At 73.2% G+C, this 57,250-nt stretch carries 53 protein-coding genes and 5 tRNA genes (1 of these 58 cut by a window edge); 16 read left to right on the top strand and 42 right to left on the bottom strand.

Annotation, left to right across the window (positions count from 1 at the left end):
- Positions 1-214: 214 nt before the first annotated feature.
- From GCU60_RS01080 to GCU60_RS01180, 21 genes are all read right to left on the bottom strand, one after another.
- Positions 215-2,668 (bottom strand): RelA/SpoT family protein, encoded by a 2,454-nt coding sequence (locus GCU60_RS01080; RefSeq protein ID WP_163201797.1) that lies wholly within the window; start codon positions 2,666-2,668, stop codon positions 215-217.
- Between the two features lie 91 nt (positions 2,669-2,759).
- Entirely contained in the window at positions 2,760-3,347 is a 588-nt protein-coding gene (locus GCU60_RS01085; protein WP_163201798.1) for an adenine phosphoribosyltransferase, read from the bottom strand.
- A complete protein-coding gene (secF, locus tag GCU60_RS01090; protein WP_163201799.1) occupies positions 3,344-4,714 on the bottom strand; it encodes a protein translocase subunit SecF in 1,371 nt (456 codons plus the stop codon). The genes GCU60_RS01085 and secF overlap by 4 nt, the downstream gene beginning before the upstream one ends.
- Entirely contained in the window at positions 4,711-6,378 is a 1,668-nt protein-coding gene (gene secD, locus GCU60_RS01095) for a protein translocase subunit SecD (protein WP_163201800.1), read from the bottom strand. The genes secF and secD overlap by 4 nt, the downstream gene beginning before the upstream one ends.
- A 13-nt stretch (positions 6,379-6,391) precedes the next feature.
- Positions 6,392-6,706: a preprotein translocase subunit YajC gene (gene yajC, locus GCU60_RS01100; RefSeq protein WP_345770308.1), complete on the bottom strand. Its 315-nt coding sequence runs from the start codon at positions 6,704-6,706 to the stop codon at positions 6,392-6,394.
- A gap of 147 nt (positions 6,707-6,853) precedes the next feature.
- A complete protein-coding gene (gene ruvB / locus GCU60_RS01105; protein ID WP_163201801.1) occupies positions 6,854-7,978 on the bottom strand; it encodes a Holliday junction branch migration DNA helicase RuvB in 1,125 nt (374 codons plus the stop codon).
- Positions 7,975-8,607 carry a Holliday junction branch migration protein RuvA gene (ruvA, locus tag GCU60_RS01110; RefSeq protein WP_163201802.1) on the bottom strand — a complete coding sequence of 211 codons (633 nt, stop codon included), beginning with the start codon at positions 8,605-8,607 and terminating at the stop codon, positions 7,975-7,977. Before ruvA ends, ruvB begins: the two co-directional genes overlap by 4 nt.
- Complete coding sequence (ruvC, locus tag GCU60_RS01115; protein WP_163201803.1) at positions 8,604-9,173, bottom strand: crossover junction endodeoxyribonuclease RuvC; 570 nt, start codon at positions 9,171-9,173, stop codon at positions 8,604-8,606. Before ruvC ends, ruvA begins: the two co-directional genes overlap by 4 nt.
- A 96-nt stretch (positions 9,174-9,269) precedes the next feature.
- Positions 9,270-10,271 carry a L,D-transpeptidase family protein gene (locus GCU60_RS01120; RefSeq protein WP_163201804.1) on the bottom strand — a complete coding sequence of 334 codons (1,002 nt, stop codon included), beginning with the start codon at positions 10,269-10,271 and terminating at the stop codon, positions 9,270-9,272.
- A 177-nt stretch (positions 10,272-10,448) separates the two neighbouring features.
- Complete coding sequence (locus GCU60_RS01125; RefSeq protein WP_163201805.1) at positions 10,449-11,207, bottom strand: YebC/PmpR family DNA-binding transcriptional regulator; 759 nt, start codon at positions 11,205-11,207, stop codon at positions 10,449-10,451.
- Positions 11,204-11,893: a pyridoxal 5'-phosphate synthase glutaminase subunit PdxT gene (pdxT, locus tag GCU60_RS01130; RefSeq protein WP_163201806.1), complete on the bottom strand. Its 690-nt coding sequence runs from the start codon at positions 11,891-11,893 to the stop codon at positions 11,204-11,206. The genes GCU60_RS01125 and pdxT overlap by 4 nt, the downstream gene beginning before the upstream one ends.
- On the bottom strand, positions 11,890-12,798 hold the full coding sequence (gene pdxS / locus GCU60_RS01135; RefSeq protein WP_163201807.1) for a pyridoxal 5'-phosphate synthase lyase subunit PdxS: 909 nt from the start codon (positions 12,796-12,798) through the stop codon (positions 11,890-11,892). The genes pdxT and pdxS overlap by 4 nt, the downstream gene beginning before the upstream one ends.
- 51 nt (positions 12,799-12,849) lie before the next feature.
- Complete coding sequence (locus GCU60_RS01140; RefSeq protein WP_163201808.1) at positions 12,850-13,398, bottom strand: hypothetical protein; 549 nt, start codon at positions 13,396-13,398, stop codon at positions 12,850-12,852.
- Positions 13,399-13,409: 11 nt separating this feature from the next.
- Positions 13,410-14,621 carry a glycosyltransferase family 4 protein gene (locus tag GCU60_RS01145; protein ID WP_163201809.1) on the bottom strand — a complete coding sequence of 404 codons (1,212 nt, stop codon included), beginning with the start codon at positions 14,619-14,621 and terminating at the stop codon, positions 13,410-13,412.
- Positions 14,621-15,559: a phosphatidylinositol mannoside acyltransferase gene (locus GCU60_RS01150; RefSeq protein ID WP_163201810.1), complete on the bottom strand. Its 939-nt coding sequence runs from the start codon at positions 15,557-15,559 to the stop codon at positions 14,621-14,623. The genes GCU60_RS01145 and GCU60_RS01150 overlap by 1 nt, the downstream gene beginning before the upstream one ends.
- Positions 15,556-16,173, bottom strand: a complete 618-nt coding sequence (gene pgsA / locus GCU60_RS01155; protein ID WP_163201811.1) for a phosphatidylinositol phosphate synthase — start codon at positions 16,171-16,173, stop codon at positions 15,556-15,558. The genes GCU60_RS01150 and pgsA overlap by 4 nt, the downstream gene beginning before the upstream one ends.
- Positions 16,174-16,737 carry an HIT family protein gene (locus GCU60_RS01160; protein WP_163201812.1) on the bottom strand — a complete coding sequence of 188 codons (564 nt, stop codon included), beginning with the start codon at positions 16,735-16,737 and terminating at the stop codon, positions 16,174-16,176.
- Positions 16,734-18,770, bottom strand: coding sequence for a threonine--tRNA ligase (gene thrS, locus GCU60_RS01165; RefSeq protein WP_163201813.1), 2,037 nt, complete (start codon positions 18,768-18,770; stop codon positions 16,734-16,736). The genes GCU60_RS01160 and thrS overlap by 4 nt, the downstream gene beginning before the upstream one ends.
- Positions 18,771-18,845: 75 nt before the next feature.
- Positions 18,846-19,976, bottom strand: a complete 1,131-nt coding sequence (locus GCU60_RS01170; protein ID WP_345770309.1) for a CapA family protein — start codon at positions 19,974-19,976, stop codon at positions 18,846-18,848.
- A gap of 9 nt (positions 19,977-19,985) precedes the next feature.
- Entirely contained in the window at positions 19,986-20,543 is a 558-nt protein-coding gene (locus GCU60_RS01175; RefSeq protein ID WP_163201814.1) for an MOSC N-terminal beta barrel domain-containing protein, read from the bottom strand.
- 10 nt (positions 20,544-20,553) lie between these two features.
- The gene (locus GCU60_RS01180; RefSeq protein ID WP_345770310.1) at positions 20,554-20,952 is read right to left on the bottom strand and encodes an HNH endonuclease; all 399 of its coding nucleotides are present in this window, start codon (positions 20,950-20,952) and stop codon (positions 20,554-20,556) included.
- Positions 20,953-21,081: 129 nt separating this feature from the next.
- Between GCU60_RS01180 and GCU60_RS01185 the strand changes: the two genes are divergently transcribed.
- Positions 21,082-21,642, top strand: a complete 561-nt coding sequence (locus tag GCU60_RS01185; RefSeq protein WP_163201816.1) for a dihydrofolate reductase family protein — start codon at positions 21,082-21,084, stop codon at positions 21,640-21,642.
- A 72-nt stretch (positions 21,643-21,714) separates the two neighbouring features.
- Here the strand turns inward: GCU60_RS01185 and GCU60_RS01190 are convergent.
- From GCU60_RS01190 to GCU60_RS01205, 4 genes are all read right to left on the bottom strand, one after another.
- A tRNA-Val gene (locus GCU60_RS01190) sits at positions 21,715-21,786 on the bottom strand.
- 26 nt (positions 21,787-21,812) lie between these two features.
- Positions 21,813-22,190, bottom strand: a complete 378-nt coding sequence (locus tag GCU60_RS01195) for a TIGR02611 family protein (RefSeq protein WP_163201817.1) — start codon at positions 22,188-22,190, stop codon at positions 21,813-21,815.
- Positions 22,191-22,303: 113 nt separating this feature from the next.
- Positions 22,304-23,110 carry an anti-sigma factor gene (locus GCU60_RS01200; protein ID WP_163201818.1) on the bottom strand — a complete coding sequence of 269 codons (807 nt, stop codon included), beginning with the start codon at positions 23,108-23,110 and terminating at the stop codon, positions 22,304-22,306.
- A complete protein-coding gene (locus tag GCU60_RS01205) occupies positions 23,107-23,757 on the bottom strand; it encodes a sigma-70 family RNA polymerase sigma factor (protein WP_204261200.1) in 651 nt (216 codons plus the stop codon). Before GCU60_RS01205 ends, GCU60_RS01200 begins: the two co-directional genes overlap by 4 nt.
- Before the next feature lie 146 nt (positions 23,758-23,903).
- On the opposite strand from GCU60_RS01205, the gene GCU60_RS01210 reads away from it, so the two are divergent.
- From GCU60_RS01210 to GCU60_RS01225, 4 genes are all read left to right on the top strand, one after another.
- Positions 23,904-24,365: an SsgA family sporulation/cell division regulator gene (locus tag GCU60_RS01210; RefSeq protein WP_163201820.1), complete on the top strand. Its 462-nt coding sequence runs from the start codon at positions 23,904-23,906 to the stop codon at positions 24,363-24,365.
- 95 nt (positions 24,366-24,460) lie between these two features.
- Positions 24,461-24,532 (top strand) — tRNA-Gly (locus GCU60_RS01215).
- Between the two features lie 43 nt (positions 24,533-24,575).
- Positions 24,576-24,646, top strand: a tRNA-Cys gene (locus tag GCU60_RS01220).
- Between the two features lie 54 nt (positions 24,647-24,700).
- A tRNA-Val gene (locus GCU60_RS01225) sits at positions 24,701-24,775 on the top strand.
- Positions 24,776-24,852: 77 nt separating this feature from the next.
- Here GCU60_RS01225 and coaE read toward each other — a convergent pair.
- The gene (coaE, locus tag GCU60_RS01230; protein ID WP_163201821.1) at positions 24,853-25,452 is read right to left on the bottom strand and encodes a dephospho-CoA kinase; all 600 of its coding nucleotides are present in this window, start codon (positions 25,450-25,452) and stop codon (positions 24,853-24,855) included.
- 144 nt (positions 25,453-25,596) lie between these two features.
- Here coaE and GCU60_RS01235 point away from each other — a divergent pair, with 144 nt between their 5' ends.
- Positions 25,597-25,869 (top strand): hypothetical protein, encoded by a 273-nt coding sequence (locus tag GCU60_RS01235; protein ID WP_163201822.1) that lies wholly within the window; start codon positions 25,597-25,599, stop codon positions 25,867-25,869.
- 279 nt (positions 25,870-26,148) lie between these two features.
- Here the strand turns inward: GCU60_RS01235 and rpsA are convergent, their stop codons facing one another.
- Positions 26,149-27,618 (bottom strand): 30S ribosomal protein S1, encoded by a 1,470-nt coding sequence (gene rpsA, locus GCU60_RS01240; RefSeq protein ID WP_163201823.1) that lies wholly within the window; start codon positions 27,616-27,618, stop codon positions 26,149-26,151.
- Between the two features lie 218 nt (positions 27,619-27,836).
- Here rpsA and GCU60_RS01245 point away from each other — a divergent pair, with 218 nt between their 5' ends.
- Positions 27,837-28,685: a class I SAM-dependent methyltransferase gene (locus GCU60_RS01245; protein WP_163201824.1), complete on the top strand. Its 849-nt coding sequence runs from the start codon at positions 27,837-27,839 to the stop codon at positions 28,683-28,685.
- A 28-nt stretch (positions 28,686-28,713) separates the two neighbouring features.
- On the opposite strand, the gene GCU60_RS01250 is transcribed toward GCU60_RS01245, so the two are convergent.
- Positions 28,714-29,259: a GNAT family N-acetyltransferase gene (locus tag GCU60_RS01250; protein ID WP_163201825.1), complete on the bottom strand. Its 546-nt coding sequence runs from the start codon at positions 29,257-29,259 to the stop codon at positions 28,714-28,716.
- Positions 29,243-32,002, bottom strand: coding sequence for a DNA polymerase I (gene polA, locus GCU60_RS01255; RefSeq protein WP_163201826.1), 2,760 nt, complete (start codon positions 32,000-32,002; stop codon positions 29,243-29,245). The genes GCU60_RS01250 and polA overlap by 17 nt, the downstream gene beginning before the upstream one ends.
- A gap of 67 nt (positions 32,003-32,069) precedes the next feature.
- On the opposite strand from polA, the gene GCU60_RS20850 reads away from it, so the two are divergent.
- The 5 genes from GCU60_RS20850 (at position 32,070) to GCU60_RS01280 (ending at position 36,837) form a co-directional block, all read left to right on the top strand.
- Positions 32,070-32,486, top strand: coding sequence for a hotdog fold thioesterase (locus tag GCU60_RS20850; protein WP_163201827.1), 417 nt, complete (start codon positions 32,070-32,072; stop codon positions 32,484-32,486).
- Between the two features lie 235 nt (positions 32,487-32,721).
- Positions 32,722-33,981 carry a branched-chain amino acid ABC transporter permease gene (locus tag GCU60_RS01265; RefSeq protein WP_345770311.1) on the top strand — a complete coding sequence of 420 codons (1,260 nt, stop codon included), beginning with the start codon at positions 32,722-32,724 and terminating at the stop codon, positions 33,979-33,981.
- A gap of 3 nt (positions 33,982-33,984) precedes the next feature.
- On the top strand, positions 33,985-34,983 hold the full coding sequence (locus tag GCU60_RS01270) for a branched-chain amino acid ABC transporter permease (protein WP_163201828.1): 999 nt from the start codon (positions 33,985-33,987) through the stop codon (positions 34,981-34,983).
- Positions 34,973-35,959 (top strand): ABC transporter ATP-binding protein, encoded by a 987-nt coding sequence (locus tag GCU60_RS01275; RefSeq protein WP_163201829.1) that lies wholly within the window; start codon positions 34,973-34,975, stop codon positions 35,957-35,959. The genes GCU60_RS01270 and GCU60_RS01275 overlap by 11 nt, the downstream gene beginning before the upstream one ends.
- Positions 35,956-36,837: an ABC transporter ATP-binding protein gene (locus tag GCU60_RS01280; protein ID WP_204261201.1), complete on the top strand. Its 882-nt coding sequence runs from the start codon at positions 35,956-35,958 to the stop codon at positions 36,835-36,837. The genes GCU60_RS01275 and GCU60_RS01280 overlap by 4 nt, the downstream gene beginning before the upstream one ends.
- A 171-nt stretch (positions 36,838-37,008) precedes the next feature.
- On the opposite strand, the gene GCU60_RS01285 is transcribed toward GCU60_RS01280, so the two are convergent.
- A complete protein-coding gene (locus GCU60_RS01285) occupies positions 37,009-38,343 on the bottom strand; it encodes an ABC transporter substrate-binding protein (RefSeq protein ID WP_163201830.1) in 1,335 nt (444 codons plus the stop codon).
- Positions 38,344-38,577: 234 nt separating this feature from the next.
- Entirely contained in the window at positions 38,578-39,177 is a 600-nt protein-coding gene (locus GCU60_RS01290) for a response regulator (protein WP_163201831.1), read from the bottom strand.
- Positions 39,178-39,257: 80 nt separating this feature from the next.
- Here GCU60_RS01290 and GCU60_RS01295 point away from each other — a divergent pair.
- From GCU60_RS01295 to GCU60_RS01305, 3 genes are all read left to right on the top strand, one after another.
- Positions 39,258-39,331 (top strand) — tRNA-Leu (locus GCU60_RS01295).
- A 269-nt stretch (positions 39,332-39,600) separates the two neighbouring features.
- Positions 39,601-39,816, top strand: coding sequence for a hypothetical protein (locus GCU60_RS01300; protein ID WP_204261202.1), 216 nt, complete (start codon positions 39,601-39,603; stop codon positions 39,814-39,816).
- Positions 39,813-41,345, top strand: a complete 1,533-nt coding sequence (locus tag GCU60_RS01305; protein WP_345770312.1) for a pyridoxal-dependent decarboxylase — start codon at positions 39,813-39,815, stop codon at positions 41,343-41,345. Before GCU60_RS01300 ends, GCU60_RS01305 begins: the two co-directional genes overlap by 4 nt.
- Here the strand turns inward: GCU60_RS01305 and GCU60_RS01310 are convergent.
- The 8 genes from GCU60_RS01310 to GCU60_RS01345 all read right to left on the bottom strand — a co-directional run bounded on the left by GCU60_RS01310 (position 41,323) and on the right by GCU60_RS01345 (position 54,942).
- Positions 41,323-42,201 carry an acyl-CoA thioesterase domain-containing protein gene (locus GCU60_RS01310; RefSeq protein ID WP_163201832.1) on the bottom strand — a complete coding sequence of 293 codons (879 nt, stop codon included), beginning with the start codon at positions 42,199-42,201 and terminating at the stop codon, positions 41,323-41,325. The two genes, GCU60_RS01305 and GCU60_RS01310, sit on opposite strands and share 23 nt — an antisense overlap.
- On the bottom strand, positions 42,198-43,613 hold the full coding sequence (gene pyk, locus GCU60_RS01315; RefSeq protein WP_163201833.1) for a pyruvate kinase: 1,416 nt from the start codon (positions 43,611-43,613) through the stop codon (positions 42,198-42,200). Before pyk ends, GCU60_RS01310 begins: the two co-directional genes overlap by 4 nt.
- Before the next feature lie 83 nt (positions 43,614-43,696).
- A complete protein-coding gene (locus GCU60_RS01320) occupies positions 43,697-45,187 on the bottom strand; it encodes a glutamate synthase small subunit (protein ID WP_163201834.1) in 1,491 nt (496 codons plus the stop codon).
- Positions 45,188-45,240: 53 nt separating this feature from the next.
- Positions 45,241-49,890 (bottom strand): glutamate synthase large subunit, encoded by a 4,650-nt coding sequence (gene gltB, locus GCU60_RS01325; RefSeq protein ID WP_163201835.1) that lies wholly within the window; start codon positions 49,888-49,890, stop codon positions 45,241-45,243.
- A gap of 349 nt (positions 49,891-50,239) precedes the next feature.
- The gene (gene lgt, locus GCU60_RS01330) at positions 50,240-51,190 is read right to left on the bottom strand and encodes a prolipoprotein diacylglyceryl transferase (RefSeq protein ID WP_163201836.1); all 951 of its coding nucleotides are present in this window, start codon (positions 51,188-51,190) and stop codon (positions 50,240-50,242) included.
- A complete protein-coding gene (gene trpA / locus GCU60_RS01335) occupies positions 51,187-51,987 on the bottom strand; it encodes a tryptophan synthase subunit alpha (protein ID WP_163201837.1) in 801 nt (266 codons plus the stop codon). Before trpA ends, lgt begins: the two co-directional genes overlap by 4 nt.
- On the bottom strand, positions 51,984-53,351 hold the full coding sequence (gene trpB, locus GCU60_RS01340) for a tryptophan synthase subunit beta (protein WP_163201838.1): 1,368 nt from the start codon (positions 53,349-53,351) through the stop codon (positions 51,984-51,986). Before trpB ends, trpA begins: the two co-directional genes overlap by 4 nt.
- Before the next feature lie 67 nt (positions 53,352-53,418).
- Positions 53,419-54,942 (bottom strand): HNH endonuclease signature motif containing protein, encoded by a 1,524-nt coding sequence (locus GCU60_RS01345; protein WP_163201839.1) that lies wholly within the window; start codon positions 54,940-54,942, stop codon positions 53,419-53,421.
- Positions 54,943-55,012: 70 nt separating this feature from the next.
- Between GCU60_RS01345 and GCU60_RS01350 the strand changes: the two genes are divergently transcribed.
- Entirely contained in the window at positions 55,013-55,543 is a 531-nt protein-coding gene (locus tag GCU60_RS01350; protein ID WP_163201840.1) for a phosphoribosyltransferase, read from the top strand.
- A 25-nt stretch (positions 55,544-55,568) separates the two neighbouring features.
- On the opposite strand, the gene trpC is transcribed toward GCU60_RS01350, so the two are convergent.
- The 3 genes from trpC to GCU60_RS01365 form a co-directional block, all read right to left on the bottom strand.
- Positions 55,569-56,378, bottom strand: coding sequence for an indole-3-glycerol phosphate synthase TrpC (gene trpC / locus GCU60_RS01355; RefSeq protein ID WP_345770313.1), 810 nt, complete (start codon positions 56,376-56,378; stop codon positions 55,569-55,571).
- A gap of 157 nt (positions 56,379-56,535) precedes the next feature.
- Entirely contained in the window at positions 56,536-57,159 is a 624-nt protein-coding gene (locus tag GCU60_RS01360; RefSeq protein ID WP_163201841.1) for a Trp biosynthesis-associated membrane protein, read from the bottom strand.
- A protein-coding gene (locus tag GCU60_RS01365; RefSeq protein ID WP_345770314.1) for an anthranilate synthase component I crosses the window boundary here: on the bottom strand, positions 57,156-57,250 show its 3' end. Its footprint extends 1,396 nt past the window's final position; 95 of the gene's 1,491 nt are visible here — the last part of the coding sequence; its start codon lies beyond the right edge, outside the window; the stop codon is at positions 57,156-57,158. The genes GCU60_RS01360 and GCU60_RS01365 overlap by 4 nt, the downstream gene beginning before the upstream one ends.

A 57,250-nucleotide genomic window follows, 5' to 3' on the forward strand; every position in this document is an offset into this window, starting at 1 on the left:
GTCGGAATGGATGCCGTCAGACAGCTCCACCCGACCCGGAGGTCGCTCCCACGTCAACAACGGTCCTGCTCAGTACATCTAGGACGCGCCCAGCCCACGCCGAGAGCGCCGGTTCCCGATAGGGGCCGGCGCTCTCGTCGTTCCGGGCCGCTGACTGCGGCGGGCCAGGCGTCCGACGGAACCTGGACTGAGCGCCGGCTCGCGAGCGGCAGAGCTAGGCCGTCACCCGCTCGACGTCGAAGACGCCCTCGACGTTGCGCACCGTCTGCAGCACGGCGCCCAGGTGCGCCGGGTCGGCCAGCTCGAAGGTGAACCGGCTGATGGCCACGCGGTCGCGGCTGGTCTGCACCGAGGCGGACAGGATGTTGACCCGCTCGTCGGCCAGCGCCTTGGTGACGTCGGACAGCAGCCGGTGCCGGTCCAGCGCCTCGACCTGGATCGCCACGAGGAACACCGACCCCGGCGACGACGCCCACTCGACCTCGACCAGACGTTCAGGCTTGCTCTGCAGGTCCGCGGCGTTGGTGCAGTCGGTGCGGTGCACGCTGACCCCGCCACCCCGCGTGACGAAGCCCAGGATCGAGTCGCCCGGCACCGGCGTGCAGCACTTGGCCAGCTTCGCCCAGACGTCGGACATGCCGTGGACGATGATCCCCGGGTCCCCGCTGGCCGACCGGCGGACCGCCGGGCGCCGGGTCGGGATGGCGGTCTCGGCAATGTCCTCCGCCGCGCCCTCGCTGCCGCCGAGGGCGACCATGAGCTTCTCGACCACCGACGCCGCCGACAGCTGGTTCTCCCCCACCGCCGCGTACAGCGCGGTGACGTCGGCGAAGCGCAGGTCCTTGGCCAGCGTGGAGAGTGCCTCGCCGCCCAGCAGCCGCTGCAAAGGCAGCCCGGCCTTGCGCATGGCGCGGGTCAGCGCCTCCTTGCCGGCCTCGACGGCGTCCTCGCGGCGCTCCTTGGTGAACCACTGGCGGATCTTGGTCCGCGCCCGGGACGAGCCGACGAAGGTCAGCCAGTCCTTGGACGGCGCGGCGTTGGGCGACTTGGAGGTGAAGATCTCCACGACGTCGCCGTTGGTGAGCTTGCTGTCCAGCGACACCAGCGACCCGTTCACCCGGGCGCCGATCGTGCGGTAGCCGACCTCGGTGTGCACCGCGAAGGCGAAGTCCACCGGCGTCGACTCGCCCGGCAGGCTGACGACGTCGCCCTTGGGCGTGAAGACGAAGACCTCCTGCGGCCCGAGGTCGTAGCGCAGGGTCTCCAGGAACTCGCCGGGCTCCTGGGCCTCGCGCTGCCAGTCCAGCAGCTGGCGCAGCCACAGCATGTCGTCGGGCGTGCCGGGCTTGGCCGGGGCGCCGAACTCACCGGCGCTGGGCTTGCCCCCGACCCGGGCCTTCTCCTTGTACTTCCAGTGCGCGGCGATGCCGAAGTCGGCGGTCCGGTGCATGTCGTGCGTGCGGATCTGCAGCTCGACGGGCTTGCCGTGCGGGCCGATGACCGTCGTGTGCAGCGACTGGTACATGTTGAACTTCGGCATGGCCACGAAGTCCTTGAAGCGGCCCGGCACCGGCTGCCAGTGCGCGTGCATGATGCCGAGCGCGGCATAGCAGTCGCGCACCGAGTCCACCAGGATCCGGATCCCGACCAGGTCCCAGATGTCGGTGAAGTCCCGGCCGCGGACGATCATCTTCTGGTAGATCGAGTAGTAGTGCTTGGGCCGACCGGTGACGACGGCCTCGATCTTCGCGGCCTTGAGCTGGTCGCTCACCGCAGAAGTGACCTCGGCGAGGTAGGTGTCCCGGGACGGCGCCCGCTCGGCGACCAGCCGGACGATCTCGTCGTACCGCTTCGGGTAGAGCGTGGCGAACGCGAGGTCCTCCAGCTCCCACTTGATCGTGTTCATACCCAGCCGGTGGGCCAGCGGGGCGAGGATCTCCAGCGTCTCGCGCGCCTTCTTCTCCTGCTTCTCGGGCGGCAGGAAACGCAGCGTGCGCATGTTGTGCAGCCGGTCGGCGAGCTTGATGACCAGCACCCGCGGGTCGCGGGACATCGCGATGATCATCTTGCGGATCGTCTCGGCCTGGGCGGCGTCGCCCAGCTTCACCTTGTCGATCTTCGTGACGCCGTCGACCAGGTGGGCGACCTCTGAGCCGAAGTCGGTGGTGATGGTCTCCAGCGTGACGCCGGTGTCCTCGACCGTGTCGTGCAGCAGGGCCGCGATCAGCGTCGTGGTGTCCATGCCCAGGCCGGCGAGGATGGTGGCGACGGCGAGCGGGTGGGTGATGTAGGGATCACCGCTCTTGCGCTTCTGGGAAGCGTGCGCCGCCTCGGCGACGTCGTAGGCCCGCTGCAGGAGCGCGAGGTCGGCCTTCGGATGGCTCTGTCGGTGCAGCACAGCCAGCGGCTCGAGCACCGGGCGGACGAGCCCGCTGCGCTGCCCGGCGACGATCCGGCGGGCCAGCCGGTCGCGCACGCGGCGACGCGGGGCGCCGGACTCCGGGTCGACCGGCTCGGCGCCGACGTCGTCGGGCCGGCGCACCACCGGGCGTTCCGGGAGCGGGCTGCGCACCGGCAGCGGACCGGGCGGGCCGGCGACTGCCCCCTGCTCCGCGTCGACCGGGCCGGGCCGCGCGGGAGCCGCGTCAGCGGCTACTTCGGAGGCCACGGCTGCTCCTGCAGGCTCGAGGAGGGGGGACCCTCACCATGCTAGCGGCAGCTCCGGCCCCATCGCCGGGCGCGCGGGCCGTCTCCCTCGGTCAGGTGGCCCAGAGGGCGTGCACCGTGTGCGGGGCCACCCGCTGCCGGCCGCCGAGGGCGGGGAGCTCCACCACGACCGCCACCGCCGACACCACACCGCCGAGCTGCTCGACCAGGCCCACCGCCGCAGCCAGGGTGCCACCGGTGGCCAGGACGTCGTCGACGACCAGCACCCGCTGACCCGGCCGGATCGAGTCGGCGTGCATCTCCAGGGTGGCCGTGCCGTACTCCAGCGCGTAGTCGGCGGCGATCCGCTCGCGCGGCAGCTTGCCGGCCTTGCGAACGGGGACCACCCCGACGCCGGTCTCCAGCGCCACGCCGGCGGCCAGCAGGAACCCGCGCGCCTCCACCCCGACGACCACGTCGAAGGCGTGCTCACCCGCGCGCGAGTCGGCCAGAGCCGCCGCCCGCGGATCCGACGAGGACGCCGCGGCGAGCCCCTCCACGACCCGGCGGAACGCCGGCCCGTCGGCGAAGACGGGCGTGAGGTCCCGGAACAGCACCCCGGGCTCGGGGTGGTCCGGGACGTCGACCGTGAGCCCGGCGATCAGCTCGTCCAGCGGCTGGACCACCACGCCGTCGCTCACCGGCGGCGCTTGCCGGCGGGGCCGGTCTGCCCACCCCGGCGCTGCGGCCGGGCGCCCGGCCGGGGCGCCGCGGTGGCACCGCGGGCCGGCTCCGGGCGAACCGTGGACGGCGACTCGACGACCACGTCGGCAGCCACGGCCTCCGGCAGCTCGTCCACGGCCACGGATCCCGCGGCACGGCGACGGCGGGCGCTGGCGACCGGCCCGGCCGGGGCACCGCCCGTGCGGGCGGCGGACGCCCGTCGGGCCAGCACCCGGCGGCGCAGCGCCACCATCTCCGGCTCCCGCTCCTTGAGGTCGGCCACGATCGGCGTCGCCAGGAAGATCGAGGAGTACGTGCCGGCCGCCAGACCGACGAACAGCACCAGCGCGAGGTCCTTGAGCGTGCCCACGCCCAGCAGCCCGGCGCCGACGAAGAGCAGGCCGGCAACCGGGAGCAGCGCGATCACCGACGTGTTGATGGAGCGCATGAGCGTCTGGTTGACCGCCAGGTTGGCCGCCTCGCCCCAGGTCATCCGCGCGCTCTTCTCCAGGTCCTTGACGTTCTCGTCGACCTTGTCGAAGACGACCACGGTGTCGTAGAGCGAGAAGCCCAGGATGGTGAGGAACCCGATGACCGTCGACGGGGTCACCTCGAAGCCGATCAGCGCGTAGATACCGGCGGTCACGAGGATGTCGTGCACCAGGGCCGCCATGGCGCCGATCGCCATCTTCGGCTGGAAGCGCACCGCGAGGAACAGGGTCACCGCCAGCAGGAAAACCACCAGGGCGAAGATCGCCTGGTCGGTGATGTCGTTGCCCCACTCGGCGCTGACCGACTCCGGGCTCACCTGGTTCGGCGCGATGCCGGCGGTGTCGGCCAGCGCCTCCACCACGGCGCGCTCGCCGTCGTTGTCCAGCTGCTCGGTGCGGATCAGCAGCTCGTTGCCGCCCACCACCTGGGCACTGGCGACCTGGGCGCCGGCGTCCTCGGCCGCGGTCCGGGCCTCCTGGAGCAGCGATGAGTCACCGGGCAGCCGGAAGCTGTTGCCGCCGGCGAAGTCGATGCCGAAGTTGAAGCCCCGGAAGACCATGGTCAGCAGGCAGAGCAGCACGACGACCGCGGTGATGCGGTAGATCAGCCGGCTCCGCCCGACCACGTCCAGCCCGGCCTCGCCGTTGTAGAGCCGGTGGGCCAGGCTCCCGGGCCGGCGTCCGGCCCCGGGAGCGGGTGAGGGCTCCGCGCCGCCGTCGCCACCCGGGTCCTGCGGCAGGCCGGCGTCGGCGAGCGCGTCGTCCCCGGCGGTTCCCAGGGCCTCCTCCGGCGTCGTCTCCACCGGCGTCGTCTCCACCGGCGTCGTCTCCACCGGGTCGGTCGGGCGGGTCATGAGGTGCTCCTGTCCTGGCGGCCGGTCGCGGTCGCGCCGGCCCCGACGAGCTCGCGTCCGCGCCGCGGCGCCGCGGTACCGGCCCGGCGGGTGTGCTCCACCTGGCCGAGGCCGGAGAACCGGTTGGTCCCGAACGACCTGACCCGCGACAGCACCGCCATGAGCGGATGGGTGAAGAGGAAGACGACGATCAGGTCCAGCACCGTGGACATGCCGAGGGTGAAGGCGAAGCCCTTCACGTCCCCGATGGCCAGCAGGTAGAGGATCGCCGCCGCGAGGAAGCTCACCGCGTCGGCCGACAGGATCGTGCGCCGGGCGCGGACCCAGGCCCGCGGGACCGCCGACCGCAGCGAGCGACCCTCCCGGATCTCGTCCTTGAGGCGCTCGAAGTAGACGACGAAGGAGTCGGCGGTGATGCCGATGGAGACGATGAACCCGGCGATGCCGGCCAGGCTCAGCGTGAAGCCGATCTCGCGGCCCAGCAGGATCAGGCAGCCGTAGACGACCACCGCGGACAGCAGCAGGCTGGCGATCATGACCAGGCCCAGCAGGCGGTAGTAGAACAGCGCGTAGACGAAGACCAGCGCGATCCCGATCGCGCCGGCGATCAGACCGGCCTGGAGCTGCTCCTCGCCCAGCTCGGTCGAGATCGACTGCGCGGTGGCCTGGGTGAAGGTCAGCGGCAGCGCGCCGTACTTGAGCTGGTTGGCCAGCTCGGTGGCCGACTCCTGGTCGAAGCTGCCGCTGATCGTGGTCTGACCGTTGATGGCCGCCTGGATGACCGGCGCGGAGATCACCCGGCCGTCGAGGGTGAACGCGACGTTCTTGCTGATGTTGTTCGCGGTGTAGTCCGCCCAGATCGACCGCCCTTCGGACTTGAAGTCCAGGAGCACGACCCAGCTGCCGTCGGTCGGGTCGGTCGCCGCGCTGGCGTCGTCGATCTCGGTGCCCTCGATGATCGTCTGGCCGAGCAGGTACTTGGCGGAGCCGTCCTCGCTGCAGGTGGCGACGAAGTCGTCCGCGCGGGACAGCTCACCGGTGACGTTCTCCGCCTCGCAGGTCAGCGTCGCGAAGTCCGCGGCCGCCTCCTCCTCGGTGACCAGCGGGGCGTCGGCGTCGGGCAGGGCCGGGTCCTCCACCGCACCGTCGGTGTCGGTCGGCTCCGCTGCCCCGTCGGTGCTCTCCGCGGCGTCGCCGTCGGTACCTCCGTCGGCGGTCTCCGGGTCGGTGGCCCCCTCGGCCCCGTCGGCGCCCTCGGTCGGCTCGGCCGGCTCCTCGGCGGGAGCCGCCGGCTCGGGACCGGCGATGACCGGCCGGAACCGCAGCTGCGCGGTGGCCCCGAGCTCGCGGGCCTGCTCGCCGTCGTCACCCGGCACCGAGATGATGATGTTGGCGTCGCCCTCGGTGACGACCTCGGCCTCGGCGACGCCGAGGCCGTTCACCCGCTGCTCGATGATCCGGCGGGCCAGCTCCAGGTCCTCGGGGGCCGGCGCCTGGCCGTCGGGGGTGCGTGCGGTCAGGGTGACGGTGGTGCCCCCGCGCAGGTCGAGCCCGAGCTGCGGCGTGCGGGTGTCACCGACGAAGAAGACCAGCCCGTAGATCAGGGCGATGATGGCGACGAGCGCGGCGAAGTACCCGCGCGCCGGAGCCGGGCGGTTGGCCACGGACGTCCCCCGGTCAGACGGTGCCGTCGGCCGGGCGCGAGCGGTCGTCGTCGACCACCTGCGTCCCGTCGGCCGGCTGACGGACCTCGAGGACGGCCTGGCGGGCGAAGGTGACCACGACACCCGGAGCGATCTCCAGGTCCAGGGTGGTCTCGCCCAGCCCGGCGACCGTGCCGTGCAGCCCGCTGGTCGTCATGACCGGCGTCCCCACCGTGAGGGCGGCCTGCATCGCGGCGTTCTGCTCCTGCATGCGCTTGCGCTGCCGCGCGGGCAGGACGAACAGCACGACGGCCAGCAGGGCCAGCATGATCAGCGGGAAGTACTCCACGACAGGTGTGCCTCTCTTCCGCGACTGGTGCTCCGCGGTGGGTGCGGTCCGGGAGGATCCGCTCGGGTACGTCGGCACCGGCGCGCGCGGCGACCAGACGGGACGCGCACGGCCCGGCCTGCGAGTTGCGCGCCAGCGTCGGGGAGTCTAGGCGTCGAACAGGGGTTCTGACGACGACCCCGGGGCGTGTGGGTCCACTGTGACCCGGCCGAGGGGGACGCCGCCCCGTGGCAGCGGGTACCCGAGGTGCTGCCAGGCCGCCTCGGTGGCCACCCGGCCGCGCGGGGTCCGGGCGAGCAGCCCGGCGCGGACGAGGAACGGCTCGCACACCTCCTCGACGGTGTGCGGCTCCTCCCCCACGGCCACCGCGAGCGTCGCCACGCCGACGGGGCCGCCGCCGAACTTGGCGACCAGCGCCTCGAGCACGGCGCGGTCGAGGCGGTCCAGGCCCAGGTGGTCGACCTCGTACAGGGCGAGCGCGGCCTCGGCGACCGCGCGGGTCACCCGGCCGTCGGCCTCCACCTCGGCGTAGTCGCGCACCCGGCGCAGCAGCCGGTTGGCGATCCGAGGTGTGCCCCGCGACCGCCCGGCGATCTCGGCCGACCCCTCGGGGGTCAGCTCGACCCCCAGCAGCTCGGCGCTCCGGGCGAGGACCAGCTGCAGCTCGGCCGGCTCGTAGAACTCCATCTGGCCGACGAACCCGAAGCGGTCCCGCAACGGCCCGGTGAGCAGACCGGCCCGGGTGGTGGCACCGACCAGGGTGAACGGGTTGATCTCCAGCGGGATCGCGGTGGCCCCAGGGCCCTTGCCGACGACGACGTCGACCCGGAAGTCCTCCATCGCCATGTACAGCAGCTCTTCGGCCGGCCGGGCGATCCGGTGGATCTCGTCGATGAAGAGCACGTCGCCGGGCGCCAGGTTGGACAGCATCGCGGCCAGGTCGCCCGAGCGCTCGATCGCCGGACCGCTGGTGATCTTCACCGAGGTGCCGAGCTCGGAGCCGATGATCAGCGCGAGGCTGGTCTTGCCCAGCCCGGGCGGACCCGACAGCAGGACGTGGTCGGGGGCGCGGCCGCGGCGCTTGGCCCCCTCGAGGACCAGCGCCAGCTGCCGGGCAACCTTCGGCTGCCCGATGAAGTCGTGCAGGGAGTGCGGGCGCAGCGCCGACTCGACGACGCGCTCCTCGTCGCCGGCCTGCGGGGAGACCGCCCAGTCCTGGCCGGCGTCACCGGCGAGCTCGCCGGTGAGCGACCGGTCGAACGGCGCGCTCACGAGCGGCCCAGCAGCTGGAGCGCCTGGCGCAGGAGGACCGCGACCTCGACCGAGCCGGTGGCGGCGATCTGCTCGTCGGCGACCGGGGCGAGCTGGCCGAGCGCCGTGTCGGCCTCCTTGGCCGACCAGCCCAGACCGACCAGTGCGGCGGTGAGCTGGTCGCGCCAGGGGGCCACCGGCGTGACCGGCGGGAGACCGGCGGGCGTGTCCAGCTGGGTGTCGGTGGTCGTGGAGCCCAGCCGGTCGCGCAGCTCGAGGATCAGCCGCTCCGCGCCCTTCTTGCCGATGCCGGGCACCTGCATGAGGGCCTTCACGTCGGCCATCGAGACCGCCCGGCGGACCTCCCGCGGCGGGTGGATGGCCAGCACCGCCTGGGCCAGCCGTGGGCCCACCCCGTTCGCGGTCTGCAGCAGCTCGAACAGCTGCCGCTCGTCGTCGTCGGCGAAGCCGTAGAGGGTGAGCGAGTCCTCGCGGACGATCAGGCTGGTGGCCAGCCGGGCCGACTCCCCCACCTGCAGGCGGGCGATCGTGCCGGGGGTGCACTGCACCGCGAGACCGATGCCGCCCACCTCCACGACGGCGCCGTCGGGTGACACAGCCGCCACCCGGCCGCTGACACTGGCGATCATCGGGCCGCCACCCCCTGCGAGCGCGGCAGGGTGCGCTGCACGACCGGGGCGCCCAGGCCACCGGCGAGCGCCGCGGACCGCAGCCGCTGCTGCGCCGGGCCGCGCCACGCGTGGCAGACCGCCAGCGCCAGCGCGTCGGCGGCGTCGGCCGGCTTGGGGGCGGCGGAGAGCCCCAGTACCCGGGTGACCATGAGGGTGACCTGCTCCTTGTCCGCGCGGCCGTTGCCGGAGATGGCGGCCTTCACCTCGCTGGGCGTGTGCCAGGCGACCGGCCGGTCGGCCTGCGCCGCCGCGAGCGCGGCGACACCGGCGGCCTGCGCGGTGCCGGTGGCCGTGCCCTTGTTGTTCTGGGTGAACACCCGCTCGATGGCGACGACGTCGGGGCGGTGCTCGCGCAGCAGCGTGGTGACGGCGGTGTGCAGCTCCAGGAGCCGCAGCTCGAGGTCGAGCTCCGGCATCGTGCGGACGACGCCCACGCCGATCGCCGTCGGCCGCGCGCCGGGACGACCGTCGACCACCCCCCACCCGCACCGGGTGAGGCCCGGATCGATGCCGAGCACCCGCATGGAGAAACCTTCCGCCGACCGAACGCCTGTTCGACCTACGCTAACCGGACCCGCCGATGATCGTCCGCGCAACACGCCCGCCGCGGCCCGTGGCGGTCACCCGACGCCGAGGGCGATCAGCGGCCGGGCCGCCGGGTCCAGCCACCGCAGCAGCGCCGTCAGGCTCCCGGCGTCGATCGCCACGCAGCCGGCGGTGGGCGCGCCGTTGCTCACGTGCAGGAAGAACGCCGAGCCCGCACCCGGGGTGCCGCCGCGGTTGTAGTCGATGACGACGGCCTGCGGGTACATCGGCTCGTCGAACAGGTTCTCGGCCGCCGCCTCGTCGAAGTCGCAGGTACCGCGGGCGCACTCGGCGTAATGGTTGTACCGGGGGCTGCGCACGTCCGAGACCCACCAGTCGTCGCCGTCCACCAGCCGGTACGGCAGGGCGGTGCCCGGGTTCCCGGCCCGCCCGAAGGCCTCCGTCAGGGAGAACGTGCCGGCCGGGGTCCGGGTGGTCGTCTCGCTCGCCCGCCCGATGCCGGCCGAACCGATGCGCGCCGTCATCGGTCCCAGGACGGGTCGCCAGCCCTCCGGCCCGCGCTCCCAGGCGGTCAGCTGGGCGCTGGTCGACCGCGCGGACGGCGCGACCACGGTCACGACCTGGGCCGAGCCACCCGGATCGAGCCCGAGCGGCAGCGTCGCCCCCGCCGGCGCCGCGGCCGCGGGGGCGGCCGGCGACGGGCCGCCGGTGCGGGCGGGCGCGGGGCCGGCGGGCGTGGACCGGGTGCCAGGCGCGCCGCCGGCCGATGCCGCCGCTGCCGTGGCCGCTGCGGCGGCTGCCACCTGCGCCTGCGCGGCCGCCTCCGCGGCTGCCTCCGCCTCCGCGGCTGCCTGCGCCGCGCGCTGCGCGGCGGTCCCGTAGCCCAGCGGGTGGCCGACGGTGAGCCGCTCGACGGCCACGGCGACGCTCGGCGGGACCGGCGCCGTCCATCCGGCGGTCCGCGTGGTCACCGCACCGGCCTGCGCGGGATCCGTCGTCCCCGGCGGTGACGTCCACACGCCCAGCGTCAGCGTCGTCACCCCGAGCACGGCCACTCCGCGGAGCACCCGCCCCACGCGCCGTCCCGTCGTACCCGCCACCCGTGCGCCCCCGTGCTCGCCGTCGCGGGGGCATGCGGCCCCGCGACGGCAAGCTAGCACCGCGAACGGCGCCGTCGCGATGCGCAAGTCGCCACGCCGTGGCCGATGGGAGATGTGTGGCAGATGTGACCGGCGCGGTGCCGCTCGAGCGGCTCAGGCGTCGGCGGTGACCTGCTCCATGACCTCGTCGGAGACGTCGTAGTTCGCGTAGACGTTCTGCACGTCGTCGAGGTCCTCGAGGGCGTCGATCAGCTTGAACACCTTGGCCGCGCCGTCGGCGTCGAGCTGCACCTGGACGCTGGGCAGGAAGCCCATGTCGGCGGAGTCGTACTCGATGCCCGCGTCCTGCAGCGCCGTGCGCACGGCCACCATGTCGCCGGGCTCGCTGACGACCTCGAACGTGTCACCGAGGTCGCGGACCTCCTCGGCGCCGGCGTCGAGGACGGCCATCAGCACGTCGTCCTCGGTGTGACCGGCGGCCGGAACCACGACGACGCCCTTGCGGGAGAACAGGTAGGACACCGAGCCCGGGTCGGCCATGTTCCCGCCGTTGCGGGTCATCGCCGTGCGCACCTCCATGGCCGACCGGTTCTTGTTGTCGGTCAGGCACTCGATGAGCACCGCCACGCCACCGGGGCCGTAGCCCTCGTAGGTGATGCCCTGGTAGTCGACGCCGCCGGCCTCGAGGCCACCGCCGCGCTTGACCGCGCGGTCGATGTTGTCGTTGGGCACCGAGCTCTTCTTCGCCTTCTGGACGGCGTCGTAGAGGGTCGGGTTGCCGGACAGGTCGGCGCCGCCGGTGCGGGCCGCGACCTCGATGTTCTTGATCAGCTTGGCGAAGAGCTTGCCGCGCTTGGCGTCGATGCCGGCCTTCTTGTGCTTCGTCGTCGCCCACTTGGAGTGGCCACTCACGACTGTCCCCTCTCGTCCCCGGCGGCCCCGTGATGGGCGCGGCCGGCCCTCTCCGCCAGGCGACGGCGCACGATGTCGACGAACAATGCGTGCACCCGGCGGTCCCCGGTCAGCTCGGGGTGGAAGCTGGTGGCCACCACGTTCCCCTGGCGGACCGCGACGATCCTACCGTCGGCCGCACCGCCGACGACCCGGCCGAGCACCTCGACCCCCTCCCCGGCCTCCTCCACCCAGGGGGCACGGATGAAGACGGCGTGCAGCGGACCGCCGTCCAGGCCGGCCAGCTCCACGCGCGACTCGAAGGAGTCCACCTGCCGGCCGAAGGCGTTGCGGCGCACGGTGACGTCCAGGCCGCCGACCGTCGGCTGGTCCGCCGGGGCGTCCAGCAGCCGGTCGGCCAGCAGGATCATGCCGGCGCAGCTGCCGTAGGCGGGCAGGCCCGCGCGGACGGCGGACCGCAGCGGTTCCATGAGCCCGAACCGGTCGGCGAGCTTGGCCATGGTGGTCGACTCACCACCGGGCAGCACGATCCCGTCGACGGCGGCCAGCTCCTCGGGACGCCGGACCGGCCGGGCGTCGATGCCCTCGGCGCGCAGGGCGGCCACGTGCTCGCGGACGTCGCCCTGCAGGGCGAGCACCCCGACGACGGGGGCGCCGGCCGTGGCACCCTCCTGCGGGCCGGTCACCAGCCGCGGGTGGCGTACCGCTCGCTGTCGGGCAGCGTCGAGACGTTGATGCCGACCATGGCCTCGCCCAGGCCGCGGGACACCTTGGCGATGACGTCGGGGTCGTCGAAGAAGGTCGTCGCCTGCACGATCGCCGCCGCCCGCTGCGCCGGGTCGCCGGACTTGAAGATGCCCGAGCCCACGAAGACGCCCTGGGCGCCGAGCTGCATCATCATCGCCGCGTCGGCCGGGGTGGCGATGCCGCCGGCGGTGAACAGCACGACCGGCAGCGCACCCAGGCGGGCCACCTCGACCACCAAATCGTGCGGCGCGCGCAGCTCCTTGGCGGCGACGTAGAGCTCGGTCTCGTCCAGGGTGCCCAGCCGCTTGATGCCGGCGCGCAGCGCCCGCATGTGCCGGGTGGCCTCCACGACGTTGCCGGTGCCGGCCTCCCCCTTGGAGCGGATCATCGCCGCGCCCTCGGAGATGCGCCGCAGGGCCTCGCCCAGATCCGTGGCCCCGCAGACGAACGGCACCGTGAAGGCGTGCTTGTCGATGTGGTGGGCCTCGTCGGCGGGGCTGAGCACCTCGGACTCGTCGATGTAGTCCACGCCGAGCGACTGGAGGACCTGCGCCTCCACGAAGTGGCCGATCCGGGCCTTGGCCATGACCGGGATGGAGACGGCGTCGATGATCCCCTGGACCATGTCCGGGTCGCTCATGCGCGCGATGCCGCCCTGCGCACGGATGTCGGCCGGCACGCGCTCCAGCGCCATGACCGCCACAGCTCCCGCGTCCTCGGCGATGCGCGCCTGCTCGGGCGTGACGACGTCCATGATGACGCCGCCCTTGAGCTGCTCGGCCATGCCGCGCTTGACGCGGTCGGTGCCGGTCGCGCCGACGGTCTGCTCGGTGGGAGTGCTCACGGATTCCGCCTCTGGGTCGAGAAAAGCCAGTGGCGGGCCACTCTACGGCCGTCAGCGCGCGGCTCGGTCCGCCCCGTCGGCGTCCTTCGTCACGTTGCCGACCCGGTCGTCGATGTCGAAGTACCGCGGCAGCGTCCGAGCGTGGTGCAGGCGCAGCCACCGCGGGAACCGGCGACCGCGCAGCTCACGGGTGTCCCGCACCGCGTCGTTGTAGAAGCGGCGGGCCAACGCGACCCGCGTCATGGTGCCGTCGAGGTCGGTCCGCAGCGGCTTGGGCACACCCGGGAGGTCGGCCGGCAGCTCGCGCAGCTCCCGGCCCAGCGCGTTCTCCGCCAGTTCCCGGTCGCCGGCCGCGGAGACCCGCGCCCCGGCCGCCGCCGCGGCCAGCCGCGCGGCGACGTCGGGACCGAGGGCCGCAGGGTGGTTGCGCGCGAGCTCCTCGGCCAGGCCCACCCGCCGGCGCAGCTGCGCGTCGAGGGCCCGCCAGGCACGGTCGAGCCGCACCGTCAGCCGGCGCAGCCGGGTCAGCGTCCACCCGGTCCAGGCCAGCAGCACCAGGAGGACGCCGGCGGCGAGCAGCAACCACACCTCGGACGTCACGGGGACCGAGGTTAGCGGCGCCCCCGCCGGATGCGGGGAGGTCGCGCCGCGGTGCCGGTCGGCGGCACGCTCGGGACGTCGTCGTCGGGTCCCACCGTGACCGGGCCGCCACCCGGGGGCAGCACGGTCTCGTAGACGGCGAGGATGCGCCGGGCCAGCACCTGCCAGTCGTACTGCGCGGCCAGCGCCGAGCCGCGCGCGGCGAGCCCGGCCCGGCGCCCGGGGTCGCCGAGCAGCTCCGACAGGGCCCGGCCCAGCGCCGCCGGATCGTCCCGCCGCACGACGACCCCCGCCGTCCCGCCGTCGAGGACGCGGACGAAGGCGTCGAGGTCGCTGGCGACGACCGGCGCGCCGGCGGCCATCGCCTCGATGAGGATCACGCCGAAGGACTCGCCCAGGAGGTTGGGCGCGCAGTAGACGTCGACGCTGCGCAGCAGCGCCGCCTTCTCGGCCTCGCTGACCTCGCCGAGCAGCGTGACGTGCGGGCGCAGGTCCTCCCCCACCATGCGCCAGAGCTCGTCGGCGTCGCCGCGGCCGGCGATGAGCAGCCGCGCGTGCGGGTGGTCGCGGACGACGGTGCGCATCGCGCCCAGCAACACCGGCAGGCCCTTGCGCGGCTCGTCGAAGCGGCCGACGAACCCGACGGCGGGCCCGTCGGAGCCGCGCGGGCGGCCGGTCAGGGTGGGGCCCTCGGCGAAGAAGCCGACGTGCACCCCGTTCGGGATGATCACCGCGTCGCCACCCAGGTGCTCGACCTGCACCCGGCGCGCGAAGTCCGAGACCGCGATCCGCCCGGCGATGCGCTCCAGCCACGGCCGCACGGCCGGCCCGAGCACGACCAGCATCTTCGAGCGGGTGGTCGCTGTGTGGAAGGTCGCCACGATCGGGCCCTGGGCAAGCATGCAGACCAGCAGCGACACCGACGGCGACGACGGCTCGTGCACGTGCACGACGTCGAAGCGGCCCTCGCGCAGCCAGCGGCGCACCCGTGCGGCCGACACCGGGCCGAACTGGACGCTGGCCATCGAGCCGTTGTACGGGACCGGCACGGTGCGGCCGGCGAAGGTGATGAAGGGGTCGGTGATCGACTCCTCGCGCTCCGCGGGGGTCAGCACCTCGACGTGGTGCCCGATCCCGCGCAGCGTCTCGGCCAGGTCGCGCACGTGGTACTGGACGCCCCCGGGGATGTCCCACCGGTACGGGGAGACCAGACCGATGCGCATCAGGCCGGTTCCCGCTGCGGGGAGCGCGGGGCGTCGGCGGGGACGTCGGGCCAGACGCGCCCGAGCATGTGCCAGTCCTCCGGCGCCTGCGCGATGCCGGTGGTGAACGCGTCGGCCACGCCCTGCATCGCGGCGGCCACGGCGGCCCGCGAGCCGTCGGCGACCGGCACCTCCGGGTACACCCGGTGCCGCCAGCCCGGCCCGTCGAACCGGCTCACCACCGGGTGCAGCGCCGCGCCTGTCTCGGCGGCCAGCACCGCCGCGCCGCCGGGCATGGTGGCCGGACGGCCGAAGAACCGCACCGGCACCCCGCCGGCGCCGAGGTTGCGGTCGACCAGCAGGCAGGCCGAGCCGCCGGCGGTCAGCCACTCGCGCAGCACCTCGGCGCTGGGCCGCGGCCCGCCGGTGAGCGGCACGACCCGCATCCCCAGGGACTCGCGGTAGTCGAGGAAGCGCCGGTAGAGCGACTCCGGCCGCAGCCGCTCGGCGACGGTCATGAACGGACCGCCGAGCCAGTCGACGAACCACACCCCGGCGGCGTCCCAGTTCCCGCTGTGCGGCAGGGCGATGATCACGCCACGCCCCTCGTCGCGCGCCTTCTCCAGGTGCTCGACGCCCGGCACGGTCGTGCCGGCGAGGATCCGCTCGGTGCCCAGCGTGGGCAGCCGGAACGCCTCCTGCCAGTACCTGGCGTAGGACCGCATGGCGCGGCCGGTCAGCTCGTCGAGCTCCGGCTCGGTCAGCGTCCCGCCGGTGACCACGCGCAGGTTGGCCCGCAGCCGGCGGACGCCGGCGCCGTCCCGCCCGGCGGCCCAGCCGCCCGCCCGGTCGAACACGCCTCGGGCCACGGGCTCAGGCAGCATCCGGACCGCCCGCCAGCCCGCTGCGTACCCGGTGTCGGTCACCCGGGCGAGCAGTCGTTCCCGGGTGCCGCTCACGGCGCGGTCCGCGCGTCCGCGGCGCCCCGCTTCACCGCCAGCACCCGCTGGGCCACCGTCACGGCGCTGCCGACGAGCAGCACCCACAGCGCGACGTCGACGGCGTACGGGATGCCCAGGCCGGTGAAGCCGGTCCCGACGAGCACCAGGATCAGCCGCTCGGTCCGCTCCACCACGCCGACGTCGCAGCGCAGGCCCATGCCCTCGGCGCGGGCCTTGATGTATGAGGTGAGCACGCCGAGCACGAGGCAGAGCAGCGCCAGCAGCACCAGCAGCCGGTTGTCGCCCGCGCCGGAGTACCACCAGACCAGCGCGCCGAAGATCGCGGCGTCGGCCGCGCGGTCGCCGGTGGAGTCCAGCACCGCGCCGAACACCGAGCCGCCGCCCCGCAGCCGGGCCAGCGCGCCGTCGAGCATGTCGAGCAGCACGAACACCGTGACCGCGAACGCGCCCCAGAACAGGTGGCCGGTGGCGATGAGCCCGGCGGCCGCGGCGACGGCGCCGACTGTGCCGGTGATGGTCACCATGTCCGGGGTGACCCCCACCCGGGCCAGCCGGGCGGCCAGCGGGTTCACCACCTTGGCGACCAGTGGACGGGCGTTGACGCCGAGCACTCAGGCCTCCCGCACCGGGACGGCGTGGTCGGACCACGCGGCGGCGAGCAGGTCGCGGGTCTCGCGCAGCACCTGCGGGAGGACGCGGGTCAGGCCCACGACCGGCATGAAGTTGGTGTCCCCACCCCACCGCGGCACGGCGTGCTGGTGCAGGTGGTCGGCGATGCCCGCGCCGGCCACCGACCCCTGGTTCATGCCGATGTTGAAGCCGTGCGCGCCGGCGACGGCGCGGATGGTGCGCATCGCCGTCTGGGTGAAGGCCCCGAGCTCGGCGACCTCCTCGGCGGTGAGGTCGGTGTAGTCGGGCACGTGCCGGTAGGGCACCACCATCAGGTGCCCGGCGTTGTACGGGTAGAGGTTGAGGACGGCGAACACCGTCGCCCCCCGCGCCACGATCAGCCCCGCCTCGTCGGTCATCGTCGGGATGACGCAGAACGGGCAGTCGTGCGTTCCGGTGGGCTTGCCCTCGCCGCGGATGTAGGCCATCCGGTACGGCGTCCACAGGTGCTCGAAGGCCTGGCCGGGGCTCTGGGCCACGGTCGGGCCGCCGACGACCTCGCTCATCCGGCCACCTGCGGGGTCTCCGCCGTCGGGTCGGCGTTGGTGCGCGCGGCGACCCAGGCCGCGATCTCCTCGACGGCGTCGTCGACCGGGACGCCGTTGCGCTGGCTGCCGTCCCGGAACCGGAAGGACACCGCACCCGCCTCGGCGTCGGTCGCGCCGGCGATCAGCACGAACGGCACCTTCTGCTTGCTGGCGGTGCGGATCTTCTTCTGCATCCGGTCGTCGGAGTCGTCCAGCTCGAAGCGCAGGCCACGCTGCCGCAGCCGGAGGCCGATGTCGTGCAGGTAGGGCACCTGCTCGTCGGTGACCGGGATGCCGACGGCCTGGACCGGTGCCAGCCAGGCCGGGAACGCCCCGGCGTAGTGCTCGGTCAGCACGCCGAAGAACCGCTCGATGGAGCCGAACTTGGCCGAGTGGATCATCACCGGCTGCTGGCGGGTGCCGTCGGCGGCGCTGAACTCCAGGCCGAAGCGGGCGGGCTGGTTGAAGTCGTACTGGATGGTCGACATCTGCCAGGTGCGGCCGATCGCGTCGCGCGCCTGCACCGAGATCTTCGGCCCGTAGAAGGCCGCGCCGCCGGGGTCGGGCACCAGCTCCAGTCCGGTCTCCTTCGCCGCCTCCTCGAGAACGGCGGTGGCCACCGACCACTCCTCCTCGGAGCCGATGAACTTGGCCTGCTTCTCCGGTTCGTCGCCGCGGGTCGAGAGCTCCAGGTAGTAGTCGTCCAGGCCGAAGTCGCGCAGCAGGCTGAGCACGAAGTTCAGCAGGTGCCGGATCTCGCCGGGCGCCTGCTCCGGGGTGACGTAGCTGTGCGAGTCGTCCTGGGTGAGGCCGCGCACGCGGGTCAGGCCGTGCACGACGCCGGACTTCTCGTACCGGTAGACGGTGCCGAACTCGAAGAACCGCAGCGGCAGCTCGCGGTAGGACCGACCGCGCGATCGGAAGATCAGGTTGTGCATGGGGCAGTTCATGGCCTTGAGCCGGTACTCGCTGTTCTCCAGCTCCATGCCGGGGAACATGGTGTCCGCGTAGTACGGCAGGTGACCGGAGGTCTCGAACAGCCCGCTCTTGGAGATGTGCGGGGTGCCGACGTAGTCGAAGCCCTCCTCGATGTGGCGAGCGCGGACGTAGTCCTCCATCTCCCGCTTCACCACACCGCCCTTGGGGTGGAACACGACCAGGCCGGAGCCGATCTCGTCGGGGAAGCTGAAGAGGTCCAGCTCCGCACCCAGCCGGCGGTGGTCGCGGCGCTCGGCCTCGGCGAGGTGCTCCAGGTAGGCCTTGTGCGCGTCCTTGCTCTCCCACGCGGTGCCGTAGACCCGCTGCAGCTGCGGGTTCTTCTCGCTGCCGCGCCAGTAGGCCGCGGCCGACCGGGTGAGGCTGAACGCCGGGATGTTCGAGGTGCGCGGCAGGTGCGGGCCGCGGCACAGGTCGGTCCAGACCCGCTCGCCGGAGCGGGCGTCGAGGTTGTCGTACATGGTCAGCTGGGCGCCGCCGACCTCGACGTCGGCGCCCTCGGCGTCACCGGCGCCACCCTTGAGGCCGATCAGCTCGAGCTTGTACGGCTCGTGCGCGAGCTCCGTCTGCGCGTCGGCGTCGCTGATCTCGCGGCGGGCGAAGTGCTGCCCGGCCCGGACGATCTCGGTCATCTTCTTCTCGAGGGCTTGCAGGTCCTCGGGGGTGAAGGGCCGCTCGGGGTCGAAGTCGTAGTAGAAGCCGTTCTCCACCGGCGGGCCGACGCCCAGCCGGGTCCCGGGGAAGAGCTCCTGGACGGCCTGGGCCAGGACGTGCGCGGCGGAGTGCCGGATGACCGCGCGCCCCTCGGCGCTGGCCGCCGGGACGGGTTCCACCTCGGCGTCGGCATCCGGGGTCCAGGCCAGGTCCTTGAGGTCACCGGTGGCCAGGTCACGGACGACGACGGCGCCGTCGGCACCCTTGAGCGGCACCCCGGCGTCCTTGAGCGCCTGCTGCGCCGTCGTCCCGGCCGGCACCCGCAGGGATCCGACGGCGGTGGGCGAGGGCGGGGTCGACACGAGAGCGCTCCAAGAGTGGTGGGGTGGGACGAGAGTGCGAGGAATGGGCGCCCTGAGCCTAGTGCGCGACCGCCCTCACCCCGGGACGACTTCCAGTCCGGCCGCGACCGCACCGCGCCGGCCGAGCACCTCGGCCACCCGCTCGTACGTCACCGGGTCGGCCGGCCGCACGGTCACCGCGTCGTCGCCGAGCTCGATGGTCAGCGGTACGGCCTCGGCCCGCGTCACGGCGAACCGGCCGCTGGGCCCCTCGGTGAAGGTGAACCGCGCGGCGACGGAGTCCTCCGTGGGGTAGCCGCGGGTGGCGTGCTCGGCGAGGTGGTTGCCGAGGCCGTGGGCCACCCACTCCCCCGCGATCTGCCCGAAGGGCTGGACGACGTGCGCGTGGTGGCCCAGCACCAGGTCCACGTCCGGGGAGGCGAGCAGCGTCCGGGCGGCGGCCACCTGGGTGTCGGACGGGTCGTTCCGGTACTCCTGGCAGCAGTGCAGGCTGGCGACGACGATCTGCGCGCCGGCCGCCCGCGCGCGGGCCGCGGCGGCGAGCATCCCGGCCACGTCGGGCAGCGCGGCGACGTCGACCGACCAGTTCCGGCCCGCCGGCAGCGGCACCCCGTTGAGGCCGAAGGTGGTCGCGACGTGACCCACGGTCACCCCGGCGACGTCGACCAGCGTCGGCCGGGTGCTCTCCGCCGCGCTGCGGTACGTGCCGGTGTGCGCGATGCCGGCCGCGTCGAGGACGTCCAGGGTGCGGGTGAGCCCGTCGAACCCGGCGTCCAGCGAGTGGTTGGACGCGGTCGAGCACAGGTCGTAGCCCACCCCGGCCAGCGCGTCGACGATCTCCGGCTGCACCGCGAAGCTCGGGTACCCCCGGTAGGGGCCGCCCGGGGGTGCGACGGGTGTCTCCAGGTGGCAGACGGCGAGGTCGGCGTCACCGATCAGGTCGGCGACGGGCGCGAACACCCGGCTGAAGTCGTAGGAGCCGTCCGGCTGCGCGGCCCCCGCGGTGAGCGCCCGGTCCTGGTGGACGAGGACGTCGCCGGTGGCCACCAGCGTGATGCTCCGCGGCTCCGGTTCGGGCTCCGGCGCCGGCGGCTGCTCGGACTGCCCGGTGGCGGCCGGCTGCCGCGGCCCGTCGCCGGCGTCGGCGCCGCACCCGGCGAGCAGCAGCAGCGCCGTGGCGAGCACCCCGAGCCGTCCGCGTGTCACGGCCGCAGGCTAGAGCAGGACGGCGTCCCCGACGGCGATCCCGCCGGGCCGCCGCACCTCGGCGTAGACGCCGAGGCAGTGCTTGGGCGTCCGGGTGACGTGCAGCTCGGCGTCCCCGATGCGCACGGTGCGCCCCACCCACGTGCGCTCGTCGTCGTCGGGGAGGTCGAGCAGCACGTTGGCCCGCGGGTCGTCGGCGGAGCAGCCCTCGGGCACGTCGCCCAGTTCCGCCCGGTCGATCGCCTGCCGGGAGACCAGGTGCACCGCCGCGGCGTCGGCCGCCGAGCCGCCGGGCGCGGGCTCGATCCGCACCGGCCGGCCGAGCGCCCCGGTGACCGTCCGCTCGTCGCTCACCGGGTCCCCGGTCGGCGTGAGGCCGGCCAGCCCGGGCGCGTGCTTGCCCCGCAGCACCTCGCCACTGCCTGCGTCCACGACGGTCCACGCCCGGTCGCCCTCCGGTCCGGCAGGCCCCAGCTGGACCCGGTCCAGCGGCGTTCCGCCGAGCGACTTGACCGGGTAGATCCAGATCCCGGCGACCCGGCCCGTCGTCGCCTCCGCTGCCGTCACGGCCCTGACCCTAGGCGGGGACGCCGGGCAGCGTGGCGCCCCGACGGAGGAGCCGGCGCACCTGGGCGTCGAGGTAGGGGCGGGCTCGACGCTGCCCGCCGAGGCGGGCGATGGCGGCCGACAGCGCGGTGAGGACCCGGCCCAACCGGTCGACGTCGACCGGCCAGCCCCGCCGCTGGCACTCCTCCAGCCACTCCACCGGGCTGCGGTGCCCGCGCTCGCCGTTGCAGCGCCCGCAGGCCGCCACCTCGTTCTCCAGCCAGGAGGGGCCGCCCTTCACCCGGGGGACGACGTGCTCGGTGGTGGGCCGGACCTGCCCGGCGAAGGGCCGGCCGCACCAGATGCAGGTCGAACCGTCCCGCTCGAGGATCAGCAGCAGCCGGGCCGCGCGATCGGGCTGGGCGCTCACCTCTCCCATGGTCCCGCGTTCCGGGAGGGCGCGCCGGGCGACGGATTCCGGCGATGAGTTCCGGGCGCAGCGCAGGTCACAGCTCCGGGAGTGCCCGAGGAGCGGAGCGCTCGTGCCCGGAGGAGACCCATGGCCAAGCTCGTCTACTCGATGATGACGTCGCTGGACAGCTGCACCGCCGCGACCGAGGGCGACCTCGACTGGGGGGCCGCCGACGACGAGGAGGTGCACACCTTCATCGGCGACACCTTCCGCGACCTCGGCACGTACCTCTACGGCCGGCGCATGTACGAGACGATGGTCTTCTGGGAGACCGCGCACACCGATCCCGACGCGCCGGCGCACGTCGTGCAGTACGCGCGTGACTGGCAGGCCGCCGAGAAGGTCGTCTACTCCACGACGCTGGAGCAGGTGTCGAGCGAGCGGACCCGGATCGAGCGGACCTTCGACGCCGACGCCGTCCGCCGCCTCAAGGACGCCGCCGACTCCGACCTCAGCGTGGAAGGACCGACGCTCGCCGCCCAGGCGATCGCCGCCGGGCTGGTGGACGAGTACCACCTCTTCCTCACCACGAGCGTGGTCGGTGGCGGCACGCGCTTCTTCCCCGACGGCGTGCGCCTCGACCTCGACCTGGTCGAGCAGCGGGCCTTCGCCAGCGGGCTGATCTACGCGCGCTACCGGACCCGCTGAGACCTCCCGGTCCCGGACACGACGAAGGGCCAGGTTTCCCCCGTCTCCGGGTTCACCTGGCCCTTCGGCCGGTGGGCGATACTGGGTTCGAACCAGTGACCTCTTCGGTGTGAACGAAGCGCTCTACCACTGAGCCAATCGCCCGTTGCGCGTCCGATTGTGCCAGACGCTCATCGCCAGAGCGGCACCCACCCCGGCACCCAGTCGGGGACTCCCATGAGGTGCAGGGTGACCACCAGGACGCCGTAGACGAACGCCGCCGTCGCCAGCGCGATGAGCAACCGGACCCAGACCGGCTGCCCGCCCACCCAGTCGGTCCACCGCTTGACGTGGTGCTTGGTGAACTCCAGCAGCCGCTCGGCCCAGGTGAACTCGCTGGCCAGCACGAAGAGGCCGGCGATCACGGTGAGCCAGCCCGGCCCCGGCAACGGGATGGTAACCAGTCCGACGGCGACGACCAGCCCGCCGACGACCCCCACGCCCACCCGGTAGCCGTGGTTCAGGCTGCGCTTGGCGGCCAGGCGGCGGCGCCAGCCGGCCTCCGCCACGCGCTCCCGCAGGCTGTGCGTGTCGTCGGAGTCGTACCGCGCCCGTCGCTCGTCGGAGGTCTCGGCCGCGGGCCGGGAACGGTCGACCGGTGTCGCCGTGGTCTCTTGTCCGCTCAGCTGGTCACCTGCCCGGTCGCGACGACCTCCGTCGGGGCCGACGGAGCCTGTCGACCGGGCTCGATGCTGATGCCGTATCCGGAGAAGTCGTTCCCGGTCGCTCCGGAGCCTACGGTTTCGACGCCGATCTGTGACCCAGCGACGTCGAACTCACCCAGGGGCACTGGCGCTTCCTCGCCGAGACCCCACAGCACGTAGATCTCCGACGACGCGTCGTTGCGGCTCAGGCCGTCGGTGACGACGCGGACGCCGTCCTCGCGGACGACCACGGTGGCGACATCCCGCTCACCGGTGCTGAGGGGCACGACGGTCGAGGTGCCGGGCTCGGTCAGCTCGGCCACGACCTGCTCCTGCGCGGCCACGGTTGACCGCAGGTCGTCGCGCGACTGGCTCAGTGCGACGGTCCACCCACCCAGGCCCAGGACGGCGGCCACGGCGGCGGCGGCCAGCACGCGGGTCAGCACGGGACGGCCCGCCGCGCGGCGGCGGAGCGGGACCGGCTGCGGGCCGGCCTGCTCTGCGGCGCTCACGGCGATCACGGGAGCCCGCGCGCCGGCGGGCCGCGGCGGCACCTGCTCGGTCGTCTCCACGGCGGCCCGGAGCCGCTCCCGCAGACCCGGGGAGGGCTCGGCCGCGGGCAGGTCCCGCGCCATGGCGGCCATCGCCTCGGAGGTGTCGGCGATCGTTCGCGCGCAGCGTTCGCAACCGGCGAGGTGGCGGACGAACTCCGCTTCGTCCTCGGGCTCGAGCGCGTGCAGGGCGTACCCCACCGCCAGCTCGTCGTAGGCGTGCTCGCCGGTCATCGTGCCGTCCCGTCCAGGGGCGCGATGTCGTCCAGGGCGCTGCCACCGCCCTGGGCGGACAACCCGCCCAGCTCTGCCTTCAACCGGCGCATCCCGGCAAGCATCCGTGTCTTCACCGTGCCGAGAGGGGTCCCGGTCAGGGCCGCCACCTCCCGCTGCGTGTACCCGCCGTAGTAGGCGAGGGTCAGCGCCTCGCGCTGCGGCGTGGGCAGCACCCCGAGCGCCGTCCGCACCTGGTCGGCCACCACGCGGGACCAGGCGTCGTCCTCCACGTCGCGGGTCGCGACGGGGGCCTCCAGCACGGCGGCGTCCTCGGCGCGGGACTGCCGGCGCCGCTGGGACTCCTCCCGGCGGACGGCGTCGACCGCCTTGTGGTGCACGACGGCCAGCAGCCAGGACGCGAAGCTGCCCCGGGCGCCGTCGTACCCGCTGGGATCCCGCCACACCCCGAGGAAGACGTCCTGCAGCACGTCCTCGGCCAGGCCGTCGTCGGCGAGGATCCGACGGGCCAGGGCGAACGCGGGACGCCGGAACCTGTCGTAGAGATCGTCGACGGCGCTGCGGTCACCCGCGCGGATACGCCGGAGGATCTCGACGTCTTCGTCGCCGTCCTCCGGCCGGCGCACCGGTCGGCTCACGGCTCCCATCGTCACACGAGGTGTTCGCAACGACCTAGTCCGGCGGTTCAGCCCGCCCTCCGTGGGACTGATGTGACGCCTGTGACGGGTGTGGAGGGTGTGAGTCGACTTCTTGGCAGGACGTCACTTCCGAGCCCCCCCGTCGTTGACCTGACATGACGAGCCGATGGACCCCCGGTCACATCACCCCCATCACTCTTCAGCTGGTCGGCCCGCAGTCCTGGACCGAGGTCCCGGCGCTGCTCTGCTACGACCCGTCGGACCCCTTCGCGGTCCGCATCGCCTTCGGCGAGGTGGACGACCCGGACGCCGGCGACGGCGACGAGGGCATCGCGTGGCTGGTCGGGCGTGAGCTGCTGGCGGCCGGCCTGGAGCGCCCCGCGGGCGACGGCGACGTGCGCGTGTGGCCGGCCCACACGGCCAGCGACGTGCTGTTCCTCCACCTGCGCGCCCCGTCGGGCGAGGCCCTGTTCGAGCTGTCCCGCGCGACCGTCGCCGCCTTCCTCCGCCACACCGAGGCCCTCGTGCCGTCGGGCTCGGAGGCCTCGCTGCTACACCTGGACCAGGAGCTCGACGCTCTGCTCTCGAACGGTGGACCGGACGCGACGGGTCGCTGACCTGCGGAAAGACTCCGGCGGTCGCCACCGGGGAAGGTCGGGGGGACCCCCCCCTCGAACCCCCTCCGGACGTCCGCTAGAGTTCTTCTCGTAACGCGGATGTGGCTCAGTGGTAGAGCATCACCTTGCCAAGGTGAGGGTCGCGGGTTCGAATCCCGTCATCCGCTCGGAACCGCGGGCCCTGGTCGGAAGACCTGGGCCCGTGTGTGCGGTGGAGTGGCCGAGAGGCGAGGCAACGGCCTGCAAAGCCGTCTACACGGGTTCAAATCCCGTCTCCACCTCGTCTCCTCTGCGGAGCACGAGCGTGGAGGTGGGTCCGGTCGCGAGGCCGGAACGGGCGATTGGCGCAGCGGTAGCGCGCTTCCCTGACACGGAAGAGGTCACTGGTTCGATCCCAGTATCGCCCACCAGCAGCACCCGGGACCCCAGGACGCCGACGGCGCCTGGGGTCCCTTCGTTCTGGGCGGAGCTCACTCCCCCGGGCCCGTCAGCGCCGTGACGCTCCTCGCACGTGCCGATCCCAGAACTCCTGCACCTGCTCGGCCAGGCGCTCCGGCGTTCCACTGTTGTCCAGCACCACGTCCGCGGCGGCCCGGCGCTGCTCGTCGGTGGCCTGCGCGGCGATGCGGGCACGGGCATCCGCCTCGGTCAGGCCCCGGCCGACCAGCCGGGTGATCCGGGTCTCGACGTCGGCCTCCACCACGAGCACCAGGTCGTAGGAGCCGGCCTGACCGGTCTCCACCAGCAGCGGCACGTCGTTGACCACCACGGAATCGTCCGGTGCTGCCGCGACGAGCTCGGCGGTCCGCCGGCGCACCAGTGGATGGACGAGCCCGTCGAGTCGACGCCGGGCCGCGTCGTCGGAGAAGACGATTGCCGCCAGGGCTGCGCGGTCCAACGATCCGTCCGGGGTCACCACCTCGGGGCCGAATTCCGTCACGACGGCAGCGAGACCGGGCGTGCCCGGCGCCAGCACCTCGCGGGCGATCCGATCCGCGTCCACCACGACGGCACCGCGCTCGGCCAGCAGCGCCGACACCGTGCTCTTGCCGGAGCCGATGCCCCCGGTCAGTCCGATCCTCAGCACGTACGGACAGTAGCGACCGCCCGGTGATCATCACGGACCGGTAACGCCACCCCACGCGCCCGGCGCGTCGCAGTAGTCACACGAGCCCCACCACTAACGTTCGTCCTGGCGATCTTCCCCCCGCCGAGAGAGGCAGAACGAGACATGTCCGCACACACGCCTGCTGCATCCCCGTCGACCCGCGCCGCCCGCCGTGGCGCCGGCCGGCACCGGCTCGGTGCCACCGCCGGTGTGCGTTGCGCCGACATCCCCGCCGTCCGCGACCGGATGCAGTTCCAGCGTCCCGCCGTCGCGCACCGCAGCTCGCTGCTGCGCTGGATGTTCTCCACGCCGACCACCGGCCGGCACACGTGGAGCTTCCTGGCCGGCTCCGGCGGTCGCCCCCGCACGGCCTTCGCCATCATCCTCAGCCTCTGATCCCTGCCGGTCCGGCCGCGGGCACCCCCCTGCCCGGTAGCCGACCGGTCGCCGAGCGCTGCTCGGCCGGCTGACCGCCGTCCGCCGCACCTCGGCCTGCCGACCGATCAGCTGCCCGCCCGACCCAGCGGTCGGCGCCTCCGACAGGACCCGTGGACGTCGTCCACGGGTCCTTCGTCGTCGTCGTCCCGGGCAACGCTGCGGGAACGACGAAGGCCCAGGACCGAGCAGGTCCTGGGCCTCCGACGTTCAGCGCTGGATCAGCGCCGGATCACCTGTTCACTCACCGCCGGCGAGCTTGGCTCGCAGCGCGGCCAGGGCCTCGTCGCTGGCCAGCGTCCCGCCGGTGCTGGCCGGGGCGTCCGGGCCGGCGACGTCGTCGCTGGAGTAGCTGCCACCAGCGGCGGCCTCGGCGTCGGCCTCCTTGGCGGCCGCGATCTGCTTGCGGTGCGCCTCGAAGCGGGCCTGGGCCTCGGCGTACTGCCGCTCCCACGTCTCGCGGGCCTCGTCGTAGCCCTCGAGCCACTCGCCGGTCTCCGGGTCGAAGCCCTCGGGGTAGATGTAGTTGCCCTGCTCGTCGTACGAGGCCGACATGCCGTAGGCGGCCGGGTCGAACTGCTCCTCGTCGCCGACGACGCCCTCGTTGGCCTGCTTGAGGGAGAGCGAGATGCGACGACGGTCGAGGTCGATGTCGATGACCTTGACCAGGATCTCGTCGCCGACCTGCACGACCTGCTCCGGGATCTCCACGTGGCGCTCGGCCAGCTCGGAGATGTGCACCAGGCCCTCGATGCCCTCGTCGACGCGCACGAACGCACCGAAGGGAACGAGCTTGGTGACCTTGCCCGGCACGACCTGACCGATCTGGTGCGTGCGGGCGAACTGACGCCACGGGTCCTCCTGCGTCGCCTTCAGCGACAGGGAGACCCGCTCGCGGTCCAGGTCGACGTCGAGGACCTCGACGGTGACCTCCTGGCCCACCTCGACGACCTCGGACGGGTGGTCGATGTGCTTCCACGACAGCTCGGAGACGTGCACCAGGCCGTCGACGCCGCCCAGGTCCACGAAGGCACCGAAGTTGACGATCGAGGAGACGACACCCGAACGGACCTGGCCCTTGGCGAGCTTGTTGAGGAACTCGCTGCGCACCTCGGACTGGGTCTGCTCCAGCCACTGGCGACGGGAGAGGACGACGTTGTTGCGGTTCTTGTCGAGCTCGATGATCTTCGCCTCGAGCTCGCGGCCCACGTAGGGCTGCAGGTCCCGGACGCGTCGCATCTCGACCAGCGAGGCGGGGAGGAACCCGCGCAGGCCGATGTCGAGGATGAGGCCGCCCTTGACGACCTCGATGACGGTGCCGGTGACGACCTCGTCGGCTTCCTTCTTGGCCTCGATCGTGCCCCAGGCGCGCTCGTACTGGGCGCGCTTCTTGGAGAGGATCAGCCGGCCTTCCTTGTCCTCCTTCTGGAGAACCAGGGCTTCCACCTCGTCGCCGACCTTGACGACCTCGTTCGGGTCGACGTCGTGCTTGATGGAGAGCTCGCGCGAGGGGATGACGCCCTCGGTCTTGTAGCCGATGTCCAGCAGCACCTCGTCCCGGTCGACCTTGACGATGACGCCCTCGACGATGTCGCCATCGTTGAAGTACTTGATCGTCGCGTCGATGGCGGCGAGGAAGTCCTCGGCGCTGCCGATGTCGTTGATGGCGACCTGGGGGGTGCTGGAAGGACGGACCTGAGTGGAGGTCATGTGGTTGGTTGCTCCGGACGGTTTATGCGTAGGGACAGGACGACCCGCGGCCGTCGGACCGCGGGGAGGTACAGCGGGGAGAACCGACGCGGGCGTCCCCGGAGGGGAAGAGCACGACAGACCTCTGGCGCCTCCTCATGGTACGGACGCCGGGACGCTGCGGTCCACCTGGGTTCCGGCGGTCACCGGCTCCGGCGGCGTGTCACCATCGGCGCGCCATGACCCAGCCCTCACCCCCCTCCCCGCTGCCGCTCGCCAGCGACGGCTACCCGGTCGCCGGCGGTGTCGCCCGCCGCCCCGCGGGCGCGGACGAATCGGTCCGCGCCAACCGCCTCTGGTGGGACGCCGCCGCCCCCGCGTACCTGGCCGAGCACGGCTCCGACCTCGGGGACGCGGACTTCCTGTGGTGCCCCGAGGGTCTGCGGGAGGCCGACGCGCACCTGCTCGGGGACGTGGCCGGACGACGGGTCCTGGAGATCGGCTGCGGCTCGGCGCCGTGCGCGCGGTGGCTGCGCTCCGCCGGGGCCGACGTCGTCGCCCTGGACCTGTCCGCCGGCATGCTGGCCCGCGCGGCCGAGCTCAACCGCTCGACCGGCATCACCGTCCCGCTGCTGCAGGCCGACGCCGGCGCGCTGCCGCTGGCCGACGGCAGCGTGGACCTGGCCTGCTCGGCCTTCGGCGGGCTGCCGTTCGTCGCCGACGTCGAGGGCGCGCTGCGCGAGGTGGCGCGGGTGCTGCGTCCGGGTGGCCGGTTCGTCGCCTCGGTGAACCACCCGATGCGCTGGCCCTTCCCTGACTCCCCGGACCCCGAGGACCTGCGGATCGTCTCCTCCTACTTCGACCGCACGCCCTACGTGGAGACCGACGGCTCCGGGCGCACCGTCTACGTGGAGCACCACCGCACCGTCGGTGACTGGGTGCGGGCCGTCGTCGGCGCCGGGCTGGTGCTGACGGACCTGGTCGAGCCGGAGTGGACGCCCGGCCGGATGCAGACCTGGGGCCAGTGGTCACCGGAGCGTGGCGAGCTGGTGCCCGGCACGCTGATCCTGGCCTGCGCCCGACCCTGAACCTCAGGTCGAGGTTCTGGGTCCGGCGTCACCAGAGGTCGCCGTCGCGCCAGTCGCAGGTCAGCTCGCCGTCCAGGTCCAGCGTCGCCGTCCCGGGCAGGACGAACACCGCCTCGTCGTCGTCGGGCGTGCGGATCCGGCCCGACGGCGTGAGCGCCCACGTGCTCCCCCGCCACGGCTGCCAGCCGCGGGCGGCGTAGAGCGGGGCTCCGTCGTCGGTGGCGCCGAGCGCCCCGGCGTCGTAGCCGCGGCGCACGACGTCCTCCAGGGCGGCCATGACCGCCGAGCCGTGACCGCGGCGCCGGGCCGCGGGGTGGACCGCGACCGCCTCGACGTAGCCGGCCCGCAGCGCCCGGCCGTGGTGCAGCAGCCGCCGCTGCACCACGGACCCGTGCGCGACCAGCGCGCCGTCGACGTGCACGAGCGCGTGCAGGCCGCCGAGCGCGTGGTCCCAGTCGGCGTCGCCGAAGCCCTCGTCGAAGCACACGTCGAGCAGCCGGCGGACCTCGACCAGCGCCGCCGGCCCCAGCTGCGCGGTGTGCCGCAGCGTCAGGCCGTCAGTGGGCGGCGGCATCCCAGCTGGCACCGACGCCGACCGAGACCTCCAGCGGCACGGACAGCTCCGCGGCACCGGCCATCTCGCGGCGGACCAGCGTCTCCAGGGCGTCCTTCTCCCCCGGCGCCACCTCGAGCACCAGTTCGTCGTGCACCTGGAGCAGCATCCGCGACTGCAGACCCTCGGCGGTGATCGCCTTCTCCACGTTGAGCATCGCCACCTTGATGACGTCGGCCGCCGAGCCCTGGATGGGCGCGTTGAGCGCCATCCGCTCGGCCATCTGCCGGCGCTGCCCGTTGTCGCTGGTGAGGTCGGGCAGGTAGCGCCGCCGGCCCAGCGTGGTCTCGGTGTAGCCGGTCTGGCGGGCGTCGTCCACGACGCCGTCGAGGTAGTCGCGGATCCCGCCGAAGCGCTCGAAGTAGGCGTGCATCTGCTCGCGCGCCTCCTCGACGGAGATGCGCAGCTGCCCGGACAGCCCGTAGGCGCTCAGTCCGTAGGCCAGGCCGTAGCTCATCGCCTTGATCCGTCGGCGCATCTCCGGGTCGACCTCGGAGATCGGGATGTCGAAGGCCCGCGAGGCGACGAAGGAGTGCAGGTCCTCCCCCGACATGAACGCCTCGATCAGCCCCTCGTCGCCGGAGAGGTGCGCCATGATCCGCATCTCGATCTGGCTGTAGTCCGCCGTCATCAGGGACTCGTAGCCCGAGCCGACCACGAACGCCTGGCGGATGCGCCGGCCCTCGGCGGTGCGGATCGGGATGTTCTGCAGGTTCGGGTCGGTCGAGGACAACCGGCCGGTGGCCGCGATCGTCTGCTGGAAGGTGGTGTGGATGCGCCCGGCGTCGTCGACCATCGGGATCAGGCCGTCGATGACCGTACGCAGCCGGGTCACGTCGCGGTGCCGGAGCAGGTGCTCCAGGAACGGGTGCCCGGTGGAGGCGAGCAGCGACGTCAGCGCGTCGGCGTCGGTCGTGTACCCGGTCTTGTTCTTCTTCGTCTTGGGCAGGCCCAGCTCGTCGAAGAGCACCGCCTGCAGCTGCTTCGGCGAACCCAGGTTCACCTCGCGGCCGATGACGGCGTAGCACTCGGCGGCCGCCGCGGCGACGCCGTCGGCGAACTCCTTCTGCAGGTCGTGCAGGAAGTCCAGGTCGGCGGCGATGCCGCGGTACTCCATCGAGGCCAGCACGCGGGTGAGCGGCAGCTCGATGCCGCCGAGCAGGTGGTCCCCGCCGCGCTGCCCGAGCACCTGCTCGAGCGCGTCGGACAGGTCGTTGACCGCCACGGCCTTCAGCACGTCGGCCTTCGCGGCCTCGGCGGCGACGTCGTCCTCGGTCGGGCCGAGCCCGTCGAGGGTCAGCTGCCCCTCGGGCTCGGCGGCGTCCTTGAGCTCGCGGCGCAGGTAGCGCACCGCGAGGTCGCCGAGGTCGAAGGAGCGCTGCCCCGGCAGGGCCAGGTAGGCGGCGAGCGCGGTGTCGCTGACCACGCCGGCGAGCTCCCAACCGCGCGACCAGATCGCGAGCAGCGGGCCCTTGACCTCGTGCACGGCCTTGGGCCGGTCGGCGTCGGCCAGCCACGCGGCGAGCGCCTGCTCGTCGGCGACGTCGAGGTCCGGACCGAGGTCGACGAAGGCGGTGTGGTCGTCGGCCGCGGCCAGCCCCAGGCCGGTCAGCTCCCCGGTGCCACGGCCCCAGGTGCCGCGGAAGATGAGCCCGGTGCGGCCGGTGCGCGCGTGCGCGTCCAGCCAGGCGCCGAGCCCTCCGGCGGGGACCTCGTCGACGGTGACGTCGAAGCCGCCCTCCACCTCCGGCTCGGCGCTGGTGAGCGTGGCGAACAGCCGGTCGCGGAGCACCCGGAACTGCAGGTTGTCGAAGAGGGTGTGGACCTCGTTGCGGTCCCACGCCTGGACCGCGAGGTCCTGCGGGCCGACCTCGAGGGGCACCGCGCGGTCGAGCTCGGTGAGCCGCCGGTTCTGCAGCACCGAGGAGAGGTGCTCGCGCAGCTTCTCCCCCACCTTGCCCTTGACGGTGTCCACCTGGTCGACCAGCGCGTCGAGCGAGCCGTACTCCCGCACCCACTTGGCGGCCGTCTTCTCACCGACGCTGGGGATGCTCGGCAGGTTGTCGCTCGGGTCGCCCCGGAGCGCGGCGAAGTCGGGGTACTGCGTCGGGGAGAGGCCGTACTTCTCCTCGACGGCCTCGGGGGTGAACCGGGTCATGTCCGAGACGCCCTTGCGCGGGTAGAGCACCGTGACGTGCTCGTTGACCAGCTGGAGGGCGTCGCGGTCGCCGGTCCCGATGAGCACGTCCATGCCCTGCTCCACCGCCTGCACGGTGAGCGTGGCGATGACGTCGTCGGCCTCGTAGCCCTCCGCGGTGATGACCGGGACGCGCAGCGCCCCGAGCACCTCCTGCACCAGGCTGACCTGGCCGCGGAAGTCCGTCGGGCTCTCGGCCCGGTTGGCCTTGTACTCGGCGAAGATCTCGCTGCGGAAGGTCTTGCGCCCGACGTCGAAGGCGACGGCGAGGTGCGAGGGCTGCTCGTCGCGCAGGATGTTGATCAGCATCGACGTGAAGCCGTAGACGGCGTTCGTCGGCTGGCCCGTGGTCGTCGAGAAGTTCTCCACCGGCAGCGCGAAGAACGCGCGGTAGGCCAGGGAGTGCCCGTCCAGCAGCAGCAGCCGCGGCCGTCGGGTGGCGGGAGGAGCCGTCGCGGTGGGGGCGGCGGACGGCGGGGCGCTGGGGGTACTGACCGGAGCGGACATCGCCGTCGATCCTAGGGGCGCACACCGACACCGATGGAGGCCACGCGGCGGCGGTTACGGTGCCGGGGTGACCACCCCTCCCCCGGCCTGGCTCCCGGACGGCATCAGCAGCCCGCTCGACGACAAGCTCGGCGTCCACATCACCGACTGGAACCCCGACCGGCTGGTCGCCACCATGCCGGTGGCCGGCAACGAGCAGCCCTTCGGCCTGCTGCACGGCGGGGCGACCTGCACGCTGGCCGAGACGATCGGGTCGATGGCCGCGGCCGTGGGCGCCGGTCCCGACCGCCAGGTGGTGGGCATCGAGCTCAACGTCAGCTACCTGCGCGCGGCGACGAGCGGCACCGTCACCGCCGTCTGCACCCCCGTCCGGCGCGGCCGGACCCTCTCCACGTTCCTCATCGAGATCAGCGACGACCGGGGCCGGCAGACGGCCAGCGCACGGCTCACCTGCATGACGCTGAACGCGTCGAAGAAGGCCTGAGCGCCGGGCCGTGACCGATCGCACCGGCCCTCCGGCGTGTCGCAGAAAGGTCACAGCTCGGTCCGCGCCTGCGGCCCGCGCCGAGAACTGCGTTAGGTTCCCTCCTCAACGAATCCGCCGAGGAGGTCGAGTGACGCACCCGACGGACCGTGTCCGCCGGCACGGTCGACGAAGCAGTCCCACGAGGACGGGGGCTCGTACGCCGGCCGGTAGGCCGCCGCGTCGACGCCTGACCGTGCTGCGGCTGCTGTTGATCGGCCTGTTCACCGCGGGGCTCGCCGCCCTGGTGCCCGGAACGGCGCACGCCGCCGAGGACGCCGCGGAGCAGATCTCGGGCACGATGCGGACCAGCGTCAGCGGTCCCATCGAGGGCATCGAGGTCGTCGTCACCACGCCGGACGGTGACGAGGTCGGCACCGACGAGACCGACGAGAACGGCCGGTTCGTCGTCGACCTCCCCGGCCCCGGCCAGTACACCGTGACCGTCCCCGAGGACTCCCTCCCCGACGGCGTCGAGTTCAACTCCGGCAACAGCCGGACCGTGACCGTCGACCCCGGCCGCAACCAGGGCGTCATCATCGGCCTCGACGACGGCAGCGGCGGCGCGGGCGGCGGCAACCTCCGGTGGGTGCAGCTGCTCGTCGACGGCTTCCGCTTCGGCCTGCTGATCGCCATGGCCGCCGTCGGCCTGTCGCTGATCTTCGGCACGACCGGCCTGACCAACTTCGCGCACGGCGAGCTGGTGACCGTCGGCGCCATCGTGGCCTGGTTCATCAACGTCGAGGGTGGGGTGCCGCTGATCCCGGCCGCCCTGCTGGCGATGCTCATCGGAGCCGGCGTCGGCGCCATGAACGAGCGCCTGCTGTGGCGCCCGCTGCGCCGCCGCGGCACCGGCCTGGTCGCCGCGCTGGTCATCTCGATCGGCCTGTCGCTGCTGCTCCGCTACGCCTACCAGATCTTCTTCGGTGGCGGCTCGGAGGCCTACGCGGACTACCGCGGTCAGCGGGCGGTCAGCTACGGCCTCTTCACCATGACGAACAAGGACCTGGCGTCGATCGTCATCGCGCTCGTCGTGCTGGTCCTCGTCGCGCTGATGCTGCAGAAGACGAAGATCGGCAAGGCGATGCGCGCGGTCAGCGACAACCGCGACCTGGCCGCCTCCTCGGGCATCGACGTGAACCGGGTGATCCTGGTCGTCTGGATGATGGGCGGGGCCCTGGCGGCCCTCGGCGGCGTGCTCCTCGGTCTGTCCGACGAGGTGCAGTGGGACATGGGCTTCCGCCTGCTGCTGCTCATGTTCGCCGGCGTCACGCTGGGCGGGCTGGGCACCGCCTACGGCGCGCTCGTCGGGAGCATCGTCGTCGGCGTCTTCGTCCAGATGTCCACGCTGGTGGTCCCCAACGACATCAAGTACGTCGGCGGGCTCCTGCTCCTGATCGTCATCCTCATGGTGCGGCCGCAGGGCATCCTCGGCAGCCGGGTTCGGGTGGGTTGAGCAATGGGTGAGTTCATCGACGCACTGGCGATCGCCGTCAAGGCGGGACTCGGCTTCCAGGCCGTCTTCCTCGCCCTGCTGGCCATCGGCATCAACATGCAGTTCGGGTACACCGGCCTGCTCAACTTCGGCCAGATCGCCTTCGCCCTCCTCGGCGGGTACGGCATCGCCATCTCCGTCAGCCAGTGGGGCCTGAGCTTCTGGCTCGGCGTGCTGATCGGGATCGCCGCCGCCGTCGTGCTGGCCCTGCTCCTCGGGCTGCCCACGCTGCGGCTGCGTGCGGACTACCTGGCGATCGCCACGATCGCCGCGGCCGAGGGTCTGCGGCTGGTGTTCCGGTCGGTCTCGGCCACGCCGGTCACCAACGGGTCGCGCGGCATCTCCGGCTTCAACCGGGAGTTCGTCGAGCTGGCCCCCTGGGACACCGGGCGCCGGTACTCGATCCTGGGCACCTTCTGGAGCGGCGCCGACCTGTGGGTCACCGCCGTCGGCTGGACCCTGGTCGCGCTCGCCTCGCTGCTGGTGTGGGGCCTGGTGCGCAGCCCCTGGGGCCGGGTCGTGCGGTCCATCCGCGAGGACGAGGACGCCGTCCGCGCGCTGGGCAAGAACGTCTACGTCTACAAGATGCAGGCGCTCGTCCTCGGCGGCGTCTTCGGTGCCCTCGGCGGCATGATCTACGCCCTCGGCACGGGCTCGACCACCCCGGACCAGTACCAGAACGCGAACACGTTCCTGGCCTACGCGGCGCTCATCCTCGGCGGGGCGGCGCGGGTCCTGGGGCCCGTGGTCGGGGCCATGCTCATGTACTTCATCATCCAGTTCGCCGACTCCGGGCTGCGCAGCCTGATCGAGACCGGCGTCATCCCCGAGGGTCTGCTCACGACGACCGACGTCGCCCAGATCCGCTTCGTCATCATCGGTCTCGGGCTGATCCTGCTGCTGGTCTTCCGGCCGCAGGGCATCTTCGGTGACCGGCGAGAGGTGATGCTCGATGCCCGCTGAGCCCATCCCCACCGGCGCGACCGCCTCGGGGGGCCGTGCGCCGGCCCGGCTCGCCCAGGCGGCGCTGCGCGACATCCCCTGGGAGGTCGGCGTCGCCAAGCCGGACCCGACCATCGTCGTCGACGGCGTGACCCGGACCTTCGGCGGGCTCACGGCCGTCTCGGTCGACCACCTGGAGATCCAGCGCGGCGGCATCACCGGCCTGATCGGGCCGAACGGTGCCGGCAAGACCACGCTGTTCAACCTGCTCACCGGGTTCGACCAGCCCGACGGCGGCACCTGGACCTTCGACGGCCGGTCGCTCGGCAAGCTGGCGCCCCACCAGGTGGCCCGGCTGGGCGTGGTCCGCACCTTCCAGCTGACCAAGGCGCTGTCCCGGCTCACCGTGCTGCAGAACATGCTGCTCGGCGCGCAGGGGCAGAAGGGCGAGGGCTTCTTCTCCGCGCTCGTGCCGGCGCTGTGGCGCGGGCAGGAGCGGGCCAACACCGAGAAGGCGATGGAGCTGCTGCGGCGGTTCAAGCTCGACGCCAAGAAGGACGACTTCGCCGGCACCCTCTCCGGGGGCCAGCGCAAGCTGCTCGAGATGGCCCGTGCCCTGATGAGCGACCCGAAGGTCGTCATGCTCGACGAGCCGATGGCCGGCGTGAACCCCGCGCTGACCCAGAGCCTGCTCGGGCACGTCAAGGACCTCCGCGAGGAGGGCATGACGGTGATCTTCGTCGAGCACGACATGGACGTCGTCCGCGACATCAGCGACTGGGTCGTGGTCATGGCCGCCGGCAACGTGATCGCCGAGGGGCCGCCGGAGTCGATCAGCCAGAACCAGGCGGTCGTCGACGCCTACCTCGGCGCGCACCACGACGCCCCGCTCACCATCGAGGACGAGGACCGGCAGCTGGCCGAGGCCGAGGCCGCCATCGCCCGCGAGTCCGACGGTCCGGGCACCGGGACCGACCAGGGAGGCAAGGCGCGATGAGCACCATGGACAACCCCGCCAGCGAGGACCCGATGTTCCAGGTCGGCGAGGGCGGCGACGGCGGGACGCCGGACGAGCGCGCGATCGCGGCCGGCACCGAGCTGTCCCCCGCCGAGAAGGCCGCCACCCGGGGGGAGCACGAGCGCCTCGCCGAGGGCGCGCTGGTCCGGGGCGACGAGCTGGTGGCCGGGTACGTCCCCGGCGTCAACATCCTCAACGGCTGCGACTTCTACCTGCAGGAGGGCGAGCTCGTCGGCATCATCGGCCCGAACGGGGCCGGCAAGTCGACGCTGCTCAAGACGCTGTTCGGGCTGATCCCGGTCCGGTCGGGCGCGGTCACCCTCCGCGGCGAGGACATCACCTCCGCGCCGGCGCACCGGCTGGTGTCGCTCGGGGTCGGCTACGTGCCCCAGAACAACAACGTGTTCCCCTCGCTCAGCATCGAGGAGAACATGGAGATGGGCGCCTACCTGCGTCCCAAGGTGTTCCGGGAGCGGTTCGACTACGTCGCCGACCTGTTCCCGATGCTCGGCGAACGCCGGAAGATCAAGGCCGGGTCGCTGTCCGGCGGTGAGCGGCAGATGGTGGCCATGGGCCGGGCACTGATGATGGAGCCGTCGGTGCTGCTGCTCGACGAGCCCTCGGCGGGCCTCTCCCCCGCCTACCAGGACGAGGTGTTCATCCGCTGCCGGCGGATCAACGCCACGGGCGTCTCGATCATCATGGTCGAGCAGAACGCACGCCGCTGCCTGCAGATCTGCGACCGCGGGTACGTGCTGGACCAGGGGCGCAACGCCTACACCGCGACCGGCGAGTCGCTCATGCACGACCCGAAGGTCATCGAGCTCTACCTCGGGACGCTGGCCAAGGCGCACTGACCCGACCCGCTCCACCCCCGGCAGCGCCGGTCCCCACCCGGGGGCCGGCGCTGTCGTCGTCGTGACCCCGGCGCCTCCGCCTCACCCCGGGAACGACAGTGGCCCGGCACCTCCAGGAGGTGCCGGGCCACTGCGGTGGCGCTACCGGGTCTCAGGACCCGGCGGGGTGGTTCAGCGCTTCGGGCCGATGCCCTGCGAGTTGAGGCCGTCGATGATCCGAGCGGACTCCTCGAAGCCGATCACCACGATGGCGTCGGGGTTGAGGTCGACCATCTGCTGCACCTCGGCGTCGAAGTTCGCCGCCGTGGGGTCGTAGACGACCAGCTCGATGCTGTCCTCGGCCAGACCGCTGGACACCAGGTTGTCGACGGTGCCCTCGGCCAGACCCGTGCCGTAGGAGTCGTTCCGGGCCAGGATCCCGACGGTGTTGGCGCCGTCGTTGATGATCAGGTCCGAGAGCGCCCGCGACTGCAGGGTGTCCGGCGGAGCGGTCCGGAAGTACAGACCGTTGTCGTTGTAGTTGGTGAACTCGTCGGACGTGTTGGCCGGCGAGATCTGGACGACACCGGCGCCGGTGATCTTGTCGATGACCGTGCGGGTGACGGCCGAGGAGGCCGCACCGACGATCACGTCGACGTTCTGCTGCAGCAGGGCGTCGACCGACTGGGTGGCGATGTCGGTGGAGGTGTCACCGGAGTCGCGCTGGATGAGCTCCACCGGGACACCGAGGACGCCACCGGCGGCGTTGATCTCCTGGACGGCCAGCTCGGCGCCCGCGATCTCCGGAGGGCCGAGGAAGGCCAGGTCACCGGTCTGCGGCAGCAGCGTGCCGACCACCAGCGGGTCGGCCGCGGTGGCGCCGGGGGCGGCGGGAGCCGGGCCCTCGTCGGAGGCGGCGTTGGCCTCGTCACCGGCGAGCTCGAACTGGGTGTCGTCGGAGGCGATCGCGTTGTCCGGGCCGAACTGCAGGATGCCGAAGCTCGCCACCGAGGGCTCGCCGGCCTCGGCGAACGCCAGCGGGCCGGAGACGCCGTCGTAGTCGGGGTTGCCCCCACCGTCGACGATCTCCTTGCAGGAGGCGAAGTCCTCGCAGGTGTCCCCGCCGAAGGTCACGCCGTTGATGTAGGGCGCGAACACGGCCGGGTCGGTGCTGCCGGCCAGCTGCGAGGCGACCGCCGCGATGAGGACGGCGTCGTAGGTCTCACCGGCGTAGTTGAAGTCCTGCAGATCGGGGTCGATCTCCAGGAGCCGGTTGGTGAACTCGTCGCCGAGGTCGGTGAGCGGGGTGGTGCCCTTCATGCCGGCGAGGGCGCCCTCATCGGTGAAGGACTCACCGAGCGCGTTGCCCATGTTGCCGTCGGTGCCGTAGACGTTGACCTGCTTCTCGCCGCTGTCGCCGCCGCTGTCTCCGGTGTCGCCGCCGGCATCGCCGCCACCGCAGGCGGTGAGGGCGAGGAGGGCGGCACCGGTCACGGCGATGCCTCGGGCAGTGGTGCCAGTGCGCATCAAGCAACTCCCAGTGTCATCTGACGTCGTCGTGCGCGCCCGGACGGAGTCGTTCCAGCCCGGGGAGCGCCGATCAGTGGCCAGAACGTAGCTGCCATCCGGGGCCCTGACTCCGGCCGCGGAACGACCGTGATGAGGTCGTGACCTCGATGTCCGCATCCTGGAACGACATGGACGCACCGTGATCGGAGCTCGACGACGAGTGACGGCACCCGGGACCGAGGGCCGGGACGGTCAGGCCGGAGCCTCCTCCGGGGTCGTCCCGCCGGCGAGGATCTCCTCGGCGAGGGCCTTCATGCTCGTGCGCTGGTTCATGGCCGTCCGCTGGATCCACCGGAACGCCTCGGCCTCGGACATGCCCTGCTCGCTCATGAGCCGCCCCTTGGCCTGCTCCACCACCTTGCGCGTCTCGAGGCGCTCCTCGAGCGTGCGGACCTCGCCGTCCAGCGCGGTCATCTCGGCGAAGCGGCCGCGGGCGACCTCGATGGCCGGCACCAGGTCGTTCTTCGAGAACGGCTTCACCAGGTAGGCCATGGCGCCGGCATCGCGCGCCCGTTCCACCAGCTCCCGCTGGCTGAAGGCGGTGAGCACGATGACGGGCGCGATCCGGGCGGAGGCGATCTGCTCGGCCGCCGAGAGCCCGTCGAGCACCGGCATCTGGATGTCGAGGATGACCAGGTCGGGACGCAGCTCCTGCGCCCGGTCCACGGCCTGCTGCCCGTCACCCACCTCGGCGACGACGCGGTAGCCCTCCTCCTCCAGCATCTCCTTGAGGTCGAGACGGATGAGCGCCTCGTCCTCGGCGATCAGAACGCGGATGGGGTCGCTGGTCACGGCTGCACAGCCTATCGACGTCGGGCGCCGGCCACCGCCCCGCTAGGCTGCTCGGGCGACCGGGGCGCTCCCCCGGCCACGCCCCCGTACCCCAATCGGCAGAGGGAGCGGATTCAAAACCCGCGCAGTGTGCGTTCGAGTCGCACCGGGGGCACCTCCGCTGGATTGCCGTCCTTCGGACGGCGACCGCGGCCAGGTGCCGTTCCCGGCGTCCGTGGAGCCGTTGCCCGCGCTGTCTCGGGGAGCCTCCGGCCCCCACTCGGCAACCCGCCTCGCGGGGCGGCTCACGTCCCAGCGTCTTCGCCCCACCTCCCGGCATGCCTCGGGGACCCTTCGGGCCCCGCTCGCCATGCGGCCGCCGGCGCGGCCGATCAGCTCGCCGCGGGCCGGCTGCGCCCGCGCCGGGTCGCGGCGGAGGACTTCGTGCTCGAGACCGGTGCCGAGCCCTTCGACGTCGTCTTCGCCCTCCGCGTCGGTGCCCTCGACGGCCGCCACCCAGCAGTCGGCGAGCAGGTGCTGCGGCGCATCGCGGCGGCGACGCGACCGGGCGCCCGCCTGTTCGTCGACGGCGGACACCCGCTCCGGGAACTGACCATCCCCCGGGCCGGACGGGACGCACCCCATACGGTTGCACCGTGACCGAGCCTGCCCCGCACATGACCCCCGAGCAGTTCCGGCGCCACGGCCACGAGGTGGTCGACTGGATCGCCGACTACTGGACGAGGATCGGCACCTTCCCGGTGCGCTCCCAGGTCTCCCCCGGCGACGTCCGGGACTCGCTGCCGGCCGCCGCTCCCGAGCACGGCGAGGGCTTCGACGCGATCCTCGCCGACCTCGACCGCGTGGTCCTGCCCGGCGTCACGCACTGGCAGCACCCCGGTTTCTTCGGCTACTTCCCGGCCAACACCTCCGGCCCCTCCGTGCTGGGCGACCTGGTCTCGGCCGGCCTGGGCGTCCAGGGGATGTCCTGGGTGACCAGCCCCGCGGCCACCGAGCTCGAGCAGCAGGTCATGGACTGGCTGGCCGACCTGCTCGGCCTGCCGGCGTCCTTCCGCTCCACCGGGACCGGTGGCGGCGTCGTCCAGGACTCCAGCTCCGGGGCCAACCTCGTCGCGCTCCTGGCCGCCCTGCACCGCACCTCCGGCGGCGCCACGGTCCGCCAGGGCGTCGAGCCGGAGCGGGCCACCGTCTACGTGTCCAGCGAGACGCACTCCTCGATGGAGAAGGCCGTCCGCATCGCGGGCCTGGGCACCGACGCCGTCCGCATCGTGGAGGTCGACGGCGACCTCGGGATGAACCCCGGGGCGCTGGCCGCCCGCCTGGAGCGCGACGTGGCCCGCGGCTACCGCCCGGTGCTGGTCTGCGCCACCGTGGGCACCACCTCCACGACCGCGGTGGACCCCCTGGCGGCTCTCGGGCCGATCTGCCGGAAGCACGGCGCCTGGCTGCACGTCGACGCCGCCTACGCCGGCGTGAGCGCCGTCGCCCCCGAGCTCCGCGGGCTCCAGGCCGGCGTCGAGTGGGCCGACAGCTACACGACCGACGCGCACAAGTGGCTGCTCACCGGTTTCGACGCCACCCTCTTCTGGGTCGCCGACCGGGCCGCCCTCACCGGCGCGCTGGCGATCCTCCCCGACTACCTGCGCAACGCCGCCACCGACGCCGGCGCCGTCGTGGACTTCCGGGACTGGCAGATCCCCCTGGGCCGGCGCTTCCGGGCCCTCAAGCTCTGGTTCGTCGTCCGCTGGTACGGCGCCGAGGGCCTGCGGGCGCACATCCGCTCGCACGTCGCCCTCGCCCAGGAGCTGGCCGGGTGGGCCGAGGGCGACGAGCGGTTCGACGTCGTCGCGCCGCATCCGCTGTCGCTGGTCTGCCTCAAGCCGCGCTGGCCCGAGGGGGTCGACGCCGACGTCGCCACCATGACACTCCTGGAACGGCTCAACGACGGCGGCGAGGTCTTCCTGACCCACACGACCGTCCGGCGCGAGCCGGTGCTGCGCGTCGCCGTCGGGTCCCCGGCGACGACGCGGGAGCACGTCGAGCGGCTCTGGGCGCTGCTGAAGGAGGGCCACGACTGGCTCGCCGCCGACTTCGCCGCCCAGGCCGCCGAGCAGGCCGCCGCCCGCGCCGCCGAGCGGGCGGGGCTCAGCGGTCCAGCGACCGGATGAGCCCCTCCTGGGCGACGGTGGCCACGTGCGTGCCGTCGGCCGACCAGATCTGCCCGAAGCACAGCGCCCGGCCCGCGGAGGCCGCCGGGCTGTCGGTCTCGTAGAGCAGCCAGTCGTCGGCGCGCACGGGGCGGTGGAACCACACCGCGTGGTCCAGGCTGGCGCCGATGAAGTCCGGCCAGCCCCCGCCGAGCCGGGCGAAGCCCGCCGAGAGCAGGGTCAGGTCGCTGACGAACGTCAGCGCCGCGGCGTGCACGACCGGGTCCTCGTCGAGGTCCCCGGCCACGCGGAACCAGGTGTGGGACTGGGTGTGCGGCGGGGCCTTCGGCGGCGCGGCGAAGGGGTCCTGCGTGTAGCGCTGCTCGACCACCTTCCCCATGGCCTCCATCCAGGCCGCCCGCTCACCGTGCCGGGCGACGATCTCGCTGGTGCCCGGCAGCTCGTCGGGTCCCGGCACGTCGGGCATCGGCAGCGAGTGCTCGGCGACGGCGGCCTCCCCCGCGGTGAAGTCCGCGGTCAGCGCGAAGATGGCGACGTCCTGCCCCTTGCGCCGCTGGCAGGCGATCACCCGCCGGGTGGTGAAGGAGCGTCCGTCCCGGATGCGGTCGACGGAGTAGCGGATCTCCTCGAACGGGTCGCCGGGCCGGAGGAAGTAGGAGTGCAGCGAGTGCACGGCCCGGTCGGCCGGCACGGTGCGCCCCGCGGCGACGAGCGCCTGGCCGGCCACCTGGCCGCCGAAGATGCGCTGCCGCTCGGTGCTCGGCGTCTTCCCGACGTACACGTCCTGCTCGCGCTCGGCGAGGTCGAGCACCGACAGCAGCGACGCCGCCTGGGTGTCCTCCGGCCCGTCGCTCACGAGTCCGTCCCCACCTCGTGGACCCGGATGAGGTTGGTCGACCCCACGGTGTTGGGCGGGCTGCCGGCGACGACGACGACGCGGTCGCCCACCTGGAGCCGGCCGATGGACAGCAGCGAGAAGTCGACCTGCTCGACCATGTCGTCGGTGTGCTCGACGGTGGGCACCAGGAAGGTCTCCACGCCCCAGGAGAGCGCCAGCTGGCTGCGCACCCGGGCGTCGACGGTGAAGGCGAGCAGGGGCTGACGGGGGTGCAGCGCCGCGAGGCGGCGAGCGGTCTCGCCGGTCTGCGTGAACGTGCACAGCGCCTTGACGTCCAGCGACTCCCCGATGTCCCGGGCCGCCCGGACGATGGCCCCCGAGCGGGAGCGCGACCGGCGCGCCACCTCGGGCACCCACAGGTGGTCGCTCTCGACGGCGTCGATGATCCGCTCCATCGTGCGGACCGCGCCGATCGGGTACGCCCCGACCGAGGTCTCGCCGGAGAGCATGACCGCGTCCGCGCCGTCGAGCACCGCGTTGGCGACGTCGGAGGCCTCGGCGCGCGTGGGCCGGGAGTTCGTGATCATCGACTCGAGCATCTGGGTGGCCACGATGACCGGCTTGTTGCGCTCGCGGGCGGCCTGGATGGCCCGCTTCTGCACCAGCGGGACCTGCTCCAGCGGCAGCTCCACGCCGAGGTCCCCGCGGGCGACCATGATCCCGTCGAACGCCTCGACGATCGCGTCGAGGTTGCGCACCGCCTCCGGCTTCTCCAGCTTGGCGATGACCGGGACGTAGATGTCCTCCTGCCGCATGATGTCGCGGACCAGGGCGACGTCGGTCGGCGAGCGGACGAAGGACAGCGCGACGAAGTCCACGCCCATCTGCAGGGCGAAGCGCAGGTCCCGCTCGTCCTTGTCCGACAGCGGCGGCACGCTGACCGCCACGCCCGGCAGCGAGAGCCCCTTGTTGTTCGAGACCGGGCCACCCTCGAGCACCAGGCAGAAGACGTCGGGGCCCTCCACGCGGACGACGGTCAGCGACAGGTTGCCGTCGTCGACCAGCAGCCGGTCGCCGACCCGGACGTCGTTGGCGAGGTTCTTGTAGGTCGTGGACACCCGCTCGGCGGTGCCGGCGACGTCCTCGACGGTGATGCAGACCTCGGTGCCGGTGACCCAGGTGACCGGGCCGTCGGCGAAGGTGCCGAGGCGGATCTTGGGGCCCTGCAGGTCGGCGAGGATCGCCACCGCGTGGCCGACGCGGTCGGAGGCCTCGCGGACCCGCCCGTAGGCGGTGGCGTGGTCCTCGTGCGACCCGTGGCTGAAGTTGAGCCGGGCGACGTCCATGCCCGCCTCGACCAGGGCGGTGATCTGCTCGGGCGAGCTCGTGGCCGGACCGAGGGTGCAGACGATCTTCGCGCGTCGGGACATGGCTGTAACGCTATGACATCGCGGTCCTCCGGACCGCACCGCCGCCACGTGCCGTCCCCCACTGCCGCTGAGCCGCTGCCCGGTTATCTGAGCGCGACCGCGGTGGGGGTCACCGGGCGCGGCAGCTCCGAGCTGCCGGTGAGCCAGGTGTCGACGGCGGCGGCCGCCGCCCGGCCCTCGGCGATGGCCCAGACGATGAGCGACTGCCCGCGGCCCATGTCCCCGGCGACGAACACGCCGGGCACGGTGGACATGAAGTCGTCGTCGCGGACGACGTTGTCGCGCTGGTCCATCTCCACGCCCAGGGCGTCGAGCAGCCCCTCGCGCTGGGCGCCGGTGAAGCCCATGGCCAGGAACACCAGGTCCGCCGGCAGCTCGCGCTCGCTGCCCTCGATCTTCTGGAACCGGCCGTCGACCCGCTCCACGTCGTGGAGGAGCAGCGCACGGACGTTGCCGTTCCCGTCGTCGAGGAATCGCTCGGTGTTGACCGAGTACAGCCGCTCGCCGCCCTCCTCGTGCGCGCTGGAGACGCGCATGATCATCGGGTAGGTCGGCCACGGGTTGCTGTCGTGCGCGCGGCGGTCCGGCGGCGCCGGCATGATCTCCAGCTGCGCGACCGAGGCCGCGCCCTGCCGGTGCGCGGTGCCCAGGCAGTCCGCGCCGGTGTCACCGCCACCGATGATCACCACGTGCTTGCCGTGCGCGTCGATCGGCGGCGCGTCCAGCTCGCCCAGGGCCTGCCGGTTTCCGTAGGGCAGGTACTCCATGGCCAGGTGGATCCCGGCGAGCTCGCGGCCGGGGGCCGGGAGGTCGCGACCGACGGTCGCCCCACCGGCGAGGACCACGGCCTCGAAGTCCCCGCGGAGCTGCTCGACGGAAAGGTCGGCCTCGGCGCCGCCGCCGACCTCCACCCCGGTGACGAACCGGGTGCCCTCGGCGCGCATCTGGTCCAGCCGCCGGTCCAGGACGGACTTCTCCATCTTGAACTCGGGGATCCCGTAGCGGAGCAGCCCGCCGATCCGGTCGGCCCGCTCGAAGACGGTGACGTCGTGCCCGGCGCGGGTGAGCTGCTGGGCGGCGGCCAGGCCGGCCGGGCCGGAGCCGACGACGGCGACCTTCTTGCCGGTGCGCTCGGCCGGGGTCTGCGGGGTCACCCAGCCCTCGTCCCAGGCGCGGTCGATGATCTCCCACTCGATCTGCTTGATCGTGACCGGCGACTCCTGCAGGTTCAGCACGCAGGAGCCCTCGCACGGCGCCGGGCAGAGCTTCCCGGTGAACTCCGGGAAGTTGTTCGTCGCGTGCAGCCGCTCGATGGCGTCCTGCCAGTCGTCCCGGCGGGCCAGGTCGTTCCACTCCGGGATCAGGTTCGCCACCGGGCAGGCGTGGTGGCAGAACGGGATGCCGCAGTCCATGCAGCGGGCGGCCTGGGTGCGGACCTCCGCCGTCGGGAAGAGCGGGTCCTCACCGTTCTGGCGACGGCTGTAGACGTCCTTCCAGTCCATGATGCGGAGCTCGACGGGACGCCGCGGCGGCATCGCCCGGTCGTACTTCAGGAATCCGGTCTGGTCAGCCACGAGCGGCCACCTCCTGCACAACTTCCGTAGGACATTCGGTCAGGTGCCGCGTCTCACCCACGAGCGGCCTCCATCACTGCTCGATCCACGTCGACGCCCGCCGCTTCCGCGGCGCGCCTCGCTTCCAGCGCGCGGCGGTAGTCCCGCGGCATGATCACGCTGAACTGCTCCGACCAGCGGCCCCAGTCGGCCAGCAGCGCGGCGGCCACCGTCGACTCGGTGTCGGCGGCGTAGCGCACCAGCACGTCGCGCAGCCACTGCGCCGACTCCCCGTCCAGCGGCTCGACGTCGACCATCTCGGTGTTGACGCGGTGCCGGGCCAGGTCCAGCACGTAGCCGACGCCGCCGGACATGCCCGCGGCGATGTTGCGGCCCGTCGGGCCCAGGATCACCGCGCGGCCACCGGTCATGTACTCCAGCGCGTGGTCGCCCACGCCCTCGACGACGGCTAGCGCGCCGGAGTTGCGGACGCAGAAGCGCTCGCCGACCCGGCCGCGCAGGAAGATCTCCCCGCTCGTCGCGCCGTAGCCGATGACGTTGCCGGCGATGACGTTGTCCTCCGCCAGGAAGGGCGCCTCGCGGGAGGGCCGGACGATGATCCGGCCACCCGACAGGCCCTTGCCGACGTAGTCGTTGGCGTCCCCGAACAGCCGCATCGTGATGCCGCGCGGGACGAAGGCACCGAAGGACTGGCCGGCCGACCCACCGAAGGTCAGGTCGATCGTGCCGTCGAGCAGGCCCTCGCCACCGAAGCGGCGGGTGACCATCGAGCCCAGCATCGTGCCGACGGTGCGGTTCACGTTGCGGACCGGCAGCTCGAGGCTGACCGGGCGCGCGTCGAGCAGCGCGCCCTCGCAGAGCTGGATGAGGGTCTGGTCCAGGGCGACGTCGAGGCCGTGGTCCTGGCCCCGCACCCGGCGACGCGGCGCGCCCTCGGGCAGCTCCGGGACCACGAGGACCGGCGAGAGGTCCAGGCCCTGCGCCTTCCAGTGGCCCACGGCCTTGCGGGTGTCCAGCAGCTCGGCGTGCCCGACGGCCTCGTCGATCGAGCGGAAGCCCAGCTCCGCCAGGTAACCGCGCACCTGCTCGGCCAGGAACTCGAAGAAGGTGACGACGAACTCCGGCCGCCCGGTGAACCGCTTGCGCAGCTCCGGGTTCTGGGTGGCGACACCCACCGGGCACGTGTCCAGGTGGCAGACCCGCATCATCACGCAGCCGGAGACCACCAGCGGCGCGGTCGCGAAACCGAACTCCTCGGCGCCCAGCAGCGCCGCGACGACGACGTCGCGCCCGGTCTTCATCTGGCCGTCGACCTGCACGGTGATCCGGTCGCGGAGCCCGTTGGCCAGCAGCGTCTGCTGAGTCTCGGCCAGCCCGAGCTCCCACGGGGAGCCGGCGTGCTTGAGCGAGGTCAGCGGGGCCGCGCCCGTACCGCCGTCGAACCCGGAGATGAGGACGACGTCGGCGTGCGCCTTGCTGACCCCGGCCGCCACCGTGCCCACCCCGACCTCGGCGACCAGCTTGACGTGGACCCGCGCCTCGTTGTTGGCGTTCTTCAGGTCGTGGATCAGCTGCTTGAGGTCCTCGATCGAGTAGATGTCGTGGTGCGGCGGCGGGCTGATCAGGCCGACGCCCGGCGTCGAGTGCCGGGTGCGGGCCACCCACGGGTAGACCTTGGCGCCGGGCAGCTGCCCGCCCTCGCCGGGCTTGGCGCCCTGCGCCATCTTGATCTGGATGTCGTCGGCGTTGACCAGGTACTCGCTGGTGACGCCGAACCGGCCGGAGGCCACCTGCTTGATCGCCGAGCGGCGCAGGTCGCCGTTCGGGTCGGGCGTGAAGCGGTCCGGGTCCTCGCCGCCCTCACCGGTGTTGGACCGCCCACCGAGGCGGTTCATGGCGATGGCGAGGGTCTCGTGCGCCTCCTGCGAGATGGAGCCGTAGCTCATGGCGCCGGTGTTGAACCGCTTGACGATCTCGCTGACCGGCTCGACCTCGTCGATCGGCACCGGCGGGCGGACGCCGGTCCGCAGCGAGAAGAGGCCGCGCAGCGTGGCGGCGTCCTCGGACATCTTGTCGACGGTCTGCGTGTACTTCTCGAAGACGTCGTACTGCCGGGACCGGGTGGCGTGCTGGAGCAGGAACACCGTCTCGGGGTTGAACAGGTGCACCTCGCCCTCGCGGCGCCACTGGTACTCGCCCCCGGTCTCCAGCCCGCGGTGCGCCCGCTCGGTGGGGTTCTCCGGGTAGGCGCGGCGGTGGCGCATGGCCACCTCCTCGGCGAGCACGTCGATGCCGACGCCGCCCAGCGGGGCGGAGGTGCCGGTGAAGTACTCGTCGACGAGCTTCTGGGACAGGCCGACGGCCTCGAAGATCTGGGCCATCGTGTACGAGCCGACGGTGCTGATGCCCATCTTGCTCATGACCTTGAGGACGCCCTTGCCCAGCGCCTTGACGATGTTGCGGACCGCCTGGGCGGGCTCCACGCCGGTGAGGACGCCGTCGCGGATCAGGTCCTCGATGGACTCGAACGCCAGGTAGGGGTTGACGGCGGCCGCGCCGTAGCCCAGCAGCAGCGCGACGTGGTGCACCTCGCGGCAGTCGCCGGTCTCGACGACGAGGCCGACCTCCATGCGGGTCTTCTCGCGCACCAGGTGGTGGTGCACCGCGGCGGTCATGAGCAGCGACGGGATCGGTGCGCGCTGCTCGTCGCAGTCGCGGTCGGACAGCACGATGATCCGGGCGCCGGCGGAGATGGCCTTGGAGACCTTCGTCCGCAGCTGCTCGATCGCCTCGGCCAGGGCCGGCCCGCCGCCGTCGACGTCGAAGTGGCCGGTGATCCGGACGGCGGCGTAACCGGGCAGGTCGCCGTCGTCGTCGATGTGCAGGATCTTGGCCAGCTCGTCGTTGTCGATGACCGGGAACGGCAGGTGCACCTGCCGGCAGGACGCCGGGGACGCCGCCAGCAGGTTCTGCTCCGGGCCGAAGGTGCGGCCCAGGCTGGTCACCAGCTCCTCGCGGATGGCGTCCAGCGGCGGGTTGGTCACCTGGGCGAACAGCTGGCCGAAGTAGTCGTAGAGCAGCCGGGAACGGTCCGACAGCGACGCGATCGGGGTGTCGGTGCCCATGGAGCCGATGGGCTCGGCCCCGCTGGCCGCCATCGGCTGGACGAGCAGGCGCAGGTCCTCCTCGGTGTAGCCGAAGAGCATCTGCCGCCGGACGACGGACTCGTGGCTGGGCCGCGAGCGGCGGCGCTCGGGGAGCTGGGGCAGGTGGACCAGGCCGGCGTGCAGCCAGTCCTCGTACGGCTCGGCCGCGGCCAGCGCGCCCTTGACGTCCTCGTCGGAGACGATCCGCCCGGAGGCGGTGTCGACGAGGAACATCCGGCCCGGCTGCAGCCGGCCCTTGGCGACGATGTCGGCCGCGGGGATGTCGAGCACGCCGACCTCGCTGGCCATGACGACCAGGTCGTCCTTGGTGTGCCACCAGCGGCCCGGGCGCAGCCCGTTGCGGTCCAGGACGGCGCCGATCAGGGTCCCGTCGGTGAAGCAGACGGCGGCGGGGCCGTCCCACGGCTCCATGATCGAGGAGTGGAACCGGTAGAAGGCCCGGCGGGCCGGGTCCATCTCGTCGTGGTTCTCCCACGCCTCCGGGATCATCATGAGGACGGCGTGCGGCAGCGAGCGGCCCGACAGGTGCAGCAGCTCCAGCACCTCGTCGAAGGTCGCCGAGTCGCTGAAGTCGCTGGCGGTGACCGGGAAGATCCGCTCCAGGCCCAGCTCGGAGGCGGGGCCCGCCGGGCCGTCGAACATCTGGGTCTCGAGCTTGGCCTCGCGGGCCCGCATGCGGTTGCGGTTGCCCTTGATGGTGTTGATCTCGCCGTTGTGCGCGATGAAGCGGAACGGGTGGGCCAGCGGCCAGCTGGGGAACGTGTTGGTCGAGAACCGGCTGTGCACCAGCGCGATCGCCGACTCGTAGCGCTCGTCCCGCAGGTCGGGGAAGAACAGCGGCAGCTGGTCGGTGGTCAGCATGCCCTTGTAGGTGATCGTCCGGGAGGACAGCGAGGCGACGTACATGGAGCTGCCGGCGTCGACGGCGGCACGCTCGGCGCGCTTGCGCAGCACGAAGGAGCGCCGCTCCAGGCGGGTCACCCCGTTGCACTCGACGTTGCCGCCGAAGGCCGTCGCGTCGGCCCGGGCGCCCATCGTCTCGGCGACGAACAGCTGCGCGAAGTGCGGCATGACCGCGCGCGCGGTGGGGCCGAGGTCGGCGCCGTCGGGGTCGACCGGGACGTCGCGCCAGCCGAGGACGGTCAGGCCCTCCTCCTCGGCCAGCCGGGCGACGTCGGAGTAGCGGGCGGCCCGCTCCGCCTCGTCGGTGGGGAGGAAGGCGATGCCGACCGAGTACTCGCCCAGGGGCGGCAGGTCGAAGTCGACCGAGGCGCGCAGCAGCGCGTCGGGGATCTGGGTGAGGATGCCGGCGCCGTCGCCGGAGTTGGGTTCGGCACCGGCGGCACCGCGGTGGTCGAGGTTGTGCAGCGCCGTGAGGCCGGCCTGCACGATGCGCCTGCTGCGTCGGCCCCGGGCGTCGGCCACGAAGGCGACACCGCAGGCGTCCTTGTCGTTCGCCGGGTCGTACAGCCCCACCGGGGCGGGCACGGCGGAGAAGGGGACTGCCGCGGGGGCGGGGGCGGGAAGGTCGGTCATGTCACTCCCGTCGTCGGCGCACCATCGTCCCTCGCGACGAGGGGGGACGGTGGGCGGGGCCGAAAGGTCGAAAGGCGGCGGAGAAGGCGGCACGTGCGGAGCGCCGGGTCCGGCCGGACAGCGTTGCCCCGGCCGTCTCTGGCGTGCGGGCCCGGCGGGTGGTGCCACCGGGCCGTCGTCCGCGGGGCGACGCTGGCCCGGTTCCGACTCTGCGACCCGGCCAGGATCGCTGGCGAGTCAGCCCGAAGGGTACACAGCAGTAACACGTCTCTGACATGACGGAGAACACGCCACGCCATCCTGTCCTGATCGCCGCGATCGCTGGCCGGACCAGGGGTGTTCGGGCGTTTCAGCTCGCGGGTGGAGGCTCGTGATCGTTCTCACGGGCCGGAGCCGGGTCGGTGCCGGACCGCCGTGCGGCCACTCCCCCGGTGGCCTCGCCTCTCCGCTCCGCCGCGGCCTCCGAGCGGTCGATCACCTCGCGCGGCCGACCGCGCTGCCAGACGAAGTAGGCGACCGCCAGCAGGCCCACGACCAGCGCGGTGAACACGTTGAGCCGGACGCCGAAGAACGTCTCCGCGGGGTCGGTGCGCAGCAGCTCCACCCACAGCCGGCCCGCGCAGTAGGCGGCGACGTAGAGGGCGAAGGCGCGACCGTGGCCCAGCCGGAACCGGCGGTCGGCCCAGATGACCAGCGCGGCGGCGGCAAGGTTCCACAGCAGCTCGTAGAGGAACGTCGGGTGGAAGGTGCCCAGCAGCACCGGTTCCCCGTCGGCGCCGGTCACGGCCCGGCCGCCGTCCCACTCGTAGATCTTCAGCGCCCACGGGAGGTCGGTCGGCCCGCCGTAGAGCTCGTTGTTGAACCAGTTGCCCAGCCGGCCGATCGCCTGGGCGACCAGCAGGCCCGGGGCCAGCGCGTCGGCGAAGGCCGGCAGCGGGATGCCGCGGCGGCGGCAGGCGATCCAGGCGCCCACGCCGCCGAGCGCGATGGCCCCCCAGATACCGAGCCCGCCCTCCCAGATGGCGAGCGCCCGGAGCGGGTCACCGCCCTCTCCGAAGTACGGCCGCGGGCTGGAGATCACGTGGTAGAGCCGGCCGCCGACGATGCCGAACGGGACCGCCCAGACGGCGATGTCCAGCACGTCCTCGGCGAGGCCGCCCCGGGCGACCCAGCGCTTCTGGGTGATGACGACGGCGGCGATGATGCCCGCGACGATGCACAGCGCGTAGGCGCGGATCGGCAGCGGCCCGAGCTCCCAGACGCCCTGCGTCGGGCTGGGGAGGGCGGCGAGGACGGTCATGCGCGCACCCCCGCGCGGCGGACGCCGGCGGCCAGGTCCTCGGTGAGCGCGCGGACGCCGTCGGCCCCGCGTCCCTCGAGCATCTCCCGCACGTAGGCCGAGCCGACGATGACGCCGTCGGCGAAGGCGGCGAGCTCCGCGGCCTGGGCGCCGTTGGAGACCCCGAGCCCGACGCACAGGGCGATGTCCGGGCGCGCCTCGCGGGTCCGGGCGACGAGCGTCTGCGCCGCGTCGCTCACGGTGTCGCGGGCTCCGGTCACGCCCATGGTGGAGGCGACGTAGACGAACCCGCGGCTCGCGTCGGCCGTCGAGCGCAGCCGGGCGTCGGTGGACGACGGCGCGACGAGGAAGACGCGGTCCAGCCCCTCGCGGTCGCTGGCGGCGATCCACTCCCGGGCCTCGTCCGGGATGAGGTCGGGGGTGATCGCCCCCGCGCCCCCGGCGGCGGCGAGATCGGTGGCGAACCGCTCGACCCCGTAGCGCTCGATCGGGTTCCAGTAGCTCATCACCACCGCGGCGGCACCCGCGGCGGACACCGCCTCGACGGCGCGCAGCACGTCCGGCATGCCGACCCCGGCCCGCACGGCCACGTCCACGGCCTCCTGGATCACCGGACCGTCGATCCCGGGGTCGCTGTAGGGGACCCCGATCTCGATCGCGTCCGCCCCGGCCTCGACCATGGCCACCATGGCCTCGATCGAGCTGTCGACGTCGGGATAGCCGACGGGCAGGTAGCCGATGAGGGCGGCCCGCCCCTCGGCCTTCGCGGCCTCGATGCGGTCGGCGAGCTTGCTCACAGCGCGGCTCCTGCGTCCCGGCCGGCGACGGCCTCGTCGTTGCTGACCGCGCCCTCGGTGGGCTGCTGGTCGGTGTCCATCCCCGGCCCGGGGTCGACCTGCTCGCGGTCGCCCAGCCCGAACCACCGGGACGCGGTCTCCACGTCCTTGTCGCCGCGGCCGGAGAGGTTGACCAGGAGCAGGGGGGCCTCGCCGCCCTGCCCGCGCGACGCGAGCTCCCGGCCGAGCTTCATCGCCCCGGCGAGGGCGTGCGCGGACTCGATCGCCGGGATGATGCCCTCGGTGCGGCACAGCAGCGCGAAGGCCTCCATGGCCTCGGCATCGGTGATCGGGCGGTACTCGGCGCGGCCGATGTCGTGCAGGTAGGAGTGCTCGGGGCCGACGCCCGGGTAGTCCAGGCCGGCACTGATCGAGTGCGACTCGATCGTCTGACCGTTGTCGTCCTGCAGGAGGTACGAGCGGGCGCCGTGCAGCACGCCCGGGGTGCCGCCGGTGATGGTGGCCGCGTGCCGCGGGGTGTCGACGCCGTCCCCACCGGCCTCGAGGCCGATCAGCCGGACGCCGTCGTCGGGCACGAAGGCGGTGAAGATGCCGATCGCGTTGGAGCCGCCGCCCACGCAGGCCAGGACGGCGTCGGGCAGCCGGCCCTCCCGCTCGAGCACCTGGCCGCGGGCCTCGTCACCGATGACCCGCTGGAAGTCGCGCACCATGGCCGGGAACGGGTGCGGGCCGGCGACCGTGCCGAAGACGTAGTTGGTGCTGTCCACGTTGGTCACCCAGTCGCGGAACGCCTCGTTGATCGCGTCCTTGAGGGTGCGCGAGCCGGTGGTCACCGGGATCACCTCGGCGCCCAGCAGCCGCATGCGGGCCACGTTGAGCGCCTGCCGGCGGGTGTCCTCCTCGCCCATGTAGACGGTGCAGGACAGCCCCATGAGCGCCGCGGCGGTCGCCGTCGCGACGCCGTGCTGACCGGCGCCGGTCTCGGCGATGACCCGGGTCTTGCCGATCCGCTTGGTGAGCAGCGCCTGGCCGAGCACGTTGTTGATCTTGTGCGAGCCGGTGTGGTTGAGGTCCTCGCGCTTGAGCAGCACGCGGACGCCGCCGCAGTGCTCGGCGAACTTGGGCACCTCGGTGACCGGGCTCGGCCGGCCGGTGTAGTCGCGCTGCAGCCGGGCGAACTCGGCGAGGAACTCGGGGTCCACCCGCATGGCCTCGTAGGCCTCGGTCAGCTCGTCTAGCGCGGCGATGAGCGCCTCGGGTACGAAACGGCCACCGAAGATGCCGAAGTGGCCGGTCGCGTCGGGCCAGCCAGGGCGCGCCGGGAGGGAGAGTTCTCCGGGCTGCGGCGGGCTGGTCGTCGTCATGCGTCCAGTGTCTCCCGTCCGCGCTGAACAGCGGCGCAGGGGTCACCGCCATGTCACCGGATCGGGATCAGAAGGGCGGTGGATCGTCGGCCGGGTCCGGTGGTGGGTGTGGTGGTCCGGGAAGGACGCGGTAGCCGGGTGGCCGGCTGATCCGGGTGACGCCGGAGGGGGTGATGACGGTGAGCACCCCGTCGGCGTCGAGGGTGTGGGTCCAGCCGGGTGCGTGGGTCTTGAGCCGGTGGTGCCGCCGGCACAGGCAGCAGAGGTTGTCGCAGCTGGTGTCCCCGCCGGCGGCGTGCGGGACGACGTGGTCCAGGTCGGCCCAGCCGGCGCGGGTTCTGCAGCCGGGGTGCCGGCAGGTGCGGTCGCGGGTGCGCAGAAACCGTTGCTGGGCGGCTGAGGGGCGGTAGCGGTCGACCGGTCCCGGCGGGCCGAGCACCGGGCAGGTGCAGGTGGCCAGCCGTTCCAGCTCTCGGCGGCCGGTGACCGCCAGCAGGGCACCGGTGGCGTCGGTGATCGCGATGTCCAGGGTGCCGCCGGCCGGCGCCTGCACGCCCCATGCCTGGAGCTGGGTGAGCAGCTCGCGCAGGTGGGCGGCGGTGATCGGCTCACCGTCGACCTCACCGACCGGCGCGGCCGCACCGGGCGGCGTGAACGCGGCCGGCAGCGGCGCCCCGGAGGCCAGGAATCCGGCAGGTGTCAGGGCGTGCAGCGGTGCCACGACGGTGAGATGCGCGGTGACCGGCGGGCGTTCCTGCCAGGGCCGCAGCAGCAGGTCGGCCACCGCGCCGGCGCGCAGCATGCCGAGCGGGCGGGGGTCGCCGGCCTCCTTGGCGGCGCGGGCGTGCTGGTCGGCTGCGTCCCGGCAGGCGCGAGCATCGGGATAGGGCATGAGGGCGCGGAACTCACCCATGCCGTCCCCGACCGGCCGCACGCTCACGTCCGCACCGCGGCGGCGGTTCTCCCGCCGCCGGTCGGCGGCGGTGGCGTCGCGGGCGATCAGCTCGGCGCGCACCGCCTCCCGCAGCTTGGTCACGCCCAGTTCGGTGGCGACGGGCAGCACCGCGGCCTCCATGCCGGCGATGACGGCCGGGGCGGTCTCCCGCCCGGTCGCGGCCACCTCCGCGGCCATCGCCCGGGCACGAGGCCAGTCCAGCCGCCCGAGCCGCAGCTCGGCGAACGTGCCCCCCAGGACGGTGGTGAGGATCTCGGCGTGCTCCAGCAGGGTCACCGCCGCCGCCCGGCTGCTGTTCTGCACCGCCGCCAGCTCATCGGGCACGAACTCGCTCGCATCTGGCGGGCCCACCGAACCGGCGCCGTGCCCGCCGGGCAGTCGATCGGCCGGCGCCGGGCGGGCGGCGGCCAGGTCCATCACCAGCTCCACCCGCAGCGCGGCCAGCTGCGCCTCCGCGGCCACGATCTGCCCCAGCAACGCCGCCGCTTCCGCCGCGCTGCGGCGGGCCGGCAACCACGCACTCAACGGCTCGCCCAAGGCGGGAGCGGGGTCCGGGTCGGCCAGCTCCCACGGCGAGGGCACCGGGTCCACCGCCATCACGGTCACCCCGACCGCGAACCCCACACCCGACGACACACCCACAGGCTAGGGAGGGGGTACGACAGTTCTGCGCCGCGCGACCGGGGCGTCGGTACGGTACGGGTCCATGACCTCCGCGGGCCGGCGCGCAGTCCTCGAGACCTTCCGCTGGGTGGGCTCCGACGCGGACATCTGGCGGGTGTTCGCCGACGGTGCCACCTTCGCCGAGGTCGTCGCGGGTCTCGCCGCGCCGTGGACCGACGCCGGCGTCACGCACGTCGTCGGGATCGAGGCGCGCGGCTTCGTCGTCGGCGCTCCGGCCGCCGTGGCCCTGGGCGCCGGGTTCGTCGCCGTCCGCAAGAACGCGTCCGGCACCCTGCCCGGTCCGACGCTGACCGCCACCGCGGCCGAGGACTACCGCGGCGTCGGGCACACCCTGCGCATGCAGGAGGTGCTCGGGCCGGACGCCCGCGTCCTGCTCGTCGACGATTGGGCCGAACGGGGCAGCCAGGCCGAGGCGACGGCCGCCCTCGTCCGCCGGGCAGGGGCTCGGTTCCTCGGCCTCTCGCTGGTCGTCGACGAGCTGTCCGACGACGTCCGGACGCGTCTGGGCCGCGTCACGGCGCTGGTGACCCGATCGGAGCTGGGCGGACCCTGACGTCGGCTGCGGGTGCGACCCGGCCTCAGCGCGTGGTGCGCGGCGTGGCCGGGTGCGACCCGGCGGTGACCAGATCGGCCACGGCCTGGCGGGCGTCGCCCGCGGTGACCAGACCTTCGCCGACCAGCACGGCGTCGGCCCCGGCTGCGGCGTAGCTGATCAGGTCGTGCGGGCCGCGCACACCGGACTCGGCGACCTTGACGACCTCCGACGGCAGCCCGGGGGCGATCTTCTCGAAGGTCGAGCGGTCGACCTGGAGGGTGGTGAGGTCCCGCGCGTTGACCCCGATCACCGACGCGCCGGCGGCCATCGCGCGGTCGGCCTCGGCCTCGGTGTGCACCTCGACCAGCGCGGTCATCCCCAGCGACTCGACCCGCTCCAGCAGGCCGACGAGCACGTTCTGCTCCAGCGCCGCCACGATCAGCAGGACGACGTCGGCGCCGTGCGCCCGTGCCTCGTGCACCTGATAGCTGCTGACGATGAAGTCCTTGCACAGCACCGGGACGTCGACGACCGCCTTCACGGCCGTGAGGTCGGCGTGCGAGCCCCCGAACCGGCGACGCTCGGTGAGCACGGAGATGACCCGTGCGCCGCCCGCGGCGTACTGGCGGGCCAGCTCCGCCGGGTCCGCGATGTCGGCCAGGTCGCCCTTGCTCGGGCTGCGGCGCTTCACCTCGGCGATGACGCCGACACCAGGTGCGCGCAACGCGGCCAGGGCGTCCAGCGGCGGTCGGGCCGCCTGCGCGGCCGCCTTCACCTCGTCGAACGGCGTGGCCGCCTCGCGATCGGCCAGGTCCGCGCGGACCCCCGCGACGATCTCGTCGAGCACGTTCACGGCGCGGTCGCACCCTCGGGTGAGGTCCGGTGGCTGCTCATCGGTACCACTCCCTCTCGCACGTCGGTCCCCGCCCGGGCGGCTCGTCGACCCACTCTAGAAGGGCCGCCCGCGGCCCCCGGCCCGGGGGCCGATGAGCCGATCCAGCGCCGTTCCGCTATACGGGGTCCGCGTTGCGGGCCGGCGGGGGCGGCTCGGTCGGGTCCTCGCCCCGGTCGAGGGCCTTCCAGGCGTCCTGGGCGCGGTCCTCGTCCGTGCGCGGGCGCACCGTCGCCGGCGTCCGCTCGTAGCGGCGCCCCATGGCCGGCCAGGACCGCCCGCGCACGGTGGTGACCAGACCGGCGGCGAGCGCGAGCAGCCCGGCCACGAGTGCCAGCACCGGCCAGACCGGCGAGGCGTCGACCGACGTCGAGACGATGCTGCTGCCGCTCAGCCCCGGCAGGTCGACCGCCGCGTCGGCCACTCCCCCGGTGAGCACGCGGACCCCCGACCAGACCAGCGCGCCACCGGCCGCCGCCGTCACCAGGCCGACGGCGGCCCGCCCGACGCCTCGGACGGCGAGCAGCGCCACGGCCGCGGCCAGCAGCACCAGCCCCGCCGCGGTGACCAGCGGTGCGACGTCGCCACCGGACAGCGCACCGGACACCGGGGGCAGCGGCGACCGGCGCTGGGCGGTGACGTCGGCCCAGCGCTGCCCCGACGCCGACAGCGCCAGCACCCCGGCCACGACCGCGCCCAGCACGGCACCGGACAGCTCGCGCCGCCCGCCGCCGTCGGTCACGAGAGCTCCCGGAGGCTCTCCGCCGTCGCGATCGCCGACAGCACCGCCCGGGCCTTGTGCCGGGTCTCGGCCTCCTCGGTCGCCGCGTCGC

It is taken from the genome of Blastococcus saxobsidens (assembly GCF_010682065.1).
Taxonomy (GTDB): domain Bacteria; phylum Actinomycetota; class Actinomycetes; order Mycobacteriales; family Geodermatophilaceae; genus Blastococcus; species Blastococcus saxobsidens_B.

Bases quoted from the DNA above. Each gene is read 5' to 3' on its own strand.
- GCU60_RS01270 (WP_163201828.1), top strand. From the start codon at position 33,985: ATGGGTGAGTTCATCGACGCACTGGCGATCGCCGTCAAGGCGGGACTC.
- GCU60_RS01185 (WP_163201816.1), top strand. From the start codon at position 21,082: ATGGCCAAGCTCGTCTACTCGATGATGACGTCGCTGGACAGCTGCACC.
- GCU60_RS01160 (WP_163201812.1), bottom strand. From the start codon at position 16,737: ATGAGCGAGGTCGTCGGCGGCCCGACCGTGGCCCAGAGCCCCGGCCAG.
- GCU60_RS01145 (WP_163201809.1), bottom strand. From the start codon at position 14,621: ATGCGCATCGGTCTGGTCTCCCCGTACCGGTGGGACATCCCCGGGGGC.
- ruvA (WP_163201802.1), bottom strand. From the start codon at position 8,607: ATGATCGCCAGTGTCAGCGGCCGGGTGGCGGCTGTGTCACCCGACGGC.
- GCU60_RS01280 (WP_204261201.1), top strand. From the start codon at position 35,956: ATGAGCACCATGGACAACCCCGCCAGCGAGGACCCGATGTTCCAGGTC.
- polA (WP_163201826.1), bottom strand. From the start codon at position 32,002: ATGTCCGCTCCGGTCAGTACCCCCAGCGCCCCGCCGTCCGCCGCCCCC.
- GCU60_RS01200 (WP_163201818.1), bottom strand. From the start codon at position 23,110: ATGACCGGCGAGCACGCCTACGACGAGCTGGCGGTGGGGTACGCCCTG.
- GCU60_RS01235 (WP_163201822.1), top strand. From the start codon at position 25,597: ATGTCCGCACACACGCCTGCTGCATCCCCGTCGACCCGCGCCGCCCGC.
- trpB (WP_163201838.1), bottom strand. From the start codon at position 53,351: ATGACGACGACCAGCCCGCCGCAGCCCGGAGAACTCTCCCTCCCGGCG.
- gltB (WP_163201835.1), bottom strand. From the start codon at position 49,890: ATGACCGACCTTCCCGCCCCCGCCCCCGCGGCAGTCCCCTTCTCCGCC.
- GCU60_RS01205 (WP_204261200.1), bottom strand. From the start codon at position 23,757: ATGGGAGCCGTGAGCCGACCGGTGCGCCGGCCGGAGGACGGCGACGAA.
- lgt (WP_163201836.1), bottom strand. From the start codon at position 51,190: ATGACCGTCCTCGCCGCCCTCCCCAGCCCGACGCAGGGCGTCTGGGAG.
- GCU60_RS01275 (WP_163201829.1), top strand. From the start codon at position 34,973: ATGCCCGCTGAGCCCATCCCCACCGGCGCGACCGCCTCGGGGGGCCGT.
- rpsA (WP_163201823.1), bottom strand. From the start codon at position 27,618: ATGACCTCCACTCAGGTCCGTCCTTCCAGCACCCCCCAGGTCGCCATC.
- GCU60_RS01245 (WP_163201824.1), top strand. From the start codon at position 27,837: ATGACCCAGCCCTCACCCCCCTCCCCGCTGCCGCTCGCCAGCGACGGC.
- secF (WP_163201799.1), bottom strand. From the start codon at position 4,714: ATGACCCGCCCGACCGACCCGGTGGAGACGACGCCGGTGGAGACGACG.
- pyk (WP_163201833.1), bottom strand. From the start codon at position 43,613: ATGTCCCGACGCGCGAAGATCGTCTGCACCCTCGGTCCGGCCACGAGC.
- GCU60_RS01350 (WP_163201840.1), top strand. From the start codon at position 55,013: ATGACCTCCGCGGGCCGGCGCGCAGTCCTCGAGACCTTCCGCTGGGTG.
- GCU60_RS01210 (WP_163201820.1), top strand. From the start codon at position 23,904: ATGACGAGCCGATGGACCCCCGGTCACATCACCCCCATCACTCTTCAG.
- ruvC (WP_163201803.1), bottom strand. From the start codon at position 9,173: ATGCGGGTGCTCGGCATCGATCCGGGCCTCACCCGGTGCGGGTGGGGG.
- GCU60_RS01285 (WP_163201830.1), bottom strand. From the start codon at position 38,343: ATGCGCACTGGCACCACTGCCCGAGGCATCGCCGTGACCGGTGCCGCC.
- GCU60_RS01250 (WP_163201825.1), bottom strand. From the start codon at position 29,259: ATGCCGCCGCCCACTGACGGCCTGACGCTGCGGCACACCGCGCAGCTG.